Annotated in this window: 71 protein-coding genes and 1 tRNA gene (1 of these 72 cut by a window edge); 27 read left to right on the forward strand and 45 right to left on the reverse strand. The window is 58.7% G+C overall.

All coding sequences use genetic code 11. From position 1 onward, the window contains the following. A partial coding sequence (gene istA, locus ACGYK2_RS04225; protein ID WP_394374277.1) for an IS21 family transposase occupies positions 1-837 on the reverse strand: 837 nt, incomplete at its 3' end. Positions 838-974: 137 nt separating this feature from the next. Here istA and ACGYK2_RS04230 point away from each other — a divergent pair. The 3 genes from ACGYK2_RS04230 to ACGYK2_RS04240 all read left to right on the forward strand — a co-directional run bounded on the left by ACGYK2_RS04230 (position 975) and on the right by ACGYK2_RS04240 (position 3,947). After that, positions 975-1,133: a hypothetical protein gene (locus tag ACGYK2_RS04230; protein WP_394374211.1), complete on the forward strand. Its 159-nt coding sequence runs from the start codon at positions 975-977 to the stop codon at positions 1,131-1,133. A gap of 17 nt (positions 1,134-1,150) precedes the next feature. Continuing rightward, entirely contained in the window at positions 1,151-2,176 is a 1,026-nt protein-coding gene (locus tag ACGYK2_RS04235; RefSeq protein WP_394374212.1) for a tyrosine-type recombinase/integrase, read from the forward strand. Between the two features lie 466 nt (positions 2,177-2,642). Next, positions 2,643-3,947, forward strand: a complete 1,305-nt coding sequence (locus tag ACGYK2_RS04240; RefSeq protein ID WP_280322767.1) for a hypothetical protein — start codon at positions 2,643-2,645, stop codon at positions 3,945-3,947. 552 nt (positions 3,948-4,499) lie between these two features. On the opposite strand, the gene ACGYK2_RS04245 is transcribed toward ACGYK2_RS04240, so the two are convergent. The 10 genes from ACGYK2_RS04245 to ACGYK2_RS04290 all read right to left on the reverse strand — a co-directional run bounded on the left by ACGYK2_RS04245 (position 4,500) and on the right by ACGYK2_RS04290 (position 15,701). After that, a complete protein-coding gene (locus ACGYK2_RS04245; protein ID WP_280322766.1) occupies positions 4,500-4,787 on the reverse strand; it encodes a hypothetical protein in 288 nt (95 codons plus the stop codon). Further along, positions 4,784-5,068, reverse strand: coding sequence for a DUF5658 family protein (locus ACGYK2_RS04250; RefSeq protein WP_280322765.1), 285 nt, complete (start codon positions 5,066-5,068; stop codon positions 4,784-4,786). The genes ACGYK2_RS04245 and ACGYK2_RS04250 overlap by 4 nt, the downstream gene beginning before the upstream one ends. Before the next feature lie 4 nt (positions 5,069-5,072). Continuing rightward, a complete protein-coding gene (locus ACGYK2_RS04255) occupies positions 5,073-5,927 on the reverse strand; it encodes a lysozyme (RefSeq protein WP_394374213.1) in 855 nt (284 codons plus the stop codon). Between the two features lie 65 nt (positions 5,928-5,992). Next, a complete protein-coding gene (locus ACGYK2_RS04260) occupies positions 5,993-6,427 on the reverse strand; it encodes a hypothetical protein (protein ID WP_280322762.1) in 435 nt (144 codons plus the stop codon). After that, positions 6,424-6,693 (reverse strand): hypothetical protein, encoded by a 270-nt coding sequence (locus ACGYK2_RS04265; protein WP_280322761.1) that lies wholly within the window; start codon positions 6,691-6,693, stop codon positions 6,424-6,426. The genes ACGYK2_RS04260 and ACGYK2_RS04265 overlap by 4 nt, the downstream gene beginning before the upstream one ends. Positions 6,694-6,968: 275 nt before the next feature. Beyond that, positions 6,969-7,376 carry a hypothetical protein gene (locus ACGYK2_RS04270; RefSeq protein WP_280322760.1) on the reverse strand — a complete coding sequence of 136 codons (408 nt, stop codon included), beginning with the start codon at positions 7,374-7,376 and terminating at the stop codon, positions 6,969-6,971. Beyond that, positions 7,373-7,726 (reverse strand): hypothetical protein, encoded by a 354-nt coding sequence (locus ACGYK2_RS04275; RefSeq protein ID WP_280322759.1) that lies wholly within the window; start codon positions 7,724-7,726, stop codon positions 7,373-7,375. The genes ACGYK2_RS04270 and ACGYK2_RS04275 overlap by 4 nt, the downstream gene beginning before the upstream one ends. 10 nt (positions 7,727-7,736) lie before the next feature. Beyond that, a complete protein-coding gene (locus ACGYK2_RS04280; RefSeq protein ID WP_394374214.1) occupies positions 7,737-9,062 on the reverse strand; it encodes a pyocin knob domain-containing protein in 1,326 nt (441 codons plus the stop codon). A gap of 1 nt (position 9,063) precedes the next feature. Next, positions 9,064-9,969 (reverse strand): hypothetical protein, encoded by a 906-nt coding sequence (locus ACGYK2_RS04285; RefSeq protein ID WP_394374215.1) that lies wholly within the window; start codon positions 9,967-9,969, stop codon positions 9,064-9,066. Beyond that, positions 9,969-15,701, reverse strand: coding sequence for a hypothetical protein (locus ACGYK2_RS04290; RefSeq protein WP_280322755.1), 5,733 nt, complete (start codon positions 15,699-15,701; stop codon positions 9,969-9,971). The genes ACGYK2_RS04285 and ACGYK2_RS04290 overlap by 1 nt, the downstream gene beginning before the upstream one ends. A 149-nt stretch (positions 15,702-15,850) precedes the next feature. Here ACGYK2_RS04290 and ACGYK2_RS04295 point away from each other — a divergent pair, with 149 nt between their 5' ends. Next, positions 15,851-16,048 carry a hypothetical protein gene (locus ACGYK2_RS04295; RefSeq protein WP_280322754.1) on the forward strand — a complete coding sequence of 66 codons (198 nt, stop codon included), beginning with the start codon at positions 15,851-15,853 and terminating at the stop codon, positions 16,046-16,048. Between the two features lie 45 nt (positions 16,049-16,093). Here the strand turns inward: ACGYK2_RS04295 and ACGYK2_RS04300 are convergent, their stop codons facing one another. The 3 genes from ACGYK2_RS04300 to ACGYK2_RS04310 are packed head-to-tail and all read right to left on the reverse strand — an operon-like array spanning position 16,094 to position 17,615. Then, on the reverse strand, positions 16,094-16,366 hold the full coding sequence (locus ACGYK2_RS04300; protein WP_280322753.1) for a hypothetical protein: 273 nt from the start codon (positions 16,364-16,366) through the stop codon (positions 16,094-16,096). Further along, complete coding sequence (locus ACGYK2_RS04305) at positions 16,363-17,187, reverse strand: Rha family transcriptional regulator (RefSeq protein ID WP_280322752.1); 825 nt, start codon at positions 17,185-17,187, stop codon at positions 16,363-16,365. The genes ACGYK2_RS04300 and ACGYK2_RS04305 overlap by 4 nt, the downstream gene beginning before the upstream one ends. Further along, a complete protein-coding gene (locus tag ACGYK2_RS04310) occupies positions 17,187-17,615 on the reverse strand; it encodes a hypothetical protein (protein WP_394374216.1) in 429 nt (142 codons plus the stop codon). The genes ACGYK2_RS04305 and ACGYK2_RS04310 overlap by 1 nt, the downstream gene beginning before the upstream one ends. Before the next feature lie 620 nt (positions 17,616-18,235). Here ACGYK2_RS04310 and ACGYK2_RS04315 point away from each other — a divergent pair. The 3 genes from ACGYK2_RS04315 (at position 18,236) to ACGYK2_RS04325 (ending at position 19,969) form a co-directional block, all read left to right on the forward strand. After that, positions 18,236-18,769 (forward strand): hypothetical protein, encoded by a 534-nt coding sequence (locus tag ACGYK2_RS04315; RefSeq protein WP_394374217.1) that lies wholly within the window; start codon positions 18,236-18,238, stop codon positions 18,767-18,769. A 197-nt stretch (positions 18,770-18,966) separates the two neighbouring features. Beyond that, complete coding sequence (locus ACGYK2_RS04320) at positions 18,967-19,602, forward strand: DUF4145 domain-containing protein (protein WP_280322748.1); 636 nt, start codon at positions 18,967-18,969, stop codon at positions 19,600-19,602. 76 nt (positions 19,603-19,678) lie between these two features. After that, positions 19,679-19,969 carry a hypothetical protein gene (locus ACGYK2_RS04325; protein WP_280322747.1) on the forward strand — a complete coding sequence of 97 codons (291 nt, stop codon included), beginning with the start codon at positions 19,679-19,681 and terminating at the stop codon, positions 19,967-19,969. Positions 19,970-20,064: 95 nt separating this feature from the next. On the opposite strand, the gene ACGYK2_RS04330 is transcribed toward ACGYK2_RS04325, so the two are convergent. The 28 genes from ACGYK2_RS04330 to ACGYK2_RS04465 all read right to left on the reverse strand — a co-directional run bounded on the left by ACGYK2_RS04330 (position 20,065) and on the right by ACGYK2_RS04465 (position 38,113). Continuing rightward, complete coding sequence (locus tag ACGYK2_RS04330; protein ID WP_280322746.1) at positions 20,065-20,271, reverse strand: hypothetical protein; 207 nt, start codon at positions 20,269-20,271, stop codon at positions 20,065-20,067. Between the two features lie 197 nt (positions 20,272-20,468). After that, positions 20,469-20,915, reverse strand: coding sequence for a hypothetical protein (locus ACGYK2_RS04335; RefSeq protein WP_280322745.1), 447 nt, complete (start codon positions 20,913-20,915; stop codon positions 20,469-20,471). Positions 20,916-20,994: 79 nt separating this feature from the next. Continuing rightward, entirely contained in the window at positions 20,995-21,459 is a 465-nt protein-coding gene (locus ACGYK2_RS04340; RefSeq protein ID WP_280322744.1) for a hypothetical protein, read from the reverse strand. Positions 21,460-21,531: 72 nt separating this feature from the next. Further along, positions 21,532-21,789, reverse strand: a complete 258-nt coding sequence (locus ACGYK2_RS04345; protein ID WP_280322743.1) for a hypothetical protein — start codon at positions 21,787-21,789, stop codon at positions 21,532-21,534. 12 nt (positions 21,790-21,801) lie between these two features. Beyond that, the gene (locus ACGYK2_RS04350; protein ID WP_280322742.1) at positions 21,802-22,194 is read right to left on the reverse strand and encodes a phage tail terminator-like protein; all 393 of its coding nucleotides are present in this window, start codon (positions 22,192-22,194) and stop codon (positions 21,802-21,804) included. Continuing rightward, positions 22,191-22,598, reverse strand: a complete 408-nt coding sequence (locus tag ACGYK2_RS04355) for a hypothetical protein (protein ID WP_280322741.1) — start codon at positions 22,596-22,598, stop codon at positions 22,191-22,193. Before ACGYK2_RS04355 ends, ACGYK2_RS04350 begins: the two co-directional genes overlap by 4 nt. A gap of 2 nt (positions 22,599-22,600) precedes the next feature. After that, complete coding sequence (locus tag ACGYK2_RS04360) at positions 22,601-23,623, reverse strand: phage minor head protein (protein ID WP_280322740.1); 1,023 nt, start codon at positions 23,621-23,623, stop codon at positions 22,601-22,603. A 244-nt stretch (positions 23,624-23,867) separates the two neighbouring features. Continuing rightward, complete coding sequence (locus ACGYK2_RS04365; protein ID WP_280322739.1) at positions 23,868-24,269, reverse strand: hypothetical protein; 402 nt, start codon at positions 24,267-24,269, stop codon at positions 23,868-23,870. Continuing rightward, positions 24,266-24,655 carry a hypothetical protein gene (locus ACGYK2_RS04370; protein ID WP_280322738.1) on the reverse strand — a complete coding sequence of 130 codons (390 nt, stop codon included), beginning with the start codon at positions 24,653-24,655 and terminating at the stop codon, positions 24,266-24,268. The genes ACGYK2_RS04365 and ACGYK2_RS04370 overlap by 4 nt, the downstream gene beginning before the upstream one ends. A gap of 2 nt (positions 24,656-24,657) precedes the next feature. Next, entirely contained in the window at positions 24,658-24,996 is a 339-nt protein-coding gene (locus ACGYK2_RS04375; RefSeq protein WP_280322737.1) for a hypothetical protein, read from the reverse strand. After that, a complete protein-coding gene (locus tag ACGYK2_RS04380; protein ID WP_280322736.1) occupies positions 24,996-26,036 on the reverse strand; it encodes a major capsid protein in 1,041 nt (346 codons plus the stop codon). Before ACGYK2_RS04380 ends, ACGYK2_RS04375 begins: the two co-directional genes overlap by 1 nt. Positions 26,037-26,048: 12 nt before the next feature. Beyond that, positions 26,049-26,504, reverse strand: a complete 456-nt coding sequence (locus ACGYK2_RS04385; protein WP_280322735.1) for a hypothetical protein — start codon at positions 26,502-26,504, stop codon at positions 26,049-26,051. Positions 26,505-26,507: 3 nt separating this feature from the next. After that, positions 26,508-27,662, reverse strand: coding sequence for a hypothetical protein (locus ACGYK2_RS04390; RefSeq protein WP_394374218.1), 1,155 nt, complete (start codon positions 27,660-27,662; stop codon positions 26,508-26,510). Continuing rightward, complete coding sequence (locus tag ACGYK2_RS04395) at positions 27,601-28,890, reverse strand: anti-CBASS protein Acb1 family protein (RefSeq protein WP_394374219.1); 1,290 nt, start codon at positions 28,888-28,890, stop codon at positions 27,601-27,603. Before ACGYK2_RS04395 ends, ACGYK2_RS04390 begins: the two co-directional genes overlap by 62 nt. Next, positions 28,890-30,263, reverse strand: a complete 1,374-nt coding sequence (gene terL, locus ACGYK2_RS04400; protein ID WP_394374220.1) for a phage terminase large subunit — start codon at positions 30,261-30,263, stop codon at positions 28,890-28,892. Before terL ends, ACGYK2_RS04395 begins: the two co-directional genes overlap by 1 nt. Before the next feature lie 40 nt (positions 30,264-30,303). Next, positions 30,304-30,789, reverse strand: coding sequence for a terminase small subunit (locus ACGYK2_RS04405; protein ID WP_394374221.1), 486 nt, complete (start codon positions 30,787-30,789; stop codon positions 30,304-30,306). A gap of 142 nt (positions 30,790-30,931) precedes the next feature. Beyond that, a complete protein-coding gene (locus tag ACGYK2_RS04410; RefSeq protein WP_280322728.1) occupies positions 30,932-31,459 on the reverse strand; it encodes a hypothetical protein in 528 nt (175 codons plus the stop codon). Between the two features lie 343 nt (positions 31,460-31,802). Further along, positions 31,803-32,111 (reverse strand): helix-turn-helix domain-containing protein, encoded by a 309-nt coding sequence (locus tag ACGYK2_RS04415; protein ID WP_280322727.1) that lies wholly within the window; start codon positions 32,109-32,111, stop codon positions 31,803-31,805. Continuing rightward, positions 32,108-32,446 (reverse strand): hypothetical protein, encoded by a 339-nt coding sequence (locus ACGYK2_RS04420; RefSeq protein ID WP_394374222.1) that lies wholly within the window; start codon positions 32,444-32,446, stop codon positions 32,108-32,110. Before ACGYK2_RS04420 ends, ACGYK2_RS04415 begins: the two co-directional genes overlap by 4 nt. A gap of 28 nt (positions 32,447-32,474) precedes the next feature. Beyond that, positions 32,475-33,299, reverse strand: a complete 825-nt coding sequence (locus ACGYK2_RS04425; protein WP_280322725.1) for a DUF1376 domain-containing protein — start codon at positions 33,297-33,299, stop codon at positions 32,475-32,477. Next, a complete protein-coding gene (locus ACGYK2_RS04430) occupies positions 33,299-33,958 on the reverse strand; it encodes a hypothetical protein (protein WP_280322724.1) in 660 nt (219 codons plus the stop codon). The genes ACGYK2_RS04425 and ACGYK2_RS04430 overlap by 1 nt, the downstream gene beginning before the upstream one ends. Continuing rightward, on the reverse strand, positions 33,955-34,350 hold the full coding sequence (locus tag ACGYK2_RS04435; protein ID WP_394374223.1) for a DUF1064 domain-containing protein: 396 nt from the start codon (positions 34,348-34,350) through the stop codon (positions 33,955-33,957). Before ACGYK2_RS04435 ends, ACGYK2_RS04430 begins: the two co-directional genes overlap by 4 nt. Positions 34,351-34,591: 241 nt before the next feature. Next, on the reverse strand, positions 34,592-34,921 hold the full coding sequence (locus ACGYK2_RS04440) for a DUF2312 domain-containing protein (protein ID WP_394374224.1): 330 nt from the start codon (positions 34,919-34,921) through the stop codon (positions 34,592-34,594). Positions 34,922-35,781: 860 nt separating this feature from the next. After that, entirely contained in the window at positions 35,782-36,027 is a 246-nt protein-coding gene (locus ACGYK2_RS04445; protein ID WP_394374225.1) for a hypothetical protein, read from the reverse strand. Next, positions 36,024-36,869, reverse strand: coding sequence for a DUF6551 family protein (locus tag ACGYK2_RS04450; RefSeq protein ID WP_394374226.1), 846 nt, complete (start codon positions 36,867-36,869; stop codon positions 36,024-36,026). Before ACGYK2_RS04450 ends, ACGYK2_RS04445 begins: the two co-directional genes overlap by 4 nt. Next, entirely contained in the window at positions 36,866-37,312 is a 447-nt protein-coding gene (locus ACGYK2_RS04455) for a hypothetical protein (protein ID WP_394374227.1), read from the reverse strand. Before ACGYK2_RS04455 ends, ACGYK2_RS04450 begins: the two co-directional genes overlap by 4 nt. Positions 37,313-37,400: 88 nt before the next feature. Continuing rightward, entirely contained in the window at positions 37,401-37,907 is a 507-nt protein-coding gene (locus tag ACGYK2_RS04460) for a GIY-YIG nuclease family protein (RefSeq protein WP_394374228.1), read from the reverse strand. After that, positions 37,904-38,113 (reverse strand): hypothetical protein, encoded by a 210-nt coding sequence (locus ACGYK2_RS04465; RefSeq protein ID WP_394374229.1) that lies wholly within the window; start codon positions 38,111-38,113, stop codon positions 37,904-37,906. The genes ACGYK2_RS04460 and ACGYK2_RS04465 overlap by 4 nt, the downstream gene beginning before the upstream one ends. Positions 38,114-38,205: 92 nt before the next feature. Here ACGYK2_RS04465 and ACGYK2_RS04470 point away from each other — a divergent pair, with 92 nt between their 5' ends. The 15 genes from ACGYK2_RS04470 (at position 38,206) to ACGYK2_RS04540 (ending at position 46,714) form a co-directional block, all read left to right on the forward strand. Then, complete coding sequence (locus tag ACGYK2_RS04470) at positions 38,206-38,841, forward strand: XRE family transcriptional regulator (protein WP_394374230.1); 636 nt, start codon at positions 38,206-38,208, stop codon at positions 38,839-38,841. After that, on the forward strand, positions 38,838-39,335 hold the full coding sequence (locus ACGYK2_RS04475; protein WP_394374231.1) for a hypothetical protein: 498 nt from the start codon (positions 38,838-38,840) through the stop codon (positions 39,333-39,335). The genes ACGYK2_RS04470 and ACGYK2_RS04475 overlap by 4 nt, the downstream gene beginning before the upstream one ends. Then, positions 39,332-40,066 carry a hypothetical protein gene (locus ACGYK2_RS04480; protein WP_394374232.1) on the forward strand — a complete coding sequence of 245 codons (735 nt, stop codon included), beginning with the start codon at positions 39,332-39,334 and terminating at the stop codon, positions 40,064-40,066. The genes ACGYK2_RS04475 and ACGYK2_RS04480 overlap by 4 nt, the downstream gene beginning before the upstream one ends. Positions 40,067-40,258: 192 nt before the next feature. Continuing rightward, the gene (locus tag ACGYK2_RS04485; protein WP_394374233.1) at positions 40,259-40,567 is read left to right on the forward strand and encodes a hypothetical protein; all 309 of its coding nucleotides are present in this window, start codon (positions 40,259-40,261) and stop codon (positions 40,565-40,567) included. Then, positions 40,564-40,749: a hypothetical protein gene (locus ACGYK2_RS04490; protein WP_394374234.1), complete on the forward strand. Its 186-nt coding sequence runs from the start codon at positions 40,564-40,566 to the stop codon at positions 40,747-40,749. Before ACGYK2_RS04485 ends, ACGYK2_RS04490 begins: the two co-directional genes overlap by 4 nt. After that, positions 40,749-40,955, forward strand: coding sequence for a hypothetical protein (locus ACGYK2_RS04495; RefSeq protein ID WP_394374235.1), 207 nt, complete (start codon positions 40,749-40,751; stop codon positions 40,953-40,955). The genes ACGYK2_RS04490 and ACGYK2_RS04495 overlap by 1 nt, the downstream gene beginning before the upstream one ends. After that, entirely contained in the window at positions 40,952-42,067 is a 1,116-nt protein-coding gene (locus tag ACGYK2_RS04500; protein ID WP_394374236.1) for a hypothetical protein, read from the forward strand. The genes ACGYK2_RS04495 and ACGYK2_RS04500 overlap by 4 nt, the downstream gene beginning before the upstream one ends. Beyond that, positions 42,064-43,020 (forward strand): PD-(D/E)XK nuclease-like domain-containing protein, encoded by a 957-nt coding sequence (locus tag ACGYK2_RS04505; protein ID WP_394374237.1) that lies wholly within the window; start codon positions 42,064-42,066, stop codon positions 43,018-43,020. Before ACGYK2_RS04500 ends, ACGYK2_RS04505 begins: the two co-directional genes overlap by 4 nt. 27 nt (positions 43,021-43,047) lie before the next feature. Beyond that, on the forward strand, positions 43,048-44,136 hold the full coding sequence (locus tag ACGYK2_RS04510) for an AAA family ATPase (RefSeq protein WP_394374238.1): 1,089 nt from the start codon (positions 43,048-43,050) through the stop codon (positions 44,134-44,136). After that, on the forward strand, positions 44,133-44,372 hold the full coding sequence (locus ACGYK2_RS04515; protein ID WP_280322702.1) for a hypothetical protein: 240 nt from the start codon (positions 44,133-44,135) through the stop codon (positions 44,370-44,372). The genes ACGYK2_RS04510 and ACGYK2_RS04515 overlap by 4 nt, the downstream gene beginning before the upstream one ends. After that, on the forward strand, positions 44,372-44,887 hold the full coding sequence (locus ACGYK2_RS04520) for a hypothetical protein (RefSeq protein WP_394374239.1): 516 nt from the start codon (positions 44,372-44,374) through the stop codon (positions 44,885-44,887). The genes ACGYK2_RS04515 and ACGYK2_RS04520 overlap by 1 nt, the downstream gene beginning before the upstream one ends. Continuing rightward, the gene (locus tag ACGYK2_RS04525; protein ID WP_280322698.1) at positions 44,877-45,224 is read left to right on the forward strand and encodes an NUMOD1 domain-containing DNA-binding protein; all 348 of its coding nucleotides are present in this window, start codon (positions 44,877-44,879) and stop codon (positions 45,222-45,224) included. The genes ACGYK2_RS04520 and ACGYK2_RS04525 overlap by 11 nt, the downstream gene beginning before the upstream one ends. Beyond that, the gene (locus ACGYK2_RS04530) at positions 45,221-45,463 is read left to right on the forward strand and encodes a hypothetical protein (protein ID WP_280322697.1); all 243 of its coding nucleotides are present in this window, start codon (positions 45,221-45,223) and stop codon (positions 45,461-45,463) included. Before ACGYK2_RS04525 ends, ACGYK2_RS04530 begins: the two co-directional genes overlap by 4 nt. A gap of 1 nt (position 45,464) precedes the next feature. Continuing rightward, positions 45,465-45,674, forward strand: coding sequence for a helix-turn-helix transcriptional regulator (locus tag ACGYK2_RS04535; RefSeq protein WP_394374240.1), 210 nt, complete (start codon positions 45,465-45,467; stop codon positions 45,672-45,674). Then, the gene (locus ACGYK2_RS04540; RefSeq protein ID WP_280322695.1) at positions 45,671-46,714 is read left to right on the forward strand and encodes a tyrosine-type recombinase/integrase; all 1,044 of its coding nucleotides are present in this window, start codon (positions 45,671-45,673) and stop codon (positions 46,712-46,714) included. Before ACGYK2_RS04535 ends, ACGYK2_RS04540 begins: the two co-directional genes overlap by 4 nt. Before the next feature lie 114 nt (positions 46,715-46,828). On the opposite strand, the gene ACGYK2_RS04545 is transcribed toward ACGYK2_RS04540, so the two are convergent. Then, positions 46,829-46,912: transfer RNA gene (locus ACGYK2_RS04545), tRNA-Leu, on the reverse strand. Positions 46,913-47,038: 126 nt separating this feature from the next. On the opposite strand from ACGYK2_RS04545, the gene ACGYK2_RS04550 reads away from it, so the two are divergent. From ACGYK2_RS04550 to ACGYK2_RS04565, 4 genes are all read left to right on the forward strand, one after another. Continuing rightward, positions 47,039-47,617, forward strand: a complete 579-nt coding sequence (locus ACGYK2_RS04550) for a YqaA family protein (protein ID WP_209218107.1) — start codon at positions 47,039-47,041, stop codon at positions 47,615-47,617. Continuing rightward, complete coding sequence (locus tag ACGYK2_RS04555) at positions 47,614-48,081, forward strand: disulfide bond formation protein B (RefSeq protein ID WP_271687550.1); 468 nt, start codon at positions 47,614-47,616, stop codon at positions 48,079-48,081. The genes ACGYK2_RS04550 and ACGYK2_RS04555 overlap by 4 nt, the downstream gene beginning before the upstream one ends. 132 nt (positions 48,082-48,213) lie before the next feature. Continuing rightward, positions 48,214-49,137 (forward strand): arginase, encoded by a 924-nt coding sequence (rocF, locus tag ACGYK2_RS04560; RefSeq protein WP_271687552.1) that lies wholly within the window; start codon positions 48,214-48,216, stop codon positions 49,135-49,137. Positions 49,138-49,151: 14 nt separating this feature from the next. Continuing rightward, positions 49,152-50,201 carry an ornithine cyclodeaminase gene (locus ACGYK2_RS04565; RefSeq protein WP_276154305.1) on the forward strand — a complete coding sequence of 350 codons (1,050 nt, stop codon included), beginning with the start codon at positions 49,152-49,154 and terminating at the stop codon, positions 50,199-50,201. Between the two features lie 33 nt (positions 50,202-50,234). Here the strand turns inward: ACGYK2_RS04565 and ACGYK2_RS04570 are convergent, their stop codons facing one another. Together ACGYK2_RS04570 and dksA are read right to left on the reverse strand one after the other, a co-directional pair. Next, positions 50,235-51,401: an FAD-dependent monooxygenase gene (locus tag ACGYK2_RS04570; RefSeq protein WP_271687554.1), complete on the reverse strand. Its 1,167-nt coding sequence runs from the start codon at positions 51,399-51,401 to the stop codon at positions 50,235-50,237. 59 nt (positions 51,402-51,460) lie between these two features. Then, entirely contained in the window at positions 51,461-51,883 is a 423-nt protein-coding gene (gene dksA / locus ACGYK2_RS04575) for an RNA polymerase-binding protein DksA (protein WP_067262021.1), read from the reverse strand. A 169-nt stretch (positions 51,884-52,052) separates the two neighbouring features. Here dksA and ACGYK2_RS04580 point away from each other — a divergent pair, with 169 nt between their 5' ends. Then, a protein-coding gene (locus tag ACGYK2_RS04580; RefSeq protein WP_271687557.1) for a MoxR family ATPase crosses the window boundary here: on the forward strand, positions 52,053-52,198 show its start. 694 nt of this gene lie beyond the right edge of the window; the window shows 146 of its 840 coding nt (coding positions 1-146); it begins with the start codon at positions 52,053-52,055; the stop codon falls past the right edge of the window.

Genomic DNA, 52,198 nt, shown 5'->3' on the forward strand with positions numbered 1-52,198 from the left:
CCAAAGGGCGATACAGCGGTCTTCAAGCCATTGGTTCAGCTCTGCCAGATCGGCAAAGACCGGCATGACCTGCCACATGCGGTTACGGGCATCCTGCACATTCTTCTCAACCTGGCCTTTCTCCCAACCGGCTGCCGGATTGCAGAACTCGGGCTCAAACACGTAGTGGCTGGCCATCGCTTTGAAGCGTGCATTGACATCCCGCTGCTTGCCTCTGCCCACACGATCAACGGCGGTCTTCATATTGTCATAGATCCCGCGGCCAGGCACACCGCCGAACACGCGGAATGCATGCCAGTGGGCGTCAAACAGCATCTCGTGCGTTTGCAGCGGGTAGGCCCGAACCAAGAAAGCGCGGCTGTGTGACAGTTTGATATGAGCGACCTGAAGTTTGACGCGCTCACCGCCGATGTTGGCCCAGTCCTCGCTCCAGTCGAATTGGAAGGCTTCGCCGGGCGCGAACACCAAAGGCACGTAGGTGCCGCGCCCCGTCGTCTGTTCCGCTCGATGCCGATCTTCACGCCATGCCCGGGCGAAAGCTGCTACGCGTTCATAGGAGCCATCATATCCCAGCTTCACCAGATCAGCATGCATGTGCTTCACTGTCCGCCGCTCTTTGCGTGACTTCCGCGTCTGAATTAAAAGCCAGGCTGACAGCCGATCCGCATAGGGATCCAGCTTGCTTGGACGCTTAGGCGTCTTGAACTGCGGTTCCACCGCACCTTCACGCAGATACTTCTTTACCGTGTTCCGAGACAAACCCGTCCGCCGGGCAATCTCCCTGATTGGCATTTTGTCACGCAATGCCCAGCGTCGAATGACACTCAAAAATCCCATGTCGATCACTCCAAATCCCCCCAACCAAAACCGTCGGGGAAGTGTGTTCACATGGGTCAATTCTCAGTGACAATTTATGGGGCTACCGGGTCAGTTCTCAGTGACAATCAACAGTGAAGGAAAATACGGCGGCGGCTATGTTCGACATGACCACAACCGAATTTCGCGAGCTTGTCGCGCAAGGCGCGCTCCCCGGCCCGGTGAAGATTGGGAACTTAAAACGCTGGCGTGTCGACCTTCTGCACACCGTATTTGACGCAGAGGCCGCGCGTCCAGAAGAAGAGTTTACCCTTTGAAACCTGCAAAACCCCGCGTGACCAAACCACGCTTGAACTGGAAGTGGAACGCGCGACGCGAGACGTGGGATCCGTATCATCGCGTGGTCTGGCGCGATGGCGAAAAACAGAAATCTCGAGAAATTAAGCTCGACTGGGGCGGCGACTTCAAAAAGCTGGATGAGCTGTACTGGAAAGCTCAAGGCGGAAAATTGGATCAGCAGGCCAGGCCGCAGAATTACACTTGGCGTGAATGCATCGAGGCATGGCGCAGTGACCTAACACACGGAGCTGGAAAGGTTGCAGCAAGCACGGCTAAAAGCTACCGCGCGCCGATGGACCGGATCATGGAAAAGAACGGCAGCATGGACATGCGTAAGACCGAGCGCAAAATGGTGAAGGCGGCGCTCACTCAGATGCAGGACACTCCACGCAAAGCCTCTCGGTTCGGTCAGACCATCAGCTTGCTCTGGAACTACGCTCTCCGGGAACTTGATTGGCCGCTTGGCCGGAACCCGGCCGCAGGCTTTGGCAAACATAAACCTAGCAAACAATACAAGCCTTGGCCAAAGTGGATGGTTGCAGCTCTTTCCGATGCACCAGAGCGCGTCCGGGTTGCAGCCTCTCTGATCATCGGGACCGGCCAACGACCAGGTGCCGCGATCGCAATGCGTTGGGACCAGTTTCAAGGGGAATGGATGACGGTAGTCGACGACAAGGCAGATGAGGAACTAGAAGTCTATTGCCCGCAATCACTACAAGCTGCGCTGGAGGCCTTTGAAAGAAATGGTGAGCACGTCCTTTCTAAAAACCTACGCGAACCCTTAGGATATAACTCGGTCGAGAAAACTTTACGCGCGTGGCGGGGGTCACTCGGTAGACGGGCCTCACCTTACGTGCTCCATGGTCTACGCAAACTCGCCATTGTCGAGCTTGCCGAAGCCGGAACGAGCGATGCTGAGATCCAAGCGGTCACAGGTCAAAGTGCTGAGATGGTCGCATACTATCGGAAGGATGCCAGCAGAAAGAAGCTCAGCCGCACTCCCCAAGAAAGGCGTGGATGAACGGCTCTGGAACAACCGAGTGTGAGTCATTTGTGTGAGTCATTTGTGTGCGTCATTTGTGTGAGTCACGTCGTCAGAACCTAAAAACACAAGTCATCATAAAACAAAATACCTGATTTTCCGTAAGAAAATCAGGTATTTGCATATTGGTACCCAAGGCCGGACTCGAACCGGCACGCCTCGCGGCGGGGGATTTTGAATTACATCAAATCATTTTTATTTCAGCCACATAACCCCACTATGGTCACACGGACACAGCAAGAACAAGAGGTGAAAGTGTGACCAGCTATTACAACGACGATGCGGCACCTTACTATTGAACGCGCCGCTTATCTCCCCAATCTAGTTCAGTCTGCCTGACGCGGAACCGTAGATAGAAGTAGTTCTTGTTCAGAGTGCCCTTGATGTTTTCCATTGCGACTGGTTGTTTGTAGAAAGATTTTTCAACCTCAATGCGAAAGAAACTATGTCTGATTTTGCTTCAGAAGATGAAATTCGAGAGATTTTTGGCTCCGCTTTGGATGGGGATGCTGGGTTCGAATTGCAGGTTCTAGAACTTGATAGCGAAGGTGATGGTCCCCTTCCCCTGTACGTTCTGAAACACCCTTGGAACGACCCTACGCTTGTTCTTGCCGTTCCTTCAAAGGTCGATGACGCCCAAGCATTTTCAGAGGTTCTAGAACGCATTGAACTCCCAGAAAAATATTCAGGTATCTACCATAAGAAAACGAGCGCCTTGGAAATCTTTTGGACTGCTTACAAAGTGCGTAAAAAGCATGAAGAGGTGGCGGTGAGGAGCTTCGACATTTGGTGGAAAGGCGCTAAGAGAAAGTGCCGCTTTGGCCCCGCGAGTGATGAAGCGAAAACTCTCGCCAAGTATACCCTTCCCCAAGCAGCTGCGAGCCATACCGAGCACAGGAACATAATGTCGTTTCACTATTTTGTTCATGATGCAGATCATAGCAACATGGGAGAACCAATATGCTTTTGGGTAGACTGTGAGGGGATCGAGCCATGTGACTTTGATGAATATTTACGGACAATCAATTTCTACATGACATATTATGATCGCGAAACGCCTCGGGTTCTGATCCACGAGGCCGGACCAAAAGATACTGGCAACTTCCGACCGCGTTACGTCGACGAAAATTTTCCTAGAGAGCTTGTTGCCGGTGACATTGATCCATCCGTCTCTTCATTCTGGCTCGGAGCTTTCGAGACCCGCGACCCTGCTATGAAATTTCTTCTACACTACAGGTTGCTTGAATTTTTGTCTCTCGCTCACATGAAAAGTGAGCAGCGTAGAGAATTGATTAATGTTCTCAGGAGACCTCACCTCATATCGTCGACAGAGACGGCGGCTGCCGAAATTGCGGGTCTTTTTTCAGGTCAAGCGAGAGAAACTGACAGGATTAAAAACTTCATTGACGAAACGGTGCGGACAGAAAAGGTCTGGTCTGTCTTAGAAATGAATAAGGCAGTGTTCTGCAAGGAAACGGTGTTTGACGGTGGTTTTAGGGTCAAAGCAGTTTTAAACGACAGCACCAATCTTGAAGGCTGGACAAGAAGTGGACCTATCTCTCTAGTCGACCGGCTTAGGGCCATCAGAAACTGCTTAGCGCACGGTCAAGATGAAGGCACCCGCGGAGTTATCCACACAACCCAAAAAAACAAGGTTGTGCTCATGCCCTGGGTTAATCTTATTGAAACTTTTGCAGCTGAAGCTATGTTATATGCAAGAAGAACGTATGTTCCGGGAGAAACAAAATGAGCACAACTGAGTAAAACCTGCAACTAGATGTTGTTATCAATCCAGAACCCTGCCGAATCGATTTCGGTGGGGTTTTTGCTGGTTGGTGCACATACTGATCGCTGATCGACTGTAGCCGGGTACTCGATTGCGCTGCCAGCAGGCATCTTTGGAGTGCAGTTACATCATCATCGGCTTCTTCCTCGGAAACTTGACGACATAAGGCCAGCCCGTCCCGCAGCGGCAGGTGGCCCGCTTCTCAAAATCGTAGTCGGTGATACCCTCGGGCACGTCCCCCGGCTTGAGGGTGACGCTGTGGCCGCAGGACCAGCACGTCACCTCGATATGAGTGGTGCCTGTTTTGAATAGCCGATCATCCACCGCGTAGGATTAGCACCTACTCGATGCGCAAGGACACCCTTTCGCAGCAGCTACTCAGCCGCCTCACACTCACGCTCGAAGGTCAGGTTGGTCTTGTAATCCCGCCTCAGATTCCAAGGCGCATTCTTCGCGCGCCAATCGATCTCCTCGCGCGTAAATCGGCGCTTCTCCTCGACATCGCAGAATGCCGCCTCAGTAGACGGTGGAGGAGCCGGGGGTGTCTGGAACCACGAACAGCCACTCATCAGGAACGGCGCGAAGATCAGGCATGTTATCGACTTTGGCATCGCTTTCATTGTCCTCTATGAGGTTGCTTGCGCGGGCCGTGCATCCGGCCAGCACCCTTGTGAGTCGGTCAACATCGGACCGCAGGGCTGCGTTCTCCTCTCTGAGCGCCATCACCCACCAAACGCCGCCACCAGCCAGAGCGGCGGCGACTAGGTAGGGCGCGAGGCGAAAAATCAGGGCCGCCCCGATCATCTCATGCCTCGCAACACTCGATAGTTATTCAGGGCAACGAGCCCCGTGATCGCGGTGATGATCCAGACGGCCGAGATATCTCCATTAGCCCAGAGGAATGCGGCTACGATCAGCGCGGCCGCGACCTTCACCACTGACCACTGATCACCGGTCTTATCCATGATCCATTTCATGATCGGGTTCAGCTCACGGCCGCCGCGGGCGAGAATCTGATTGGTTGTCCAAACGTCTGCAATTTGAACCACGAACAAGGCGAGAATGGTTATGAGCTCGTACATCATGCGATCACCCGGCCATGCAGAATACTTTCTCAGCAGACCGCCGCCGAACAAGACCACGCCACACGCGCCCCCCCGCTTTTTTGTACCAGGTCAGCGCTTCACATCCGCCGGGCACATCCCCTGCATTCAGTCGTTTGGTCGCTGTTGCAGTTCCGGCTCGCGACACGCCGACATTGTAAGCAAGGCTGACGTAAGCCACATCGCGCTTGACGGGCAGCCGATCGGACAGAGTCGAGGGGGTAAAGTAGCGGTGCAAACCTTGCCGATAGCTGAGTATTTCGCGGGCGAGCATGGCTTCGCATTCCGCCACGGTATAGCGGTCGCCAGGCCGGACGCCCTTCGTCTCTCCAAAGCAGACGGTCCAGACACCGACAACATCCTTGTAGGCCACCAGCCGCAAGCCCTCCCACTCGCCGATGAACGGCACGGCGATCGCCAAGAACTCGCCTTCGGGCGCGACACCCCCGGCCTTGACCAGATCCACGGGCACCTCCGCCATCGCCGGGATGATTAAGGCGCGCTGTTCAATGCGGACTTCATGGCGATACTCCGGCGCCTGTCGGTCCTCGATGACCGCACCGCCCAGCGATTGAAACAGCATCACCAAGCCGTAGGCGAAAGCCGTGAGGAACAGGCCTCGGCGGAAAACAACGCTCCCTGCGTCCTGCCGGATCAAACGCCCGAAGATGCCGATAATGAAGAACGCGAGAGCCGCCCTACCGAGTGGGTAGGGGTCCGCCTCAATGCCGAAAAACCCGTAGAGGATTTCACTACCCAAGAGGGCGAGGAGGCCTAGGTACAGGCTCCACATCGAATAGCTTCGAAAGGCGATCCGTCGCCAATTATCTATGAGATTCATATTTCATCCATCCATGCTTAGAAGCCCCGCAGACGGGGCATGAGATTGGTAATGTGAAGAGGTGGTTAGCCCGCGATCCTGAAGAACGCTGGCGGTTGCGTGTATTTGAACAGCAGTCCGCCCGGGCAGGTGTACGTCAGATCAACGCGCAGCTGGTACTCGCCCGCGGGCATGAAAGGCAGCGTGGGGTAGCGATAATCGAGATATGGATCATCAGCAGAGCCACCCGCCCATTCAGCGTCTGGCAAATCGTAGACCACGCCGTCTTGACTGATGGCGGTACGCTCAGACACTACCGGGCAATCGTCACGCGCCTTCTCCCGCCAGATACGCACCGGCAGCGCATCACCGGCAACAATCGGGCTGGCCAACGTCTCTACCTTTCCAAAGCCGATGATCGGCTGCGTTCGGTCTGTGCGCTCATACCGGAAAGCCGTGAACGCTAAGACGATAGAAAGCGTCACGCAAACTACCGCAAGGAAGCCAAAAAGCCGCATCATTTGAAGATCACCGATCGATAGGTCCAGAGCACGCCGAAGAGTGTCACGACGATGCCGCCCAGTGTTGTGATGCCCACCATGAGAAGTTGTCTTTCCTTAGCGGCCTCAGCCTCTTTCATCTGTGCAATTTCTTCATGCAAAGCGCGGTTATCCGACCGCCATTCAGCCGCCATAATTGCGTTCGCCTCCCGAAGCTCAGCAACCGATTTTTCCAGCTGCTCGATTTTGTAGCCGGAAAGGACCGACTGTTGCGGTTCACCTGCCATTCATCACCTATCTTTCTGAAGGCGCCGCTCATCACGGCGAAACATGCGGTCACAGCCCCCATTCTACTAGGAAGAGAATTAACCGTCCGGTACATTGCTTTAGGGGAAGTGATATGCCTAAGACAGAATCACACATATTCAGTAACTTACGACGCAATAAAGCGCAGCGACCGTGGTTTTTCATCGTTGCGGTTGCGCTTTTGTGGCTGCTCGCCTTTGCGACTATCTTCAAGCTGGTTGGGTATGATTGCCTGTACTACTGCGACTGAGGCTAGTTAGCTTGGCCAGTGGGCATCGTCGGCAAAATCAGCCGGAATATCGCCGCTATCCTTTAGCGCCCAACTTGTTGCATAGACCGCGGATGCCGCCTCTTTACCCTTACGGGACATTTCCACAAATTGCGCGGGCGTCAGCTTGTGGTGGACGTTCTCGCCATCACGGAAGTCCAGGATTGGCCCCGTAATGCCCGCTGCAATGAGGTCTTTGGCCGTTGCCTCAAGCGCCATGAGGTTGATCTGGTCTTTCTGCCGCCCCTGCACCGGAATGTCGCCGTATCCTGTCACTGTTACCACTGTGCCAGCGGCGAGACGGCGGTCGCATTCCGCAGTTACCTGTGCGGCCAGAAGCGCTTGCGCCTCTGCTGCAAGGTCTTCGGCTGTCTTGATATTCAGCGAGAACGTCATTCTGGCTCTCCTTCTTCAGCTTGGGGGTCTTCCGGCTCTGGCTCTGGTAAGCGTGCGATTGGGTCAGGCACATCGCCGCTGGTGATCTGCACAACGGGTAATTCCGTCCCTTGATCCGGTTCGGCGGTAGTCGTGTCAAAACGCCAAAGGATGTTGGCGTGGATTACACCATCCTTACGGGTGATTTTGCCTCTGAACGGACTTTCGCCATCTGGCTTGGCCTCCCCTCCCTCTGGCACGGGTGAAAGGTCATATTCCACCCCGTCAACCGTTATAACATCTCCCGAAACGCTGGCAGTTGTTTCCTCTTGGTCGATTGCGCAACCTTGCGTCAATAATGTGAGTTTCATTTCATTCTCCTTAGTACCAGCGACCGTGAGCCACTAGGGATACGCCAAGGTTATCCAGCCTAGCCCCCGCATGGCTCCAGTGGTTATATTCGACGGATGCCGTAGACGCTGCGTTTCTGAAAGACACGAAACTTGCGTCTGTACCCGTGCGCCCTGCCCCGGTGAAGCATAGATGGCTTGTCGTACTGAAAGCTGCCGGGAATACCCAAACGGCATCCGCCCCAGACGGGGCCGCTGTTGCCCAGCAAATTTGCGTCCCATCAGCGAAGCGCATAAATTCACCATTTCCGTTGCTGCCGCGCTGGATCACAGCGCCCGTGGGAACGCCGCCGGATTGCGATACCGTGCCAACCAGAGTGGCGGTTTGCACATCCCATGCGCCCCAATTCGCACCGTGGTCTGTTGACCTCCTGCTCCATTTTCGGGGTGAGCCCCCAACGTTCACAACCTCCTGCACAATTACGTTGTAACTCCGCTCCACTCTCAGAACCGAGGTGTTGCCTGCCGGGTTGTTGGCGCTTGTATTCGTCAGGCAGTAGAAACCCGGTCGAACAGCGTTGTTCGCATTGTTACCGTCTGGAGGGAGACCAGTAGTTCCGCCAAGGCCAAAAGCTCCTACCATCAACAGCCTGTCCGCAGTGGTGTCTCCGTAGTCGGTCTGCAACTCGTTGGAAGTCAAAAACCGTTCCCAAGAAGTCCAGCCAACATTCCCTCGGGCTCGATATTTAGTCCCGTTGCCACCTGAAACATCAATGGCAATCTGCCAAACGTAATCATCGGCCTCAGAAACCGTAGAGTTCCCCACCAAAAGACCGAAAGCGCCGTTCATCGTAGGGAATGGGTTATCACCGGATGCTGGCGTACTATGCGCGCCGCCATAGCCGGAATAGAAACCGGCGGTGTAATGATTATCAACATTTGGCACAACTGGGCCAGCATCGCCCCCCAAACCGAAAGCGCCCACCTTCATCAGCCTGTTGGTTGTTGTGTCGGTCGGGCTGGATTGCACCGCAGTACCCGTGATCGGTACATTGACCTCAAGCGCCGTGGCCGAAAGGTAGGCCCGCGCCACCCCCTCGACCGAAAAGCCCAGCTTGTTTACACCCGCACGATAAATGCCGGTATCGGGGTCTGAGGCAAATGCCATCGCCGGTGCAGCGGCGGTGCCGTCAATCAACTCTTTAGCAAAGCCTGTCTCGTACCAATCCGCCATATTCTCGACATATGTACCGAACGTGGGAAACCAGCCGAGATACCCGCTTGCATTGGCGGAAAAATCCGGGTCGCCAAGCGAAGGCGCGGGGTTTGGGGGCGGGGTGTATGTTGGGCGGGGCATTTTATGAAACTCCTGTCAGGGATAGAACGTCGATGGTGTTGCCGCCTGCGTCCAGTGAGGGGAAAAACTCGTTAGCGACACCAAACACCGAAAGGTAAAAATCCGTCATGTCGTCGCCGGGATGGAAGAAGCACTTTGTCCCTCGCGCCTTTTCCAACTCGCGCTGAATGCGACGGTTAGAACGGGTATCAAAGACAAAGCGCCATTCGGCCTTTCGGGCTGTTGGACGGGTGATAAGTTCGATGTTTCCGAAGTCGTCAACATTACGGGAGGTGTAGTCTGTAAAACCGCTGCGCGATCCGCCGATCACTTTCCCGAGCATGACCTGACGGCCTAAGACGATCTCACCGATGGAGGCTGTGCCACCGCCACCATCTAACGTGATTTCCACCGTATCTGTCGGGAACACAGGCAGACCGGTAAATACTAGTTCCGGCTCGTAAACCGTTTCGTATGTGAAAAAATCCAACCACGAACTGATACTGCTGCCATCCACAAGATCATGTGTCTCATCAATGTGGACAGCCCCGCCGGAAGTAACGACCCGAACCCGCAGAGACACCGCCTTGAGACCGATAAACGCCAGCCCATCGCAGACCGTTGAAGCCACCAGATCATAGGTGATTGTCCCTGACCTGCTCGCATCCTGCCCGATTGAACCATCAAACGGTCGCCAGCGGTTCGTCGCGCCGATCCGAACCCACATCACCGGGTCTTGATTGGGCGGGACTGTCGATGCCCCCGCAGTCACCGCCTCATAGACGTTGTGCAAGTAGACTACCTGATCGCCTGTATTGTAAGAACCACTCGCCCATGTGGGCGCGTCATTCTCAGGTATGTTTGACGCGACCAAAACGGCATCAGTCATGTTGATAGGTACGAACATGCTCGCCACATCATCGGGCATCATACGTCCTCCGCTCTAAGTTCTTGACGCTCTTGCAACTCGTAGGTTTTGCGGGCGTAGCGTGTTTTTTCCGCGTCAAACGCTCCAGACTGCCGCTTAAGATCAGCCAGTTCGGCCCGTAGCTGCTGCAACTCGCGCACGACCTCCGAATTGTCGTTGCCCAGAATCTTGCGCGTGTCGTTAGCGTTATGGATGCGGCTTGGCCCGGTCATTTCCAGTTCGGGGCCGCGCTCACCTACAACGCGAAGCCCGCCGCTGTGGAACCCGCCGTTAGCAAAGGCCGGAATTCCGCCCAGTTCCACAACCTGCCGACGCAAACCCGTAAGCCAAGCCTGATTGTTGCTAAGGTTTTGGTTCGCAGCAAAGATCTGATCTTCCAAGCCTCCGTCTGCCCAGAATGCGGCCCGGAATGCGTCAATGTCGTCACCGCGTCCATAAACGACATGCGAGGCGTTATATCTAATTCGCCCGTCTTCCCCGATGCTTAGGATAGCGTCACCGTCACCTTGCCGCAGGGATACCCCTGTATCTCGCTCAAGCTGCTCGATCCGGCTAACGACACTGGCCGAACGCGAGGCCGCGTCAGAAGACCATGTGCTGTTGACAGCCCGCGCCGTGAGTGCGGCAATACGGGTTTCCCGCTCCCTTTCGGCCTCACGCTCCCTAATCTCCTCACGAATGGTTTCAGCAAGTTCGCCCAAGCTGCCGCGCAGAGAGGCCATGCCAGTTCGCAGCGCGTCCATGGGTGATGTGATGTTTGAGCGCGTCGTGGTGGAGAACCACGTTGAAAATCCGGTAGTCGGGTCGAAAGAGAACGTCCCGCCCAAGGTGATGCGTCCTGTGGTCGCCCCGGTAATGGCTGTCAGGAATGTGCTTTGTGTCTCATTGAGGCGCGAAAGGTCGATTGCTCCGCGCACGGTCTTGTTCACAACTTCTGTGGATTGCTCTAGAAGCCGCTCTTTATTGATGCCGAAACCAACAAGATTTATCGCGCCGCGAACCGTCTTAGAAACCGCAGAATCCTGAAGGTTGAACAAGGTCCAATCGCGGCCTTGGAACTGGCTGAAATTGGTAGCCGCGTCGATGGTCCGCGTGATCCGGTCGCTTTCCCTAATCAGCAACGCGCGTTCACTGTGGGTTAGGTGCTGCGCATACCCCATGAGGATCGTGACCGCCCGCGTTGCCGCTGTGTTGGCGTTGAGCAAAAGCAGGCGGTGCGAGGTTGGCATATCTGTAGCAAGCACCGCGCCGATACGGGCGATATAGTCACCTTGGCGCGTAAGCAGGATGCGGCGGGCTGCTTCGGTCATATCCGCAGACATTGCAGCACCGATGATTGCCGCATAATCGCCCTGCTGGGCAATGACGAGGCGTTGCACTTCGTCCGACAGGTTGGATTCCAACGCCGCGCCCACGATCACCTGATAGCGATTGACGTTGCCAAGCGCCAAGCGAATCGCCTCTTGAGATGCACCAGAGTTGAGCGTTACGTTTACCACCCGCGACATTTCCGACGACCCCGCAAGCGCCACCCGCATCTGATCGCTGGTTAGCTTTTCCCCGATGGTCAGGTTAAGCGTCTTGGTTAGCGATGATACGGCTGTCGTCGCAATCCAACGATTGCTTGGTGAAATGTCGTCTCCGACCACATAATCAATCGTTTTGATATGCTCAGATGCCGCAGTAAGAGCCAGCCAGCGCAAGTCAGGCGTCAACGCATCAGCCCGCACGATATAGTCAATGTTGGCGGTGATGCCGTCCGATGCGTTGTTCAGCATGGTGCGCAGGCTGTCGGGGATATCCGCATCGGCAATTAGATCAACCGACACCTCAAGACGCTCTTTGAGGAACTGGAAGTTAATCATTTCAGCCGCAGCGATTGCGCTTTGGAGTGAGCCGAGCTGCGCGTTCAGCCCGTCAATGTCCTCGGGTTCAAGCGTATTGCCGCTGTTGATCGCGTCTCGGACGGAGTTGAGCAACTCAACCTGCTGGCCCAGCAAGCCCGAAACCACATCATGCCGTGCGCCTTCAACGTCAGACACGCCCGCCACCAGTTGCAGGTCCGCAAGAACCCGCGCCTCTGCCCGCGCTTGCTCTGCCGCTGTCCGCGCCGTGGCCTTCGTATTGGTTAGCAGGGTTCGCGCCGCCGCTGTCAGGTCGGTCGCGGCCTCATTGTCACCCGCCACCGCAGAAGCAAGCAGCGTCTGGAACCGCGCCTCAGAAAACGCCAGCGCATCCCGGCTTGACACCAGCGCCCCCGCCGTGCCGCGCATATCCGCAATGAACTCACGCAAGGTTGTCGCTGTGCGATACCACATAGATGCAGCCTGCTCGTTGGCTTGCATAGCCTCGGACGCAGTGCCAATCAGGCCGTCAATCTCGGTTGTGATGCTGCCCACCATCGCGCCGACAGCGATTGAGAAATTCTCAATGGCAGGCAAAACCGCGCTAAGCGCACCAGACATAGACATGAGGGAGGCGTACATTTGCCGCCCGTATTCTGTGGTCAGGTCCAAGCCTTCAATCATCTCGCGGAACTGCGCCCGCGTTTGTGGCATGGAGACGTTGAGTTCGCTGAACCGCTCCTCAATCTGGCGTACCGCCGTGTTAAACCGCTCTTGCTCAGTGTAGAAGCCTTGGAAATAGGCTGTAGTCGCTGAGTTGAACGCATCCAAGCCGCCAAAGTATTCGATAAGCCCCGAAGCCATGTCGGCACCAGCAAGAGACGCCTCGAACATGGTTTGCGACAGCGTATCCATGACCATGTTTACGGCGCTAAGGTGAGCGGAGAGGCGCGTTAGGGCATCGGACGCCCCTTCGCCTTCGCGCTGCAACTCCTCAAGACCGGGGACCATGCCCGCAAACTCGTCCGACAAGTCCTGTAGGGCATCAGCTACGGCCTGCTGAACTTCCTCGTCGGAAAGCCCTTTCGTGCTGATCTTGATTTGATGCGAGAAGTCGTCAAAGATCCCTGCCCCGATGTTGAGGGAGTCCGCCGCATCCAACACGCCCTGCTGAATGTTGCCAACAAGCCGCTCAAAAGGCGCAGCCGTTTCAGCGTCAAGCGCCTCAAAGGTGGTGCGGACTTTCTTGCTCAGCCCCCAGAAACGCGAAGTCTCCGTTTTCTTGAAGGATTCAATCAGCGCGTCCATGCCGTCAACGGTGATCCGCATACCGCTATCCAGCACTTTCACCTTCTTCTTGAAGAATGAGAACACCGCAGCGACAGCCAAGACAGGCACCGCGATTGCGCCGATGGCCGCGCCAAGCCCCGCAAGGCCGGAAGTCGCGCCTGCAAGCGAATGCCCGATGCTTGCGAATGCGCTGCCAAACCCGCCCATGCCGAAGCTAGAAATGACGTTCGCCGCGCCGCCGATAAGGCCCGTACCGCCCCCGGCAAGCCCGCCGATAAACGTGCCAGCCATGCCGCCTAAGCCACCGCCGCCGCCCAAGCCGCCAAGGATGCCGCCCCCGCCCGGAGCTGCGCCTGCTGCTTGTGCTGCGGTGCCTGCCATGCCGCCGCCCGATACGCCGCCGATAAGAGCCAACCGGATTGGGTTAGAAATCGCGGTGCTGATCATTTCGGCCAGCATCGACTTGAAGCTGTCCAACAGGTCGCCGAAGTCTTTCATCCCTGAGGCTACGAAGTCCCCGATCGCATCGCCGATCTTGGTGATGTTCGGGTAGCTATCCATGAACTCTTCGTTGAGTTCGGAGACCGCGTGTTGAAACGCGCCATCGGAGAGGCCGTTAGCCGCAAGTTCGTTGAGGTTGGCCAGTTCGTGGTTGAATTTCGCTACCGGATCAGCGCCAAATTCTAGGCGCTCGATTTCGTTGGCTAGTTTCTCGGCCTCTTTCGCTGCGGCCTTCATGGCCTTGCCCGCGCCACCCGTTGATTTGCCCAGCTTTGTAGAGCCTGCCGACGCCGCCGCAGCCGCCGCTGCCTGATCCGATAGCGTCTTGGTCATTGTCTTGTTTGCGGTCGCCAGCTTTTCGGCCTTAGCTGCCTGCTCATCGAACGACTGTCCCATAGCGGCAAGCTGGTCGATGGTCGCGCCGTTCTCGGCTGCCAGCTTCAACGCCTCGTCCCGCTGCGCCTTGATAGCCGCCGCCGATGCCGTGATGCCCTGCTCTAGCTGATAGGTCAGGCTTCTGTTCTGTGTTTGCAGGCTGTTGATTGCGCTATCCACCTGCCCAGCAATTGCCGCGACAGCACCCGGCACTTGGCCGAGATTAGCAACAAGCTGCGCCGCGAAAGCGGATGCCTGGGACAGCTTGCCGGAGAGATCGGAGGATGCCCCTGCCGCACCATTTGCCGCATCCCATGCCGCGATAAGTTCGCGCTTGAGGCTTTCGGAAATATCCCGCGACTGCACCTGAGCAACGAACGAACGGCGCTCTGCGTCCAGACGCGCCTCAGCAACCTGCACACTGTCAGCGCCATAGCGCAGCGTGAGGGATCGAACCTTTGCCTCTTGCTGCAACTGGCTAAGCAGTTCACTCGCCGCAGATGCGGACCTCTCAGCCTCAAGTCGTGACTTGGCGTATTGCTGCGCCGCTTTCGCTGCCGCCTGCTCAACCTCAGACATGCCGGACGCCTGCGCCTTAATCGCCGCGCCCATGATTTCCATTTTCTGGATAGACTGGGAAAGCGTTTTCCAGAAGGCCAGTTGCTCTTCGGTCAGTTCGCCGTTTACATCGACGGTCTGCTTGAAGGCGTCCCGCAATTGCAGCGCCGCCGCGTATTGCTCTTCAAGTGAGGAGGCGTCTCTAAGTGCTTCAAGTTCGGAGATAAATGCCCGTACTTGCTCGCGGTTTTCCTTCCAAACTGTGATATTCGAAGCATTCGTGGTGTTGATTTCGAGCAAGCGCCCAACGTCAGACATTTCTGTCTTGAGCCACCTTGCGTTCAGGGTAGATTCCACAAGGGAGACGTTGAGGTCTTCAATGCTGTTGAACGCCTCAATTTTGGCAATGGCGATAAGGTCGGCATAAGCCTGCGAGGTCAGTTCGATCTGCCCGCGCGTCCGCTCAAACCGCTCAGCCCCAAGCGCGTCTGACTGCGACATGAGGTCGATGTATTCGGCAAGTTCGCTGCTGGCGTTGTCGAGCGCGTCGCTCAACTCCATGGCACCCTCGCCACCTGTGACAAAGTTCGCGGCAAGAGGGAGCAAAGCCCCGGCAACAACACCGATACCGATGCCCAAAGCCCCAAAACCCAAAGCCAAATCAGGTAGTTGGATACTAAGAGCCTGAATGAAGCTGCCTGTTGCGGCAGTCTGTTGCGCGACTTGGCTAAGCTGCATCGCGGCCATACGGCTTTGATAGGCCAGCCCGCCAGCGCCGCCGCCCATACGGGTTGCCGCAACCTCAGCCGCCCCTCCCATGCCAAGGTAGCGGTCCTCTGCCAGCGCCATGATACGGTTGGCTTCGGCCTGAGTGGTAGCGCCCTTCTTAACCGCCGCCGCAACCTGCTTTTGAACCGCTTCAAACTTCTTGCTCGACGCATAGAGCGGGTCCAGCGACATGCGCAGGTCTTTCATACCCGCTGCCGCGTCACGCGCCGCCTGCGGTACAGGCTTCACCGCGTTCTCAACGCCTTTCATGGATTTCTTGATCCCGGCCTCAGTCTTCGCGCCCGCAGTCGTGACAGCGGCAAGGTCGGTCTTGGCCTTGAGGAGACCAGACGTATCGGAACCAAGGACTAGACTGGCATAGTTGACTCTGCTCATACGGACCTCATTGAATGCCAAAACCCGCCAGCCTAACGTGGCTGCGGTTCATTGGGAGAATTACGATGTTGAGAATTGTTTCTGCGTTGGCAGTGGTTTGCGCTTACTCACCTGCAAGCGCGTCGGATTGGGGGGACTGCAATCAGCGTATGGCAGAGTACCAAAACGCCGAAGTGGCCGGGCCTAGCCCGCTAATGATGATGTTGGACTTTGCCGCAATTATAGACGGGCCAAACGCCGAAACACCGGAAGGCCAGCGCGTCGAGAGGGCGTATCTCGCCACCATGGATCAGATTGTCGAACTGTCCGACAGTATCGAAGCCTTCTGTGCGTCTTTGAAGGAATAGACACCCCCGAAGGGATGCCCAAGGCGGCTAGGCCGCGAAAGCGTGTCACTCAACTTGACGCGTTGGCCAAAAACTCTTTTCCAGCAGCACGGCATCCCGCTTTTCGGCCTCCAATGACGCGGCCAGCTTTGCGTCGGCCAACGTGTAGAAGTGCGATGCGATCTCCCATGTGCCGTCTGGGAATAAGACCTCAACCGGGTAGAGAGCCCTCTCTCCCGGGTCAACGCCGCCATTTTTCTCACTATACATCGAGACTTGGACAGAAACCTGACTAACACGGCCTGATGCGGTGCCGGGAAAACGAACCACGTTAGTCATGCCGCACCCCCGATCAGGCTCTTGGCGCGTTCAAACGCCACCGGGTTGCGAAACGCGGTCATTCCGTAAGCATCCACGATCATCTTGAGCAGAGCCACCTCACGCTGCCGTACTACCATACCTAGCTGCGCCTCGACCGATTGACCCTTGCTGTCGATGTATTCGAAGCCGTTCCTTTCCAGTACGTTCTTCAGGATTCCGGATTTCAATCCAACCTGTGTCGCCAGCACTTTCTTCTGGTGCATCAATCCCCGGTCCCGCAGGACGTAACCGGGGTGGTTCTTCTTCACCCCATGCTTGTTGCAGAAATCCATGATGCGGCAGACGCCTTCTTCGGAGAGGTACGCGTCGTAGGCGTCCACCGCTGGCTTCATGGCGTTGATCGTCGCGTCTTTCTGCTGGTTCTCGATCTGCAAGGCTTGATTGCGTTCCTCTTGCGCGATCGCGATCCGTGCCCAGTCCGCGATTGTCTGCGGGCCGCGCCTCTTCTCCTCTTCCAGTTGCTGCCAGCGATCCACCAGTCGCGCCGTGAACTCTGGTGAAAGCTGCGCGACCACTACGAAGCTGTCGCGCTTTTCCAGGTGGTAGACTGAAACCCGATATTTGCGACGTCCCCCAGTGGGGGTTGTCGCAAAATCTTGTTCATCCTCAATTTGAGGACGGACAATTACGCCACGCTCGACCAGCCGTTCAATTGACTGCTTCACCTTATCGTGGCGCTTCTCCACCAGATCCGCAATCTCACGGCTGCTCATGGTGAGCGCCTCGCCAAACATGGCAGGAACTACGGCGGCGTTTCCGAACTCTACTTGCTGTCCCATCACGCCAGCCCTCCCTGCAACGCCGCAACAGCATTCCGCAGCGCGAAAATGTTCAGATCACCAATGCCGCCCAGCCCGAAGGAGTCGATATCCAGCCATTCCAGTTGAGCCGCCACGCCCGCCGCGGTGGTCGGCTTGGCGTGAGCGATCTGCTCAGAAAGAGCTTCGCAGCGATCGGATGCCGCGATCTGTTCCGGCATGTCGAAGTCTCCGCCTTCCGGCAGAGCGGACAGTTCGACCTCGACCTGGCGCCATTTCTTCCATTCGGCAAGCCAGCCGGGGATCGGGTCGTGGGTTGCGGCCTTCACCGGCACCGCGCCGGCCATGAAGGCTGCCAGCCCGCCACCGGCAACGCCAAGCATTGAGCGGCGGGAAACTGAGTTTCCCTGTGGGGGATTGATTTGTGGTGGGTTTACGTACATATTCACGGGTGAACTCCAATTTTCGTAGGTTGGGTTTGAAGGCCGCTCACATGGGATTGCCGTCCCGAGCGGTCTTTTTCGTTTCGGCGTCTCAAGCCGCCTCCGCTAGAGGCTTTTGTTCGCGATCGACCAAGCCAGCAACTATCAGGAGTTCAACAACTGCTTTCCCAGCGGTGCTGAGCTCCCAATTTGCAAACCCAGTCCAGTCCTCTCTGTTGGGTACGATTAGGCCTCGGCGATACAGGGCGTTTACTGTGTGTCCGCCGTTACCGCGTGGCCCTTGGCTTCCTATTAACCCCAATTCTGAGACCATCCCTTTTGTAAGGGAAAGGCTAAACGCTGTTTCCGTAACATAGTTTTGGAACCGCCGATCTTCCGCCTTGCTCTGATTAGGCCCCATTCTTCAATTCCTCCGCTTTCTCACATGCCCAACCTGAACCTACCTTCAAGCAATGAAGCACCTGCTTGCTGAGGGGGCGGTCGTTCTCGGCTGCCAGCACCTTTAGGTGGCGTTTTAGGCCCGCAGGAAGTTGCACCGTCATTCTCGAATTATTGGCCGTATTATCCATATTTTTCTCCGTGTCGCTGTTTTCGTGACAAAATGTTCTTAACTTGTCACCACTTTCGTGACAACCCTTTATCTTGACTTTTTTCACGATTACCGCGACACGGCGTTTATGGCCGGACATGATGGATACACTCGATACACTACACGCATCCCGAATGCGCTCTATGAGCGCATAAAGGCGGCGGCTGGCGAGAAATCGGTGAATGCCGAAATCATCGCAACGCTGGAGAAGGCTTATCCGGCACCACCCCCTCGGGAGTATGACCCGGAGTTGGTTCAGGCGCTGTTAGATGAAATGGGAGCTCTCTTAAGGCAGCATGATAGCGGAGCGACCTCTGAAGATCGTGAAGCGATCGATCATCGGTTCGAAGTTTTGAGAGCACAGGTCCGTGAACACTTAGACGCCCCCTCTCCTGACTTCATCATCCTTAACCGCAATACCGGCGAAGAAATCCCTGTCGAATTGAAGCAAACTGTTGGCCGAGGCCTCCGCCTTCAAAAGCCCAACAAAGGCCATACCACCGCCGTTGAGCCGCGCACCGAGAAGCCATCCCCCACTCCCCGCCAGCTGAAGCGCCCTCCCAAAAAGTAAGTCACGCCTGCCTTACTGCATTCACCTTCTCCAAAGCCTCACGAGCGCTGATCTCCATTATCAACGCCACTGCAAACTGGTCCCTCTCCGCAGCGCTCAGGCGGTTATAGTGAGCAGTCAGCAATCGTGTTAGGTTTACGGAATCGTCGCAGGTCCTGATGGTAGCGTTCAGGGCCTCCATTTGAGGATTGCGAAACATGGGAACCGTTCCTTTTGATTGCCCTCATGTGGGCTGTTTGACAAAAAATGTGGGTGTCGTGTTGACTGCCGCATACTCTCAAGATGGCACCTACGGCAGCACATTTGGCTATTGCCCAGTATGCTCAAAGGGCATCGTACTTTATTTCCGACGAGACGGTGGCCAGGGTGCGAATGTAGCACACCAACAATCGACTAAGGACTTCTTTGACTGCTACACGATTATTGATTCCGCGCCAAAACCACCCAACAGAGATGTCGTCGGCAACCTTCCGGGCAAGATTGCTGGCGTCTTTGACGAAGCCGAGGCAAATTTCGCAGATGGTCGCCATATGAGCGCTGCGACCATGTACCGGAAGTCGATCGAGCTTACGCTGAAGGACCTGAACCCCGAGGGCAAAGGGATGCTGAACGCCCGGATACGCGCCTTGCAGAAAGAAGAAGCGGTTCCCGACACCCTGATCAAGCTCCTTGATACCGTGAAGTTCCTCGGAAACGAAGGCGCCCACGACGACGAACCACCATCGCCCGAAGATGTCGAACGCGGCCGGGATTTTACACGGCTGTTTTTGGTCTACTCGTATGAGCTTCCGGCTCGGGTTAAGGCTGCGTTGGCCAAGGACGGTCCGGAATAGAACCAAACGCACCCCCTCTTCCAACCTTGACGCGCTCCCCGATTCCCGCTGAGGGTGAGGCTTTTGGGAGATATCCATGGATCGTGAGTATTACCTCGGACTAGAGGCCCGATTAGCCGTTCTTGATTTCTATGTCGAAGTGACCCTCGCGCAAGTACACGGATACGGTCCGCAAGACGCACAGGACGAAGCATTGAGTTCTATTCTTCGGTTGATCCGGACAAAGGCAACGGTATCGCCGGATGCGAGTAAGGATCAGATTGATTTCCTCTCCGAAATGCACCCGATGATGGTAGCAGCCGCTGAACGACTTTCCGCCAGAGTGGCTCGACGCGCTGATGATATAAGGCGGGCGCTTGAAGAATAGGCCCATCCTGTCCGACTAGCGAATAATAATTCACCCCAATAAACCCAGAAGCAGTCTCTGCAAATGCCTCAGCCGGGCTTGTTTTTCCTGACATCTCATTCTCCCATCATCGACTTCATCGCCCGCTCTTGCTGCTTGTCAAAGATAGCAAGGTCGCGCTCTGTCTTCGGCCAATCCCACGGCGCGTCTGTGCTTTTGCCGTTGGAACGCCTGTATTCTCCCACGTAGGCGGCTGAGGCCATCAGCGCTACGTCCAGTTCGTAAGGCGATGATATGCCGCCTGTGCCTGTGAGGTAGTCCATGATCGGCCCTGCCTGTATCGGGCCAATGTCCATACCCTGCGGTGCATACAGCCCCACGCGGGATAGGATGTGTTGCGCGTCTATCAAGTCGCCCCAATCGGGCAGGATATGCGGCCCGCGCTCTAGCTGGTCCCAACGATCCGGCCCCTTTTCAGTGTCGGAGCATTGGAGCCATGCCAGTTGACGCGCCCAAAGGATCAGGCGGTCTTTTTCGCCTTCGTTGACTTTCCCCGCGCAGTCATTGCCCCGTCCACTTCGGAGCGCAGCGGTTCAACCTGCTTGAACATCTCGGAAGCGTTCTCGATGGTGAAGGGAATAGCCGCCTTACCGTCCGTCATGTTCCAGCCATCGCAGCACCGGGCCAGCAACTCGCTTGTGCGGCTGTCTTGGGTGCGGATCTCGGCTTCCAGTTCGTCTTCTGTCAGGTCCGCCTCGTTGGCCTCTGCTTCCTCCTTCTGGGAGCGCGTCACCTTAATGTGCATCTTGCGCACGGCCTTCTTGAAGCGGGTGCCGCCTGCCGGGTGCAGTGTCAGCACCAGCGGCTCGCCCGCGCCGTTCTCATAGCCTTCGGGTTTGAACTCAAACGCCTCAAGGCTTTCATCAATAACGGCCGGTTGGCCTGTCAGTTTTGCGAAATCCATCATTCATATCCTTGTGGTTCGGTCCATTGGTGGGGCGGCAAGCTGAACCAAACTCACCGCCCCGGTTCTGCGCAGAATTCAGTTAGGCCGCAGCGACCTTGACGTGCTTGCGGTAGAACTCGGTGCCGACAGTCGCCATCAGCACGTTCCCGACAGAGCCTTCCGGCGTGTAGGACGTGATGATTGCGAGGCGGTAGTATTTGTCGCCGTTGTTCAGCGTGAACTCCAAGGCCACTTTCGACCCGGCGTCTGTGGTCGCCTCTGCGGCTGTTTCCAGCAGCGCTTGGCCCGCGTCGTCGGCGTCATAGCCAAACGACATGTCGCCGTTGCCAGCCCGCAGGATATCGACCAGCTTCTCCTCCTCGCCCGTGGTGAGGTTGTCGAAGGTGGCAACGTCCTTTGTCCCGGTCATTGGCGCGGCTGCGTTCAGCTTGCCCGCTGCGGTGAACGTGAGCGACGGAAAGCCGGTTGCGACCTCGGCGTCGTGAGTTGTGGGCAGGGTCGCGGAAATACCAACCGCGATGCCAACAGAAGATTGCAAACCCATGATAGGCTCCTTTGATGTTTGGGATTAACCCCGGCAAAACCCCAATCAGGGAGCGGCCCGCCGGGAAGGCCGCTATTTCTGAGCGGTAATGCCGCCCTTGAAGCTGATTGCGGTTTCGCCATCGGCCTCGAATGTCTCTGCAACGATTGCGCTGTAGGTTTTGCCGCGAACCTTGAACTTGATGCGACTGCCTTTCTTGGGCGCGTTGTCTTTGGTGAACAGGTTTGGCGAGGTAATGTCGCCGCGTTTGACGGGCCGCAGGGTGCCGCTCAGCGTGTTGTCTTTTGGCATGGGGGATTGTTCCGCCTTGGCGGTTTTACGCTTTGTCATGTCGGGTATCCTTTAGGTGGCGAAATAATCAGCCTGGACGATCTTGCGCCAATCGCTGCCGTCTCTGAAACCGGGGCCAGGTTGCGTGTCGTTGGTGATTGTCAGCTTGCCAGCGCCGCAGGGTAGCGTCAGCTCATATGGAAATAGCGCCGCGATGTTGGCCGCTGTCTCATTGGCGTAGGTGGCGAATTGCCCCACGTCCGAAACCACCGTTACCTGCATGAATCCGGTGTGAACCCGCCCGCCTGAGATACGCGCCGGGGATTGGCCGGGAACCATCTGCACCACCAAATAGGGCCGCGCCTGCGTCTCTGGCACGTCTTGGTTATCCCAGTAGATCGCCGGGGCGTTTGTCAGGGTTTGCAGCCGCTGGCCCAAGGTGCGGGCGATGTCGTTTTCGTTCATCGGCGCACCTCTTTAGCGCGGGCTTCGACAAAGGCGGGGAAGCGCCGTGCGTTGACCCCAACGAAGTGGCGCCCGGGCATTTTGCTTGTACCTGCTTCGACAGCATGAGCATGAGGCGCAGTCCATGCGAATGACATAACGTCGCCCACCTCATAGCCTGCAATCGCTACCGTGTAGCTATCCGCGCCCTTCACGCCCTCGCTCGTGAGGCTGTTAATCAGTTCCGCGGTATCAACGGGTATTTTGCCCTCAACAAAGCCTGTAGCGCCCTGCCCAATGCCTTTCTGTGGCGTCTGAGCGGCTTCCATAACGTCTTGAATGGATTCCGCCGCGACATAGCGCATATTCTTGACCGTCATTTGCTCGAAGTCGGCCAATTGAGTAGTGAAAGATTCGCCAGCCATGCTCAGTCCCTCGGTAGCTTAACGCGGTAAACACAAGTGCAGCGGCATCCAATAGAATGCTCCGCCCCGCCCGCTGGATCGTGGGGGAAGCGCATACTGGTGCCATCGTCCATGACAAACACCTCGTCAAAGGCGATTGTCTCCCCATCCATACGCAGATGATCTTGGCGCGGCTCTTTGCTGAACCCGTGCTGCCATTTCTTCGTTACGGCCTCGACCTTGCCGCTTTCCAGCAATTGGGCGTAACTCTCGGCCCGCCCTGCGGCTTGCGCAGTGAAAGCCTCATTCCGCGCCACGATCTTCGCCCGGTTGCCGCTGGCCTTGGCCTTGTATGCGTCCCCGATGCGGTCGACGTCAGCAGCGGGCAGCGCTTTGCCGCTCTTGATCGCCCGCCGAACCATTACATCAAAGCGGCGGTCGCTTTCCTTGTAGCGCGGTATCCTCATAACCGCGTCTTTGAAGTATTCCCCGATACGATCGGGATCGCTCAGCAAAAAGCGAAGGTTAATCATGCGATCGGTCTGCGGCTCTGTCAGGCCGAATATGCCCCCTACCCGCTGCCGTCCTACCTTGCGCCCCACTAGATCGCGGGCAACGCTGTTCAGGCTGCGGTTCGTATTCAGCCCATCAACGATGATCTTGCGCGCGCCCAGCACAGCATCGTCGCTAATATAGGTCACGAGAGCTGCAGCTTGCCGTTCGGCCAGTGCGATCGCGCGGGGATGGCGCCCGTCAAAGCCGAAGACTCCAGAAATCCCTTTTGGCAGATCATCCGCCACAGCCATCCCGCCGCCTATGAAAGCGTTGCGGATCGCTTCCTCAAGCGGGAACACTACACCGCGCTCCATGCGGAACAATGCTGCTGCACGCTCAACATCGTTGGCCTCCAGTAGACGGATAAGGGCATCACGGTCGACTGCGTTTGTGGCCTTCTGCAACGCCTCTAGAAAGGCTTTCCGAACAGCCACAGATTGTCGCTGGAGCAATGCCTCAATGCGCTTCTGTTGTGCAGTCTTGCGAGCCATGGAGCACCCCATGCAAAAAACCGCTCGAAAGCGGGAAAAGATCGAACTGTGAGAAAATACGGGTTAGCCCTGAGCGGATACGGAACCGAGGTAGAATGCCCACAGGATTGCGCCCGCAAACTGGTCATACTCTTGCCGAGTGTATGTATAGGCCAGCATCGCGTCAGTAGCGTTGCTCTGGCAGTCAGCCCACCAACGGGGCAGGATTGCGCTTAGCGCTGCTATTTCGAGCGCTGTGGGCGGGTTAATCGGCAAGCGTGACCTTGTGCATAAGCGCAACGCCCGCAGGCGCAACGGTTTCGACGTCCGCAATCTCGTGAAAGCGCGTGTCGCTCATCACGTCTGCTATCCGCAGGTTAACCGCGACGTAATCGCTTTTCAACGGCGAGACGCCCGTAGCATCCACAAGCAGCACCGTCTTCGTCTGACCGACCAGCGTGCCACTTGCATCGCGGATGTGCTTTTGTGTCTGAACCGCTGTCACCTCGTGATAGGTCGGCCCGCTTCCGCCACCGCCCCAAGGATCGGTCGGCCCGTCTGCCGCCGGTCGCCGCAGGGTGCAGATCATCGGCCCGTTGCCGGTCGCCTCGCCCGCCTCTGCCAGCCCCGCCAGCACTTCGGCGGCAATGTCGGTTCCAGCGCTCATATCACAAACATCCCGGTCATCTTGGTCATATAGGGCCGCAGCATGCTGTCGATCTTCGTGCTGACCGGCGTTGCGGCGTCCGGCCCGCTGGCGTCACCGCGCACGGTCCACTTGATTTCGCCAACGGCGGTCAGAACCTTCTGCTGATCGGGGGTGTAGGTCTTCGACCAGAAGCCCGGTGTTGCGAGTTCCAGCTTGGCTGCTTCGTAGACCGCCTTATCGACGGTTTCTTCATCAACCCTCACTGCGGACCCGAACCGGTTGCCATAGTGGAAGTCAATATAGTCTTGGCCGCGAACCAGCGCCGCAGCGCTGGCCTCATTGTCCGCCACGGTATCACCGCGCAGTGCCGCATATGCGATCCATCCCTCGACCGTGGCAGCCATGGTCAGTCGTCCTTGACCACTTCATCACGCTCAGCAGCGGTGACGGTTTCGGAACCCTCGGGCATCAGAGCGTTGATCGCGTCAACGTCCGGCTTGCCGCCCTTGGTGTAGTCCTTTTCCCGGTCAAGTCCGCCGATAGCCTCAAGGATAGCCGTCTTGCGATCTTCACTCATGCCGGCATCGGCTGTGACCGGCTCTTTGTCGTCGGTTTGCGAGACCATTTCATAGCGGCCAGCCCAGCCCGCAGGTGGCTTGCCCTTGAGCGTGAATTCTTGGCCGATGGGAAGCTCCCCGGTGTTACCGAAGAGCCCCCCTTTCGTGATGCGAATGCGATAAGCCATCAGTTCACGACCTCGCTGTAGAACACACCGCTGCGACCATTGCCGTCGCCGCGCACCTGGATACCCATCGCGCCCATGCAGAGGAACTGATGGTCATCGGTAGGATTCAGACGGACACGCGGCGTGGTGTTGACCGCCATGCCGATCAGCGGGCGGATGAAGCGCGAGCTCGGCACAAAGCCGAAGAACTCGTTGCCCGAGAGCTTGTGCGTCACGACGATCTTGTTGATCCGGCGGTTCTTGGCGACGTGATCCATGATGGACCCTGGCTTGAGACCGGCGGCACCGGAATAGGCGCGGTCCCAGTTGCGGGCGATCTCGGGCGAGATGTAGAGGTTCACCGGCGCAGAGATGAAGTTGGCATCAAGCATCGCGCCGAATGGGCCGATGAAGAAGGCGTCGATCTCATCCGGTGTCGTGGTTGGCGCGGTCAGATCGATGTTTGCACCACCAGCACCGGAGCCGAGATTGATCGCCTTGGAGTTGGGCGCGGTACGGATGCCGTAAGCGCCGAAGCCCTCAATGTTGATCGTCGCGTCACCGTCAAGCGCGTAATCGACCATATCGCGGTCGATCTTGTCCAGCGCGGCCTCATTGTCGTCGGCCAGAACATCATAGCCCTCGCTTTGGAACTTCATCACCTCGCGCCACGAACGACCATAGCCTTTCGCAAAGATGGTGATTGGCGCGCCGTCGAAGCCGTACTCGACCTTATCGACCGGTACCGGCACCTGACCGGAGACCGAACGCACCACCTTGTCGCTCATGTCGCTGGACGTGCGAGCAATAGAGACCATCTTGCCAATGTTGACCGGCCGAGCCAGCCCCATCAGGTCGGACATGAATTCCTCGCCGCCGTCGTCACGCATGATGCGGACGGTTTGTTCGTCCAAGTCGAACCAGAAGTCAGGCGGCAGGACCGTCTGTGCATTGGCAACGGGGTCAGCCTCGTACCAGTGGTTGCGGATGCCGGACACCTCACCCCACCACGCTTGGTGCGGGCGGGAGTTGGTGATCAGCTCGTGATCGAAATAGCGCATCTGGTGATCCCCTTATGCCGCTGCGGTCAGGTAGCCGGTTGCAGCGCGAACGCAGACCAACTGGGCCGAACCAGTGTTGTTGTTGAATGTCTCGTTGGCGACCGCGACCACCTTGTCGGACAGCGCGGCCTTGACCAGAACGCCGCCGGCGCCCGGTGTGAGCGCGTCGCCTTCGGTCAGATCGTTGCCCGTCGCGACCAGCGCGTTGAACAATTGGCCGTCGACCATATCGAGCGCAACGGCCCGGCTGTCAGCCGCCCACTGCGTTTCGATGCCGCGACCGGTCAGGTAGTTGTCCTGCACCAGCCAGACCTTGGCCGTGGTGGCAGCAGTGGCCAGCGCGAAGCCGTTGGTCGCATCGAAGGTCACCAGCGAGCCGGGCGTGAGCGCCACGCTTGCAATCGCCTCCATAGCGTGAGGGGTCGGGTTGCTCACCGGACCCGCATAGATCGTGTTGTAGCGTGCCATTGATCAGGCCTCCTTTGCTGCGCCGGGGACGCGGAACTTGACGGCGTTGCCAGGATCGGGATCAGCCGCCCCATTGCCCACCGGTGCTGCTTTGCCGGGCTTGGCATTTGCAGCGAGCTTGCGCAGGTTGGCGACCGGCAGCGCCCTGCAGTCCTCCTCATCGAGGATCGCTGCTTTGACGATGGTGTTCGTCAGGCTTTCGCGCTCAGCCTCTTCGGCTTCCTTTGCGGCGTTGGCCTGCGCCTCCTGGGCGTCGGTGAGGGTTTTCAGACCGTTGGTGACAGCGTCAGCCAGCGTGTCAATCTTGGTGTTCACCGCGTCCAGCGCGGCCTTGGTTTCTTTGTCCATGGGATCCTCCTTTTGGACATCTTCGTTCGCCTCGGCGGAGCCGCCGGACATGATGCCCCGAAGGGCTTCGACCAGACGCGGGAGTAGCGCTTCCCGCGCCTTCGCCTTGTCCAGTCGCTCGGCGCTGTCGAGCAGATGCTCAGCAGCCCATGCAAGGTCATCCTCGGCCCAATCGACGCGCGAGTTGATGACGGTAAGACCTGATTTGTTGACCATCAGGCCAACGCCTTCGTCTGGCGTGATCGCGCCCGGCTCATCCAGCAGCAGGGCATTATGGTCCCACACGAAGTTGCGACCGATCTTCTCAGCAGCATGCCCTTCCGGGGCGTCTTCGATGTTCATGTAGAGGCCGGTTGATGTGTGGATCGGCTCGCCTTTGTTGATCGCTTCGAGCAGGCGCTGGCCATTTGCGTTCTCGGCGGCGCGATCCTTGTAGATCACTACGTCAATCGCGATCCGGTCATCTACCCGGCGGGCATTCTCGTTGAACGCAAAGACGCCGTTTTCGGCTACGGCCACCGGGTCGGCAGCATTGAGGAACATGCCGTCTTTTTGAGGATGCCCCAGCGGCGCGTGGGTGCCGTTCAGCCCTTCAAACGACTTGTCGATCTCGTCCTTGCCGTAAAAAATGCCGTTTAGAATGGTATCGTCTTTGATCACGTAGGATGGGACGATCATCACGTTATGGCCGTTGCGAACCTCATGCCGGATTGGCCCGACAGCATTGCTACGGGCATGAACCAGTGCCTTATTCATCGTCATCATCCTCTTCATCATTAAGCGGCAGCCCGGCTGGGTGTCCCGCAGCACGTCTGATCTCGGTCACGTCGAAGACCTCCCCGGCCTCGGACGTGTTGATCTCGGACATGGTCTTCGCCCGCGCCATCATGGCGTCAGGGCCGTCATCCAGTAGCGATGTCCACTCGACCCGCCATGCGCCCTCAGGCAGCGTGCCGGCCTTCTGAAACCGCTCGATCAGCGTCATGATTGCTGGGACAATCTCGCCAGACCTGCGGGCCTCATTCGTCCGCGCCCAATCCTTGGCGTCCTCAGTGCTTGCCCGCTCGCCGGTGATCATGCCGATCAGCACCTTGAACGGGATGCGCATCGACGCGGCGAATGTCATCACGCAGATGTTCCAGAACTCCTCCGGCTGCGGCAGCGTGATGTTCGGAAATTCGGTTTTCATCTTCGACAACAACAGGGAGGCGTCAAAGCCGGATGCCCAGGCCTTCACGACCTCGTTGAGCTTGTCCGTAAGCTCGGAAGGGTCGATTCCCATTCCACGCGCCATTTCCTCGAACCCGTTGCCATCCTCCATCGAGATAACCGGCGCGTTCTTGGCCGTCTTAAAAAACCCCTCCGCCCCGGCACCGCTGATCTTCTCGGCGTCCAGCATGGCGTTATAGCCGGCCTCAAGTTGCGAGCGGTCGTTGATCGTGCCATCCCGCGACAGGATCAGCACGCGGTCAGGGTGAACCTTGAACCGGCGGCGCGGGCCTGCCGATGTCGTATCGCTACCCACAGCGTTCTCAGCATACTCCCACATTGTGGGCTCGCCGTAGGTCTCGGACTCGGTATTGGTATCGAACTCGCTCGGACGCAGCTGATGCTGCCAGCATGGGATGGCCGCGAACAGCTTATTGATCCCCAGCGCCTTATCGAGCGGCTCGTTCATTTTCTTGTCGTCAGCAAATCTGAGCACCAGACCGCCGTAGTCACCCACAATAGACCGCGCGTCAGCCTCAGCGAATTGCTGCCAAAACCGAATGCGGGCCAGATGGTCTGCGACCGCCTCCTCGGTACTGCTTAGGTCGTCGTCTTTGTCAGTGACCCGCAGCACCGGAACGTCCTGCCATGTCTTCGACTTGAACGCGTTGACCGCCGCAGCCGCCAGCCCGTTCCGGCGATACATACGCAGAAGGTCCGGGAATGTCAGCCGATCGGGCCAGCCGTACTCGTCAGCATGCACCCGCTTGACGTTTGACCGTGCTCCGAAATGCTCGGGGAACACCCCGGCCAGTGTTCGTTGTGCCATCAACGGCGCCCTTTCGGGATGCCGAAGCCGACGAAGGAGCCATAACCGCCCAGCATGTCCGCGATAGCGTCCATCATGGGGTCAATCTGATCGTCAAAGCCGGTGCCGAGGCCGTCAAATGTCTGCATTTCATACCTCAGGCTTTCGGTGAACGGCGCATCTTTAGGCAGCCACACTTGACCGGTTGCGACCCATGGGGCTGCATCGAGCCCGCGCGTGTACTTGTCCCGGTCGCGCTGGATCCCATCAACGGGGATCCCCTTGCGCTTGAGCGATTGGATCAGGCCGGTCCCTGACACCTTGTCCTCAACCCGAAGGCCGCGAACGATCTTGCCTTTGTGCTTTGCCCAGAATGCCAGAGCGTTCTTTTCAAGGTCCGGCGCTTCCCATTTGCCGCGCGCCAGATCAACCAGCACCGCGGGCCCGTTCTTGGCTTTGCCCCATAGCTCGAAAACCGAATAGTCGTTCCGCTCGCCCGTCTTCTGAGCCGTGTCCGCGTACATCCGGTAATATTCAATCTCCGGCTCTTCGCCGGGTTTGTACCAATGGACCCCGCTCATATCGAAGAGCGCGCCCTCCGCCGAAACTGGGCGCTGCATGTATTGGCTGGCGAAGGTGTATGCGTCGGCCTTGATGACCTCGATCTCTTCGGCGCTGTGCTTTTCCGTCCATAGGGGCCCGTCTGGCAGGTTGTGTGGCACCGGGCGCCCGTGCGTCCATTCCTTCGGATATTCCGCCGCCTGGTCGATGATCACCGGTAGGTCGAGGTGATCCCAGATTTCGCCGGTCCCACCGGTCAGCAGGTGACCCACGAAGTCATTGCTATGAAGCCGCTGCATGATGACCACGATAGGCACGCGATCATGCGCCAGACGGCTGCGAAAGGTGTTGGTTGCCCGCTTGTTGACGGAGGCCCGCTTGGTCGGGCTGAACGCATCGTCCGGCTTCAGCGGATCATCGACCACCAGAGCGCCGGTGAACTTATCTTTGTCCATGTAGCCGGCGCGGAAACCCGTGATCGGACCGCCTGCGGCCTTGGCCAGCATTCCGCCGCCCTGGACTGTTTTCCAGCGGTCTTTCGCGCTGGTGTCTGATTTGATCCCCACGGCAGCAAGCTCGCCGAACTCCGGAAGCTCGATCAGGCTCTTGATCTTGTCGCTATTCTCGCGCGCCAGATCATCAGAGAACGTGGCATGGATGAACCGCGCCGCTGGGTTGATCATGAACCCACGAGCAATGAAGTTAACCACCGCCATCTCGGTCTTGGTGTAGCCCGGCGGCAGCGTGATGATCAGCCGGCTGATCTCGCCAGAGTGGACCCGGTCGAGCGTTTGTCCGATGACGCGGTGGTGCGGCCCCTCAATGAGCGGCATCCCCTCACGCGCCGGGAAGTGGTGTCGCGCAAAGCCGAGGTTACTCCGCCTCGCCCACTCCCTCTGAATCTCGTGCTTTGTCGGTAAGGCGTTCAAGCTGGGCAAGCTCCTCATCCGACAGGTTGGAGAGAACCACGGCGGGCGCAGGTGTCATGCTGCCGTCCGGGCTGGTGACCTCCAAGCGGCTCGGCTTATCCAGTCCCAGCAGCTTAATCTTCGCCGATGTGGCGCCAACCATGGCCGCTGCCTGCCCTTGCGTTCTTGCCACGCCCCTAGCCTCTTCAAGCTCCTCCATCGCCTTGTGGCGGGTGTAGATCGAAAGCTGCGACGCCTGCTCAGAAAGTGCTTCAAGCCTTTGGGCTATCTTAGGGTGATCAAGAAGCTGGCTGGCTTCGACATAGATCCATTCATCACGGGCGTTTTCTTCGACGTCATACGCTCGCCGGTAAGCCTCAGCCGCGTTGCCAGTCTCGAAATAAACCAGCGCAAACGCCTCTTGCTTTCGCGTCAGTTCGCGCTCGGCCATATCCGCCTCGTAAGAATGTCATTTGAATTGCAGTAGCACGGAGCCTGCCTGACGTTTCCGCCGACCCCGTGACCAGTGCGCCTGGGTAATCCCTGTACGCGAATGCCTCACCCATACCAAATGTTGTACCGCCTAGCAACACCTATGCGCTCCGCACATCCAGCGGATCAAACTGCGCCTTGATCCCGCTCGGCAGCTCCACCGCGAGCGACTGCCACCGATCATGCGGCGCCTTCACCAGTCGATCGAACTTCACCAGCATGTCGGCGAAAGGCCCGGAGATGATGCGAAGCTCCTGCCCGCGCTTGTATTCAGTCACCTCGGCCCGAGAGTTGGCGTCGACACGCTCTGCCTTCTCAAACGCGGCATCCACGCCGCCCATGAAGCCCAGCAACCCAACATGCCCGGGCTTTCCCTTCTCCGACGACTTGCCGTGCAGGTCTGACTTCGCGACCGCCATGAACGTTGGCATCAGATGATCGACCTGAGCAGCGAGGTGCATCTGATCCGGTTCCATATCCAAAACGATGTAGTTCGGCAGTGCCGGCACATCGAAGCGGGTCCAGCTGCGATCCTTGCCAAGCCGCTTGAACTCCACCCGCTTGCCGCACCATGCGTCGATGCCGAGACGGCGTAGCTCTTCCTGCACCCAGAACTGCTTGCGGATCATTGGCGGCCGAACCGCCCTACCCTCGCTGTCCTTCGTTGGTGCGTGCGTGTCGCGGCAAACTCCGCCCGCAACGTAGCCTAGGTATTTCATGCTCTGCCCTTTGTGCCCGTGGTAGTGTTCTTTGGCTCCGCCTGCTCTTGCTCATCCAGCCAGCTCGTGACCTCGGCGCCATCGAAGCAAGCGACAACCTGGTATCCGCACTCGCCCTGTTTGACGGTGCATATTCTGCCGAATGGCCCACTGCGACCGGCCAGTCGGACACGCGTTCCTTTCGGCAGTGTCTTGCGTGGCATGGTCAGGTAGCAGCCCTTGTTCTGCGCGATCGTCCGAAGTTCATCCAGCGTCACCCCAACGCCCTCCGCTTCACCGCTTCGATGCCGTGGTGCACCGTGGTGTGGTCGCGGTTGAACACGCGTCCGATGCGCGGCAGGCTGAACCCGCGCTCGGCCAACATCGCCATGCATTCCTGCCGGGGATGCGAGACGCTATGCGCTCTAGTTGGCCCGAAGAAATCGCGCAGATCGATGTGGCGGCTGTGGGCAAATTCCGCTGCTAGCGCTTCCGGACTACGACGAATGAAAGCCCGGGCAAAGGCCGGTGCCGCTGCGAGGTATGCCGCCTGCATTGCTCCACCTGTGATGGGTTCGATCATGCGATGTCTCCCTCGGGGTTGGCGCGCCGTGTCGCGTAGCCTGCCCGCTTGACGTATTCGGCAACCCGAGCCCGCTCTTCGGCGGTAGGCGCCCGGCGCTCTGGCTCCGGCTGCGGCTCCCGCACCAATGCTGGCCGCGGCATTGCCTCTCGCGCCAGCGCGTAGATTGCCCCCGGCGTCGGTTTCCGGCGCGGCTCTTCACGCTGGTACTGGATGCATGCCTTGCGGATCGCCTCCTGCGGCAAGCCTTCGAGGACATCGGCCCAGTCAGCCGCGATCGCGGCCGTCAGGGCATCGTCGTCATCGTCCCGCCAGTAGTGGCTCAGAAGCGTCACGACCCGGCCCCCGATCCACTCGCGGTGGTCAGCCCGTGCCGCGAGCTCCGGCGATGAAGGCATCCATACGGCGCTTGGATTTGCTGGTAGATCGTTCATGCTGGGTTCCTCTCGGTCTGGCTGGGTCTGGGCTAATTGCGGATACTGGCGGCGCATCTCGCGCCCCGGCAAACTTCCGCATCGATGGGATGAAGTATTTCAGGCTGCCGGGCGGTCCGTCGCGCTTCTGGTTGGCCGTCTCCCTGACGACTGCGATCGTGTCTTCCTCGCTGAGATGGAGATCGGACCGAGCGTTCTCGAACTCGACCCACTCGGCCCGGCTGCCGATCACCTTGCCCCCTGCGGTCAGCCCGGATGCATCGTGACCGGCTGCGACCAGCACCCTCTCTCGAAAGCTCAGACTCGCGCCCGCGCTATCATCATCAATCTTATATGGTTCTGGTTTTGGTTCTGGTTGGCATTCCGGCGGCAATGCGGCGGCATCATACCCCCCATTGTTTTCATTGGATTTTCCCTCAGATTTTGACCATCGGGCGTGAGCGTTTTCCGATTGTTTTTTGGAATTTTTTTGCGAAATTTCGGTTTCTTTTTGTGCACGGCGGTTAATCAGAGCATCTCCATCGAGCCAAATCTTCCCCATCTCGATCAAGGACTGGACCACCTTCTTCGCCTTTGCCGGGGTGCAGCCGAAGCGACGTGATAGGCGCTTGTAGTCGGCAACTGGTGCCGCGCCCGTTGCGGATGTCAGCGCAACGATGGTCACCAGAGCGCCGCGCTCCTCCAGTGAGAGCTCCTGCGTTCCCGAGAGCCAATCGTCGCCGTAGAAGCGGATATATGGGACGCCTTCACTCATCAGAAGAACTCCCCCTGCCGCCCGTCCGTGCGATCAAGAAAGCGGAGCGCCGTCTCGCCCTCCCATTCGGCATCCCAGATAAACCAACCGTTGCGCTGTGGCGGTGATCCTTTGCCGGTGAAGTCCACCTTCCAGCGGCAGACGTAGGCGCGGCTGATGGGGTGCTTTGCCAAGATCGAGGCGAGCCCCGCCGCGGCCGGCCAGTCCCAATTGAGGAACAGCGCGACATAGGTGCACCTGAGATCAAGCGCGTGGGTAAGCCAGCGGCCTTTTCCGTCTCGGGCGTTAATCTCGCAGTATGGTGGGTTGGTGATCATGGCATCCGCCCGTCGCTCAGTCAGGGCGAAATAGTCACCGAGGTCGGCGCCGCACCCCCGATCGATCAGATCAGTCTTGATCACCGGCAGCCCGAAAGCCTCTATTTCACGCGCCATGGCACCGTCTCCAGCGGCACTCTCCCAGATCGCCGGGAAATGACGCAGGCGGTCGCCCTCGGCCTTGAGTAAGGCTCTCGTAGGTTCAGGTGGCGTCGGGTAGAAGTCCGCAGCCTCACGGGGCGCCTCTGCGATGCGCTCGAAGCCTTCCAACGTCCTGACGATGTGGGTGGACGTGTTTCCGGTTGCGCGAAACAGGCCGCGCGCTGATGGGGCTGCACTCATGTCTCGACCACCTCCACACCCTGCGCGGCCAAGATCGCCTTCTTGATCTTGAATACGTCTGTCGCCCAGCCCTTGCTGTCCTCGACCACTTCCGCGTTGATGCGCTTGTCGAAATAGACGAAATCGGCCTTGTAGATCATCTTGCGTCCGGTCGGCGTCAGGATCGGCCCGTTCTGGCCCTGCAACTCATACGGCACTTGCAGGCGCAGATTCTTGATGATGCCCGCACGCTCAAGCTGGCGGAGAACGCCGTAGCGCCGCGCCTCTTTCCGGCTGTGGAACTTAATCCCATCCACCACCATCGCCTTTGTTCCGCGCACACGTCCTTTGCGCGCTTCACCATTGGCGGAACGCTTCTTTCGGAACTCGGATGCGGTGAGGCGGTCGGTCATAGATCTACGACAACCCCGCCAGCCGATAGGTCTGCGACGGCGCTTCGTCCGGGAACAGCCCATCTCGAACCGGCTCGATGTGATCGCTCAACTGCGCGAACGTGGTCGCAGTCAAGGCACCCCCCTCTTAAAAGGGTGTAGCGAGTTCGATCCGATATATTGGTGGGGTCAGCGAGGGTGACCATGATCCGGTCACCGCGTTTCAGTGCGGTTAGCGCCGCTTCAAATCCTACGCGCGCCATCACATGCCCAACGCTTCTTTGTACATGTCGATCACCGCCTCTTCTTCGGCAATGTCGTCTTTGTCGCGCTTCCGAAGAGCCACGATCTTGCGGATAGCCATAACCATGTAGCCGCGGCTTTTGGCTTCAGCCATAACCTCTTTCTGCTGGTCAGAGAGGTCCTTTTTCTCCGCATCCAGCCGTTCGATACGTTCGACAAACTGGCGAAGTTCATTCGCGGTGACACGATACGTTGCATCCCCCGTACTCTCATTTTCTTTCGCAACAATGCCTTCTGGTTGTGTGGTTTGATCAAGCACTATCAATCCTTTCTGGGCGTTCAGCCGCATTGGCTTTATGGTCTTCGTCCGGCCCTACTGACGGGGTCGCTGCTTTTCTTTGCTTTCAACGGCCATCCCTAACCCGCGCACAAACCGCTCCCGGATGCGGGTCGTGGCGTGAGATTTCGTCGATTTGCACGGACACGGCTGAAGCGCGACGCGCAGCTCGTGCACTTCTTCGATCGGGATGGTGACTATTACGTGGCCACCCTCTCTTCGCGCCGTGGAGGTCACAGCTCACCTCCGATCTTTTTGAGAGCATCACTAACTGCTGGCCGTGAGCATCCAATCCTTCGAGCGACCTCGCTGCGGCTCAGTCCTGAACCAAGATATGGGAGCACCTTTTCTGCCACGTTCTTTTGGGAGAACCGCCGCGGCTCAGGTCTTTCGCCCCATGCAATCCGCGTGGCCCGGTTCTCTGCTGCTGCCAATTCAAACGGGGTCAATCCCAATTTGGCTTGCCTTGAAGCTTCGTGCGGGTAGGCTGCCTGAATGCGCAACGTGACGCTGGTTGCCTGCCGCGCACGTCCATCAGCACCATGGAGGTTAATGGTGACAGAACTTTCAAGCACCGGTTCGACCTCCGGTTATAGTATACTTTGTGGCATCTGCTTTGCGCCGATAAGCGGCGAAGACAATGGAGAGCACCCTCCGGAAGTAGTTGGGTGCATAACCTGCGAGAATTTCGCCAGCCCGTATGTGGCCGCTCAAATTGCAGCGCAATCCGTTACGGAACTTGGTGTCACTACGGAAGTTTCGAAGCTTGGCACGAGCCTCTCGCAGGATGCTAGTGGTGGCTTGAATAGGCAGACTTATCGCTTCATCGTTGGCCGGTAAGTGGCGGTCTGGCTTGCAGCGAAATCCAGTTTTCATGTTTCGACCCTCAGCTCGTGCAGCGAATACTGATGATGCTCATTTGTCGCCCGCAGATTGGCGTAGGCATACTGATCATACCCGCGGCCGTTCTGATGCACCTGCCAGCCGCGGCGCTTCATGATTGCTGATACAGCTTGGTGAGTGAGCCCAACCTCGGAGGCGATTTCGGTGACTGTGCAGTCCCAACCAACTGACATGCCCGCTCGCCACACCAGGAACTCGTTCGCCCGGGCGCTCATTGAGCCACCTCTATAGCGCCGGTGTGTTGCTTCAAGAGGACCAAGACACTTTGGTTGAAAAGCGACGAAAATGACTTCCCGCGATGTTCAGGCAGATCCATCAATCGGCGGACTTGCATCGCCGTTTTGTCGAGATCGTTCCTGTCAAGAAAATCCGAAATAACGTCCGGTTGAGTTACCCCCGCTTTGGCCGCAGCGGGAACCAAAGAGCCCAATCCGAACTGGTTATAATACTGGATATTATCGCGGCGCTTGCTTTGCGAAATACCCCGCAGAACCGTCCAAAGGCTATTTGCGACCCCTGCCTCTACAAACTTCCGTACAAGCCCAACGCAAAATATCTCACCCGGCTTTTTGCTCGCGGCATTCTTATTGAATTGCATGAGCTTGCACCCAGCCCGAGAGACAACTGCATCACATTGAACCGCCCACGGTTCAAACGCGGCCAAAGCAGCCCTGAACAACTGGTTGGGAGTCATCGCGGTCACGCTTCCGTTAATCCAAGAAAACGCTGCTGCCTGTTGCTGGGTGTCCAGATCAGAGACAAGGGCGGGAACCTCAGCTATTCCGCGAAGGGCAGCCGCGTGGACGCGGTGCTGTCCGTCGATAACGGCAAATCGTCCGTCAGGCCGCGTAGATGCAACGATAGGTGAGAATTTGGCCCAATCGAAACTCTTGGCGATCCGATTGATATTCGACCACCCGCGCCCCTCAATCTCTCGCTGGTAGCTCGTATCGATCACCAAGCTTGAAATTGGCAAGAATTCCAAACGAGGGGTCTCGCCTAAGGGGCCACCTTCAACAGCTTCCCGTCCGGTTATGTCTATGGCGCGTATGGTCATGCTGCACCCCCAGTCCGCACAACAGACGGCTTTCCGTTGGCGATCGGCGCCAGCAACTCCATCAATTCCACGGCAATCGGGCGCAGCACTGCGGCTTCGCGATGATCGACATGACCATCGGTAAGCGCGTCCGCCAGCAGAGAGGAAAATGCGGTGGCGGCGCAGAGCGTCGGCATGTGCTCAGGCTCGCTGCCCTCTCCCCTGCGCGCCGACTGGCCGATCATGCCCAGAATGTCAGAGGTGAAACCCGGTCCTAGCGCGGCGCAGAGAGACAGCAGGCCGGCAGCGGTCGGCGTCACCCCCTCTTCATAGCTGCGAAGGGTGCGGGCCTTGATGCCAGTCACTTCCTCCAAGGCATCAAACGAATACGTCTTGCCATGGCCTACGCGCAGGCGGAGCGCGGCGTCGATCTTGTCAGAGAGGGCTTCGCTGGAAATTTTCATGATCGTTTCCATGGTTTTGGCGCAGTGTCCATCGCAGGATCAGCGCATGACAGGGTGTTTTGAGAGAGAGGCAGGGAGGGACGCGGCATTAGGCGGCGTCCGTGGTATGCTCAGAAAGCCGGACCACTTCACCGGAGACAGACCCGCCGAGTTCAGCGGTCGCGCCAAACAGCCAGTACCGCATTGGCACCAAGCCATCGGACTTGTCCTCAATGAATGCAGCGAGCCTGAGCGGGGCGCGGCGCTTTCCACTGATCATCTGAGACATGCTGGCGGTAGCGATCCCGTATTCGTTCGCCAATTCCGTTTGCGTGATACCTTCGGACCCCATCCAGTCCCGCAGGGCGTCTCCGGTAGACACAAACGACTTAGCCTCGACGCCATTGAATACAGGACGTTCTTCGCAGATCGCTTTGGCCTCAGCAGCGAGAGCATCCTCGCGACTTCCGACCCACTTCACATCAACCCGGTCGATCTCATCACGCCAAATGGCGCGACACCTATGCTCAGCCAACCGGCGCTTGGGGTTGTTTGTGATGCCCACGTAAAGAAGCTGACCGTCGGCGTCGAAATGACGATAAATGGCGACAGTCATGCTGCATCCTCAGATTTAGCGCCGTGATTGCGCAGTTTCGCCCGCATCTCCTTACGGATTTTCTCGATAGTGCTTGGGCGGCACTCTCCGCCCTTGCGAAGCCGGTAGACAAACCCCGGGTCCTTGAGGAAATCCCGACCAAACCTAGAAGGGGTGATCCCTGTCTGGTCGAGGTAGTCCTCAATCTCTGTCTTGAAGCTGCTCATCATCATGGGCCTCAATATGTAGGTTTTATCCCACACTGTAAAGAGGATTTATCCCATTTGCGCCGATTGCCCGCATGTAGGAAAAGAACTACATGGATTTTGGGCAAGTGGTAGCGGATCGCATCAGCGCATTAATCGAAGAACGCGGCACGAATAATCGTGCGGTGGCCTTGGCTGCTGGAATGAGCGCAACCGGGGTTCGAGACATCGTCACGCGGAAGACCAAGAACCCGACGCTAGCAAACTTAGTGAAGATCGCCGAGGTTCTTGATGTATCGATTCAAGAGATCGTCGGGGATAGCCCTCAAGAACGCCCCACCGTCGCCATAGCTGGCGCTGTCGGCGCTGGCGCAATGGTTCCGGTGTTCGATGCCTACGAGAAGGGTGGCGGCCCACAGGTCGAATGCCCACCGCAGCTATCGCCGCATGGCATCGTCGCAGTCGAGATCGTGGGTGACAGTATGGAACCCGTCTACTCCGCTGGCGACCTTCTGTTCTACACGCGTGAGGCCGCTGACGGAGTTCCTTCAGATGCAATAGGCCACCGCTGCGTTTGCGAAGACATGAACGGCATGGGATGGGTCAAGCAGGTCCGCGCAGGATCAGAGCCGGGACTGTTCAATCTGATCTCGCTGAACCCCGGCGCCGATAACCAGCATGACGTCAAATTGAAATGGGCCGCGCGGGTGCGGATGCATTTGCCGGCGGATATGGCGCGGCGGGCGTGAGCTTCGACGAAAAACTGGCCAAAGAGCTTTTTGCTGTCCGCAAAACAGTAGCTGTTGGTGCATGGGGCGAGGACCATGGCGCCCGCTCCATAATCTGTAGCTTTGATGCTCTGCACGCAAAGATCAATCTACTATCTATGTGTGTCCGCGTGTCTTCAGGATCGGAGAATAAAGTTTCATACCTGCTTCTCCTCGGTCGTCCAGGGCTCAGGCAAAGAGATCGAATATACGCTCTCGACTTGAACCCAACCGGGCCGCATAGCAACCCGTTAAAACCCGGCGACCCAGACAGCGGCCGACTTTTTCGACCTGGGGAAAGTCATGAACATGGCTTTTGGGATAGGATTGAAGATAGAGACCCCTCAAGGTTCGCGAGGTCGTTACCTCACGAGCTGTCAGGATTTCAGGACGCTCTTGATTATTTCTGTGATAAGATCAACATCGAACGACCGCCGGACTTACCGCCGCTGCCGGAACAAGGAATGCTTCTGTGACCCGCAGAATAGAGCAAATAGCGAATGAAGCACTGCAAGGCCTCACTTTCACGTGGGCTGATGGCGAACGACAGCTTGTGTCTTTGCCAGTTCAGTATCCAAGCGGAGCGCTGACAACCATGGAGATTTCGATCGGTCAACGTGAGGCCGTAATTTCTGATTTGGGAATGGGTCTTTGGGAAGCTGAACAACTATGCCCCGACACGGGGTATCGGAAGATTGCTGAAGCTGAAGCGAAAAGGCATGGCCTGAAGTTTGACGGCCATGCTGTGCTTGCGTTGGAGCTACCAATCGGTTCCCTAGCTGCGGGGCTGATTGCCGTTGCAAACGCCTCGGCCAAATCCGCCGCCACCGCAATACTGAATGATGCGGCACGCCGTGAGAGTAGGCGAAAAGAGATCGTTTACAATCGCGTCCGGATGGCGTTCCCGGATTCCAATGTTCATCGCGAAATCTCAATTCATGGTGAGCGTGCTGATTGGGAGGTTCATAACGTCGTGGATCTTCGAAACAATCGGAAGCTGATATTTGAACCTGTCGCAAATCACTCAGGCTCTGTATCTGCCAAGTTTTTGATGTTCTCCGACTTGGGGCGGCGATCTGACGTTACGCTTCATGCGGTCTTCCCAAATACGAAGCACCTCGACCCAAAGGCGCAGATGATACGAGAGGTGGCTAAAGTTATCGGCGAAGAGGATGACGTCGAGGTGTACAGACTGGCCGCCGCATAATTCGATCCGCTTCGCGCCAGGAGAGTTAGACCCGCCCCAGTGGCGGGTTTTTCTTTGCCCGCTGCCGGGCTAGTAGGGGTGTTGTAGCATGGTGTGAATTGTCAGTATAGGTTTTTTCCTACATTTCATGTTGACGTAGGTTAAATCCTACATTACACCTTTCTCCATACCAACCCGGTAATGGAGATGACAATGCAGACCCGCAGCACCTTCGAGACCCTCGCCCGCAACGCCGCGTATGTCGGCACCGTGGCGGCCGTCAGCTACCGCACCGATGTGTGCGCCGCCAATGGCACCTGCACCCCAGCCAGCGACACGCAGCACGACTTCGACGCTGGCTATGACGATTTCGTTGAGAGCCACAAATGGTGGCCGCACGAAGACCTGATCTGCTGGGAGATTGCCTCGGATGGGTCTGCAACGGACGTGACCGATCGCATGATCTACGAGCACGAGATGATCTGCGAGCAGCGCGGCATCGACCCGGAGTGGGGCGCATGAAGGTCACCTCCCTCCTCGGCGCGGAGTGGTTCGACCACGTCCTCGCCCGCCGCAAGCCTGATCCTGAGCTGGAACCTGTGGACGACCTCCGCGATGTGCTGGGCGACATGTGGGCTGACCGCGAAGCCCGGAAGGATGCTGAAACGCGTCGCCGCATTCAGTTCGATGCGGAGTGCGGCTGATGATCACCCAATCCCACCCATCCGCTGAGGTCCAGCGCCAAGAGCGCCAGCAATCCCCTGAGCCACGCGCCCTGCCCGTCCACATGTTCATCGCAGGACTCGCCCTGTCGCTGGCCGGGCTGCTGGGCGGTCACTTCGTCGCCAAGGGGGTCGCCAACTCCGCCCATTTCAACGCGAACCATTTCATCGAAGGAGCTTTCGAATGAACGACCAGACCCAAATTGAAACCGGCACCGCGCTTGCGCTCCCAGTCGGTACCGACCTCACAGCGATTTTCGCCAAGCCCGAGCAAGTTGATGACATGATCAGCCGCATTGAAGCTGAGGCTCGCAGCCACGCGCCTGATCTGTCGACCGCCAAAGGGCGCAAGGCTATCGCCTCACTGGCCCATACAGTCGCTCGCAGCAAAACTACGCTCGACGCCGCGGGTAAAAGCCTGACCGACGATGCGCGGAAGCAGATTGCTTTGGTCGATGCAGAGCGGCGGAAGATCCGTGAGCGGCTGAATGCCCTGAAGGCGGAGGTTCGCAAGCCCCTTGACGATTGGGAGGCCGCTGAAGAGGCACGGATCAAGCGCCTCACGGATGCCCTGCAATCACTCACACCCGCGCCGGTCCAAATGCGTGACACGGAAACCATCACTGCCGAGATCGATCGCATCAAGGCAATTGCCATCGATGACAGCTGGGCCGAATACCAAGAGATCGCCGATGCCAAGAAAGAGCATGCGCTGAAAGACCTGGCGCAATGGTATGATGCCGCGAAGGTTCGTGAGGATCAGGCTGCCGAGTTGGCCCGCTTGCGCGTCGAAGCCGAAGAGCGCGCTCGGAAGGATGCCGAAGAAGCCGCGGCGAAAGAAGAGGCGGAGCGTCAGGCTCAGGCCAAGGCCGAAGAGGAACGCCTGGCTGCTGAGAAAGCTGAAGCCGACCGCCTCGCGGCAGAAGAAGCCGAGAAGGTTGAAGCGGCGCGCCGCGAGCAAGCCGAACGCGACAAGGCCGAAGCCGCCGAACGCGCCCGCAAGCAAGCGGAAGAGGATGCCGCGCGCCGTGAGAAGGAAGCCGCAGAGCGCCACGCCCGTGAAATGGCCGAAGCAAAGCAGCGGGAAGAAGCAGCCGCCCAGCGTGAGCGCGACCGTATCGCCGAAGAGCAACGCCAAGCCGATGTAGCCCGCGCCAAACGGGAAGCGGATCAGGCGCACCGGGTCCGCATCCGTAACGAAATCGCCGAGGGGCTCAAAACGCTCGACGCTGGTAACTGGTTTGCCATGGCTGACGCCCTGATCGATGGTAAGGTACCTCACACGAGGGTGACGCTATGACCCAACGCCCCCTCACTCCCGGCGTCTACCGCGACCTGTCTGACGACCAGTACCACGCTGACCCGTTCGATCGCCCTAGTCTGTCGAGCACCCTCGCCCGCGTCCTGCTGAACCAGTCGCCACTTCACGCATGGGTGCAGCACCCTAAGCTGAACCCGAACTGGGAGCCGACCGACAAGAAGACCTTCGACGTTGGCCGCGCGGCCCACCGGGCAGTGCTGGGCCGGGGTGGTCAATACCAGGCGATCCCGTCTGATCTGCTCGCCTCGAACGGTGCAGCCAGCACGAAGGCCGCGAAGGAATGGATCGCGGAGGCTCGCGCCGCCGGCATCACGCCGCTGAAAGCCGAAGAGGTCGACCAGATTGGCGAGATGGCTGCGATTGCGTCTCAGCGCATGGCCGACAACGGCATCACGCTGGACCCGGCGAACTCCGAGGCTGTCGTGCTGGCTGAGATCGGCGGCGTCCCTTGCCGCGCCATGGTGGACAACGCGCCGATTGACCCATCGCAGCCCCTCTATGACTTCAAGACCTGCGTCGATGCCTCCCCAGATGCCTGCGTCCGGGCGGTCATGAACTACGGCTACGATGTGCAGGCCCGGCATTACCTCGACTGCTGGAAGGCTGCGACGGGCGAGGATCGGCTGTTCAGGTTCATCTTCCAAGAGAAGACCGCGCCCTACGAGGTCTGTGTCGTTCAGGTGGGAAATGAAAGCCTGATGATGGCGTCGAAGAAGACCGCCCGGGCTCGCGAGATTTGGGGTCATTGCACCCGCACCGACCACTGGCCCGGATACCCTGATGGCGTGGTCAGTATTGAGCTGCCTGAGTTTTACCACGCGAAGTGGCTGGAGCGCGAAAGTGCCGAGGCCGACCACAAGCGCCACTATGGGCGCGATGTGTTGGACGCTGCGGGCCGCTGGCAGGCGCCGGAAGGCTACGCGGCTGAGTAACCCCGAATTTCCCTGAAAGGACGTATAATGAGCGTTATCCGTTTTACCCCCGTTTCCGAGATTAACGATCCACTAACGCTGGCAATCGGCCTATCTGGCGGCTCCGGCACTGGCAAAACCTACACCGCCCTCTCAATGGCGCGCGGCATCTCTGAGATCGTGACCGGTAAGAACGGCGGACCTATCGGCTATGTCGACACCGAGAACCGCCGGGCTCTGCACTACAAGTCGGCCTTCCCTGAGATGATGCACTACGACATGAAAGCCGTGGATGATGACGGCAATATGATTGGCTTCGGCCCCGAGCGCTGGATTGCAGTCATCGATAGCGCAGAAGCGGCTGGACTGCCGGTCGTTATTCTGGACTCCTTCAGCCATGCTTGGGAAGGCGTTGGTGGTGTCCTCGATTTACAAGCGCAAGTTCTCGACCGGCTGACCGGCGGTGACGATAGCAAGAAGAACCAGCGGTCGCAGCTGGCATGGGCCGAGGTTAAGCCGCGGTATCGCCGTCTGATCGACCGCATTGTGCGCGCAAAGACCAACATCATCATCTGCACCCGCGCAAAGCCTGTGATGCAGACGGGCTTCGGCTCCAACGCAAAGAACGCCCGCTCAACGAAAACCCGGCGGGAGGATGTGCCATGGGATCCAGCGAGCGACGGTGACCTGATGTTTGAGATGACCACGATGGTGATCCTAGACCCGTCCGCACCGGGCCACCCGGTCCACCAGATCAAAGTCGCGGACCAATTCAAAGCCCTGCTCGACCCGCGTCGCCCGATGGGTGTCGAGACAGGCCGCGCAATGGCAACTTGGGCGAAAGGCCAAGGTGACGCGCAGGCGCAGAAGGAACTGCTCGACCAGGCGCGCACTGTTGCGAGGACCGGGAAAGAGAAGTTCACCGCGCACTGGCAGAGCCTCGACAAACCGCAGCGGGCAATTGTTGCCACCATCATGGACGAACTGCAGCAGTTGGCTATTGATGCTGACGCCGTGCAGGACGTTGACGACGAAGACCCGTTCGCCAGTGCCAAGCCTACCCCCGAAGAGATGGCGGCGGCTGAAGCCGAGGCCCGCGCGGCTGCTGATGCGCAAGCTCAGGAGGATGCGGCGTGACCAAGAACAAACTCACCGACCTCAACGACCACCTGTTCGCGCAGCTTGAACGTCTGTCGGATGAAGGCATGGATGAAAAAGATATCGCGAAGGAGGTCCAGCGGGCCAGCGCGATGGTCTCCGTCGCTGACAAGATCACCAGCAACGCCGACTTGCAGCTGAAGGCCGCAAAGCTCTTCGCCGAGCACGGCGAGAAGGTCTTGAACCACTTGCCGCAAATTGGAGGGCCGAGATAATGAAGGGACACATCATCCCATACAGCCCAGCCGAACTGGCGTGGATAAAAGCGAACAGCAAGAGACCGCGCCCCGAGGCTCACGCCGAGTTCTGTGCCTGTTTCGCCCGTAAGGACGTGTCGCTGTCCAACTTTAATTCGCTCTGCAAGCGCAAGGGCTGGATGACAGGTCGAACCGGGAATTTCGTGAAGGGTGAGGCGCCATACAACAAGGGTGAGAAGATGCCCTTCAATGCGAACAGCGCAAAGCATCAGTTCAAGAAGGGAAACCTGCCGCACAACACGAAGCACCTCGGACATGAGCGTTTAAGCAAGGAAGGCTACGTTGAGATTAGTGTGGACGAGCCCAACCCGCATACGGGCTTTGAGCGGCGCTATGTCCTGAAACATCGCCACCTTTGGGAAAAGAAGCATGGGCCGGTGATCCGCGCCCTTCGCGCCGTAAAGCCGGAGGTCCGCACCGCCGTTGCGAACCTCTGCGAAGCAGCCATGGAAGGGGAGCGCTATGCGAGTTGAAATCAGAGGCAAGATTTATGAAAGCGTGCCGGAGGCCGCCAAGAAAATCGGCGTAGCTAAGCAGACGATCTATGCCGCCCTGCGGCGCAATCGTATGGACACGGTCGGCCTGCGCCAGCACGGGCCGATCTGCCCCAAGGGAGGCCGCCCAAAGGTGCGGATCACCATTAGCGGATGCTCATGGCCAAGCATGGCAGACTGCGCCCGCGATCTGGGCGTCGATCCGCGCTATGTGCGGACGGTGATGCACCGCGGTAAAGCCGTCGCGAGGGAACGCTTGAAACAGCGTGTCTATCGCTGGGCGATGGAGCAGAAAGGGAAGGGAAGAAAAGTATGATGGTTGAAGTGACCACCGTGCGCGCGCTTGAGGTGATCCTGTCGCGCCTCAAGATGGACGGGGAGACTGCGCGCATCATGCGGGAGCATCTTGTCAGCGAGCGGCTGGCGCAGCGCGAAAAAAAGCCGACCGTGGAGAAAAGCGGCGTCTGTGTATGCTGCGGCGAGCGCCCCATCGCCTCCCCCCAATGGGAAGAGTGCATCGAGTACTATACGGCGAACACCAGCGAGGGGTCTTGACATGAACTCACCAGTCCTACCCCTAGCTGTGCGCGAAGCGACTGCGGCAAAGATGCTGGATATGCCCTTGGCAGAGTTTCGGCGGCTGGTGGCAGCTGATGCCTTGCCCCCGCCATGCCAGTTGGGCGGGCGCGAACGCTGGCGCGTGAAGGACATCGAGGCCATACTGAACAACAGCGCCGCCCTTCCCGACGAGGATTTTGAGCTATGAAAGCCCCGAAGCCCCGCATCACCAAGCCGCGACTTGTGTGGCGTTGGCGTGCGTACAAGAAAGCTTGGGAGCCCTACTACCGAATCACGAAGACCGAGTGCGGGAAGCGGCGCGAAAAGCTCTACCTCATTGATTGGAAGGGCGACGCCAAGCGCCTCGATGCTCTCTATTGGGAGTTACGGTCAGGCCGCAGCGAAGCACAGAAACAGCCCGCCAAACAGACTTGGCGCGAGTGCATCGAGGCATGGCGTTCGGATCATACCGTTCAGCAGAACCTCGCAGCATCCACCAAAGCCAGCTACCGCCGCGACATGGATCGGATCGCTGAGAAGAACGGCGACAAGCCCATGGCGCGGATCACGCGCCCGGTGCTTAAGGCCGCTTTAGCAAAAATGTCCGATACGCCCCGCAAGGCCAGCAAGTATGCCCAGACCATCTCTATCCTGTGGAACTATGCTTCCACCGAACTTGATTGGCCGCTTGGCCCGAATCCAGCAAAAAACCTCGGATCATACAAACCTGCTCGCGAATATGAGCCGTGGCCTACATGGATGATTGGCAAGCTCGATACCGCACCGGAGAACGTGCAGATTGCCGCCCAACTCATTCTCGGAACTGGCCAACGTCCGAACGCCGCCATCGGCATGAAGCGCGACCAATTCACTGGCAGAACCATGTTCGTCCTCGATGAAAAGAGCCGCGAGCTCTTTGAAACAGGATGCCCTATACGGTTGCGCGACTTCATCGCCAATCTAGCACCCCGTGGGGATCATGTGATTGCCAAGAACCTGCGCCAACCAGTCGGCTACAACGCCGTCGAAAAGGCGTTCCGTGCATGGCGTGATACATTGGGACCGAAGGCCAAGCCCTTTACGCTGCATGGCCTACGAAAGCTCGCGATCATCGAACTCGCAGAGGCGGGTGCCAGCGATGCGCAGATACAGGCTGTTACAAACCAGAGCGCCGAGATGGTAGCCTACTACCGCAAGCGGGCGAACCGATTGAAGCTCTCGATTGACGCCCAAGACCTTCGAAAGTGACCGAAGAACGGAACGTGACCGGAACAAGAAAGTGTGACCAAGGTGTGTGACCAGCGCGAAAATCGGTTTTCTAATGGGGATTCGATTTTCGCGGAAAACCTTGCGAAAACAAGGTGGTACCCAAGGCCGGACTCGAACCGGCACGCCTTGCGGCGGGGGATTTTGAATCCCCTGCGTCTACCATTCCGCCACTTGGGCACGTAGGGCGATGTAGCCTGCAAAAGCGGCAGGAGCAAGTGGATTTTCACCCGTGCTGCGCGCCCAGTTGCTTGACCTTGGACGCGCGACATGGTGAGGCATTCAAAACAGCCGGAGCCCCCGATAATGATCCGCCGCCTTTATGACTGGACCCTGGGCCTGGCCCAACACCGCCATGCCCTTTGGGCGCTTGCCGTTGTCGCTTTTGTCGAAAGCTCCTTCTTTCCGATCCCCCCTGACATCCTGATGATCCCGATGATCATCGCGCGGCCAAATCGCGCTTGGCTGATCGCCGGGGTGGCGCTGCTCGCGTCGGTCTTGGGCGGACTTTTGGGCTATGCCATCGGCGCGCTGGCCTTTGAGAACCTCGGCCAGCCGATCCTTGCAAGTCTGGGCAAGACCGATGCGATGGCGGAATTCTCGACCCGGTTCAATGACATGGGCTTTTGGGCGGTGCTGGTCGCCGGGGTCACCCCCTTCCCTTACAAGGTCATCACCATCATGTCGGGCTGGACGGGTATGCCGCTTGGCACCTTTATCATGACCTCAATCCTCGCCCGCGGGCTGCGGTTCTTTGTCGTGGCGGGGCTGCTGTGGCGCTTTGGCGCACCGATCCGAGACTTCATTGAACGACGCTTGGGTTTGATGTTCACATTGGCAGTCGCCCTGCTGATCGGCGGCTTCATGGTGGTGAAGGTACTATGACGGGTAAGACATTGACTTTGCTCGCGACGCTCGGTTCGGCCGCGCTGTTGCTGGGGGCTTTCGGGTTTCAACATCTGGGCGGCTACGCGCCCTGTCAGATGTGCCTTTGGCAGCGCTGGCCCCATGCAGCGGCGGTGCTGATCGGGGCAATCGTGCTGCTCGGCGGGCCGCGCGTGCTGGCCTGGCTCGGCGCCATGGCGGCGGCGGTGACCGCACTGATCGGCATCTTTCATGCCGGTGTGGAATGGGGCTGGTGGCCCGGGCCAAGTTCCTGCACCGGCGGCGGCATGGATTTGGGCAGCCTCGATGGCGGGTCGCTCCTGTCGACCGAAGGCCCGAGCGGCTTGGTCATGTGCGATGAGATCGTCTGGCAGTTTCTGGGCCTGTCGATGGCCGGGTGGAACGCGATTTTCTCTTTCATCTTGATCGGCCTTTGGGTCGCCGCCGCGCGGAAGGCGGCCTGAAGAACGAGAACCGGACAAACTGGACAGATGACCTTCCAGTTTGTCAAAAACACCCCCGAAACGGACAGTTTGACGGCTTGTCGTTCGACAGATGCGCGGATTATCTGAGATCAAACATCTCAGGAGTCCCCCATGTCGAACCAACAGAACTGTATTTTGCTGGGCGTTCCGCTGGACAGCGGCAAACGCCGTCGCGGCTGCCTGATGGGGCCGGACGCTTACCGCACCGCCGGGCTGGAGCGCGCGCTGCGCGACCTCGGCCATAGCGTGACCGACCGCGGCAACGTGGCCCCCGCCCCTTTCCACCCCAAAGAGCATGAGAAGCTGCACGCGCTGGAAGAGACCATCGCCTGGACCGAGAGCCTCGCCGCCGCCGCCGATGCGGCGATGGACGACGGGCTGCCGATCTTCATGGGCGGCGACCACGCGCTGGCGCTTGGCACAGTACTGGGCGCGATGCGCCATGCCGAGAAGGCAGGCCGCCCGCTTTTCGTGCTTTGGCTCGATGCGCATACGGATTTCCACACGCCGCAGACCAGCGACAGCGGCAACCTGCATGGCACCCCTCTGGGCTATGTCACCGGGCGCGAAGGCTTCGATGGCTTTCCGAAGATCGACACCCCCCTGCCCCATGATAATATCGCCATGATCGGGTTGCGCTCGGTCGATGCCGCCGAACGCGCGGCGCTGCAGGAGACCACGGTCACCTACGTCGACATGCGCGAGATTGACGAAAGTGGCATCGCCAAGCCCTTGCAACGCTTCCTCGACAAGGTCGCGGCGGCGGGCGGCATGCTGCACGTCTCATTGGATGTCGACTTCCTCGACCCTTCCGTCGCGCCCGCCGTGGGCACCACCGTGCCGGGCGGCGCCACCGTGCGCGAGGGCCATCTGGTGATGGAGATGCTCTCGGACAGCGGGCTGATGACCTCGCTCGATCTGGTGGAGCTGAACCCCTTCCTCGATGAACGCGGGCGCACCGCACAGCTGATGGTCGACCTCACCGCCTCGGCCTTTGGCCGCCGCGTCTTTGACCGCCCCACACGCGCATATTGATTGGAGACCCCAAGATGACCAACCTCAAACCCTCCGACAAGGCGCTGGTGCCTTTCGTTTCCGTCGACCAGATGATGAAGCTGATCCACCATGTCGGCGTCGAAGAGATGCTGCGCGGGCTGGCGGACTATATCGAAGCCGATTTCAAACGTTGGGAGCTTTTCGACAAGACACCCCGCGTGGCGAGCCATTCCGAGAAGGGCGTGATCGAGTTGATGCCGACCTCTGACGGCGATGTTTACGGTTTCAAATACGTCAACGGCCACCCCGACAACACCAAGACCGGCTTCCAGACCGTCACCGCATTTGGCCTTCTGGCCAATGTGGCCAACGGCTACCCGGTGCTGCTGACCGAGATGACGATCCTCACCGCCCTGCGCACGGCGGCGACCTCGGCGGTGGTGGCGCGGCTGCTGGCACCCAAGGGCAGCCGGGTCATGGCGATGATCGGCAACGGCGCGCAGTCCGAGTTCCAGAGCCTCGCCATGAAGGCGATCTGCGGCGTGGATGAGGTGCGGCTTTACGACATCGACCGCGCGGCGACCGCCAAATGCGCGCGCAATCTGGCGGGCTCGGGGCTGAAGGTCGTGGAATGCGACAGTGCCGAGGAGGCGATCATGGGCGCGCAGATCATCACGACCTGCACCGCGGACAAGCAATATGCCACGATCCTGACCGACAATATGGTCGGCTCCGGCGTGCATATCAACGCGATCGGCGGCGACTGTCCGGGCAAGACGGAACTGGCGCCCGCGATCCTTCACCGCTCGGGCATCTTCGTGGAATACCCCGAGCAGACCCGCATCGAGGGCGAGATCCAGCAGCTTGAGCCTGACCACCCGGTGACCGAAATCTGGCAGGTACTGACCGGTCAGGCCGAGGGGCGCCGCGACCAGCAGCAGATCACGCTGTTTGATTCCGTGGGCTTCGCGATCGAGGATTTCTCGGCCCTGCGCTATGTGCGCGACCAGATCGCCGAGACGGGCCTCTTCCAGCCGCTCGACCTGCTGGCCGACCCGGATGATCCGCGCGACCTGTTTGGCATGCTGCAACGCGCGGGTTGAGTGTTTGGGGCCGCCGTTCCTCCGCGGCGGCCTCTACCCTTTCGTCACGTCATGGGCATAGAGCCAATCGAAGGCCCGCAGCATCGTGCCGGGGGCCAGCGTTGAGGCGATGCGCAGCCCGGTATGGGCCGCAAAGCGGATCGGACCAGAGCGCAGGTGATAGCGGGTGGCGTTGCCTTCGGAGGTTTTCACGATGCGCCGCGCCCGGTCGATACGCGCGGACTGATAGGCGGTGAGCGCCGCGTCGCGCGGATAGCGGGTCAGGCAATCGGCCAAAACCCATGCATCCTCCAACGCCATATTGGCGCCCTGCGCCAGAAAGGGCAGTGTCGGATGGGCCGCGTCGCCCAAAAGCGCGACACCCTCTGCCTGCCAATTGGCGGCAACGGGGTGGTGGTGCAGCCCCCAGAGGGTCACGTCCTGCACCATCTCCAGCATCTGCGCGGCCTCACCGCCGAAGCCGGCAAAGGCGCGGCGCGGGTTGGCGGGGTCATCGCTGTGGTGCCAGCCTTCGGCGGCCCAATCGTCACGCTCTTCCACGGCCACGAGGTTGACCATGTGACCGTCGCGCAGCGGATAGCTGACCAGATGCTTCCCCGGCCCCATGGTGACCCGCGCCTCGGGGGGATGATTAACCACGTTGGGAATAAGCGCGCGCCATGCCACCTGCCCCGAGAACCGCGCCTGATCCGCCCCATTCAACTGTATCCGCCCGACCGAGTGGATGCCATCGGCGGCCACCACCAGTTCCGCCCGCCGTCGCCCGCCGCGTGCCATCTGCACCTGCGGCAGCGCACCGGGATGGATGGAGGCGACCTGCGCATCGGTCTCGAAACTAACATTGGCCCGTTGTGCGGCCTCGCGCAGAAGGTCGATCAGATCGGCACGGTGGAGGAAATAATAACGCTGGTCCTCCGGGAGGCGGGTCAGATCCAGCCGCGCCACTTGGCCGCCCTTGGCATAGTCGCAAAGCCGTACCGCCTGCCCGCGCACCGCACCGCGTGCCGCCAACCCACGCTCAAGCCCCAACCCGCGCAGCACGGCGAGGCCATTGGGGCTGATCTGAAGCCCGGCACCGATCTCGGAAAAGCGGGCGGCCTGTTCCAGCAGGGTCACGGCGACACCACGCCGCGCCAGCGCTGTGGCCAGCGCCAGCCCGCCGATCCCGCCGCCCACGACAATCGCATTGGAAGGTTTCATTCGCGCCCCAACCACAAACGCCGAAGCATTTGCCCCGGCGTGTGGTGTTTCAGGTGATGTCAGTCGTCGCGGTGGACTTTCTCGCGCCGCTCGTGACGCTCTTGCGCCTCAAGGGTCATGGTGGCGATGGGCCGCGCGTCCAGCCGTTTGAGCGAGATCGGATCGCCGGTGACCATGCAGTAACCGAACTCTCCCTCGTCGATCCGCCGCAGCGCCGCGTCGATCTTGCCGACCAGTTTACGCGCCCGATCCCGGGTGCGCAGCTCCAAGGCGCGGTCGGTCTCTTCCGAAGCGCGGTCGGTCACGTCCGGGATGTTCCGGGTGCCGTCTTGTAGTGTCTCGATCGTGTCGCGGCTGCCTGCCAACAGTTCCGCTTTCCAGTTGATCAGCTTGCGACGAAAGTACTCAAGCTGACGGTCATTCATGAATGGCTCGTCCTCGGCCGGACGATAGTCGTCCGGCAGGAAGATTTCCTGCTTCATTTGTTTTTCCCCGGCGTTTTTCAATTCAGACATTAAAAAGGCCTGTCTCCCGACATCGTCCCCTGCCGCAGCGTCTATCTGAGCGGGTAACAATTGTCACTACACAATCCCTTTGATTTTTGGTTAAAGGCCAAGGATCAAGCGCCCGTCACACGAGGTTGAAAACAAGATGAAATTCCAAGGCACCAAAGACTACGTCGCCACCGAGGACCTGAAAATTGCCGTCAATGCGGCGGTGACGCTGGAGCGGCCATTGCTGGTGAAGGGCGAGCCGGGCACCGGCAAGACCGAGTTGGCGCGGCAGGTCAGCGACGC

Source organism: Sulfitobacter sp. 1A10359 (assembly GCF_043558145.1).
GTDB classification, from domain to species: Bacteria; Pseudomonadota; Alphaproteobacteria; order Rhodobacterales; family Rhodobacteraceae; genus Sulfitobacter; species Sulfitobacter faviae.

Bases quoted from the DNA above. Each gene is read 5' to 3' on its own strand.
- ACGYK2_RS04230 (WP_394374211.1), top strand. From the start codon at position 975: ATGTTCGACATGACCACAACCGAATTTCGCGAGCTTGTCGCGCAAGGC.
- ACGYK2_RS04240 (WP_280322767.1), top strand. From the start codon at position 2,643: ATGTCTGATTTTGCTTCAGAAGATGAAATTCGAGAGATTTTTGGCTCC.
- ACGYK2_RS04245 (WP_280322766.1), bottom strand. From the start codon at position 4,787: ATGATCGGGGCGGCCCTGATTTTTCGCCTCGCGCCCTACCTAGTCGCC.
- ACGYK2_RS04250 (WP_280322765.1), bottom strand. From the start codon at position 5,068: ATGATGTACGAGCTCATAACCATTCTCGCCTTGTTCGTGGTTCAAATT.
- ACGYK2_RS04255 (WP_394374213.1), bottom strand. From the start codon at position 5,927: ATGAATCTCATAGATAATTGGCGACGGATCGCCTTTCGAAGCTATTCG.
- ACGYK2_RS04260 (WP_280322762.1), bottom strand. From the start codon at position 6,427: ATGATGCGGCTTTTTGGCTTCCTTGCGGTAGTTTGCGTGACGCTTTCT.
- ACGYK2_RS04265 (WP_280322761.1), bottom strand. From the start codon at position 6,693: ATGGCAGGTGAACCGCAACAGTCGGTCCTTTCCGGCTACAAAATCGAG.
- ACGYK2_RS04270 (WP_280322760.1), bottom strand. From the start codon at position 7,376: ATGACGTTCTCGCTGAATATCAAGACAGCCGAAGACCTTGCAGCAGAG.
- ACGYK2_RS04275 (WP_280322759.1), bottom strand. From the start codon at position 7,726: ATGAAACTCACATTATTGACGCAAGGTTGCGCAATCGACCAAGAGGAA.
- ACGYK2_RS04280 (WP_394374214.1), bottom strand. From the start codon at position 9,062: ATGCCCCGCCCAACATACACCCCGCCCCCAAACCCCGCGCCTTCGCTT.
- ACGYK2_RS04285 (WP_394374215.1), bottom strand. From the start codon at position 9,969: ATGCCCGATGATGTGGCGAGCATGTTCGTACCTATCAACATGACTGAT.
- ACGYK2_RS04290 (WP_280322755.1), bottom strand. From the start codon at position 15,701: ATGAGCAGAGTCAACTATGCCAGTCTAGTCCTTGGTTCCGATACGTCT.
- ACGYK2_RS04295 (WP_280322754.1), top strand. From the start codon at position 15,851: ATGGCAGAGTACCAAAACGCCGAAGTGGCCGGGCCTAGCCCGCTAATG.
- ACGYK2_RS04300 (WP_280322753.1), bottom strand. From the start codon at position 16,366: ATGACTAACGTGGTTCGTTTTCCCGGCACCGCATCAGGCCGTGTTAGT.
- ACGYK2_RS04305 (WP_280322752.1), bottom strand. From the start codon at position 17,187: ATGGGACAGCAAGTAGAGTTCGGAAACGCCGCCGTAGTTCCTGCCATG.
- ACGYK2_RS04320 (WP_280322748.1), top strand. From the start codon at position 18,967: ATGGGAACCGTTCCTTTTGATTGCCCTCATGTGGGCTGTTTGACAAAA.
- ACGYK2_RS04325 (WP_280322747.1), top strand. From the start codon at position 19,679: ATGGATCGTGAGTATTACCTCGGACTAGAGGCCCGATTAGCCGTTCTT.
- ACGYK2_RS04330 (WP_280322746.1), bottom strand. From the start codon at position 20,271: ATGGACTACCTCACAGGCACAGGCGGCATATCATCGCCTTACGAACTG.
- ACGYK2_RS04335 (WP_280322745.1), bottom strand. From the start codon at position 20,915: ATGATGGATTTCGCAAAACTGACAGGCCAACCGGCCGTTATTGATGAA.
- ACGYK2_RS04340 (WP_280322744.1), bottom strand. From the start codon at position 21,459: ATGGGTTTGCAATCTTCTGTTGGCATCGCGGTTGGTATTTCCGCGACC.
- ACGYK2_RS04345 (WP_280322743.1), bottom strand. From the start codon at position 21,789: ATGACAAAGCGTAAAACCGCCAAGGCGGAACAATCCCCCATGCCAAAA.
- ACGYK2_RS04350 (WP_280322742.1), bottom strand. From the start codon at position 22,194: ATGAACGAAAACGACATCGCCCGCACCTTGGGCCAGCGGCTGCAAACC.
- ACGYK2_RS04355 (WP_280322741.1), bottom strand. From the start codon at position 22,598: ATGGCTGGCGAATCTTTCACTACTCAATTGGCCGACTTCGAGCAAATG.
- ACGYK2_RS04360 (WP_280322740.1), bottom strand. From the start codon at position 23,623: ATGGCTCGCAAGACTGCACAACAGAAGCGCATTGAGGCATTGCTCCAG.
- ACGYK2_RS04365 (WP_280322739.1), bottom strand. From the start codon at position 24,269: ATGAGCGCTGGAACCGACATTGCCGCCGAAGTGCTGGCGGGGCTGGCA.
- ACGYK2_RS04370 (WP_280322738.1), bottom strand. From the start codon at position 24,655: ATGGCTGCCACGGTCGAGGGATGGATCGCATATGCGGCACTGCGCGGT.
- ACGYK2_RS04375 (WP_280322737.1), bottom strand. From the start codon at position 24,996: ATGGCTTATCGCATTCGCATCACGAAAGGGGGGCTCTTCGGTAACACC.
- ACGYK2_RS04380 (WP_280322736.1), bottom strand. From the start codon at position 26,036: ATGCGCTATTTCGATCACGAGCTGATCACCAACTCCCGCCCGCACCAA.
- ACGYK2_RS04385 (WP_280322735.1), bottom strand. From the start codon at position 26,504: ATGGCACGCTACAACACGATCTATGCGGGTCCGGTGAGCAACCCGACC.
- ACGYK2_RS04395 (WP_394374219.1), bottom strand. From the start codon at position 28,890: ATGGCACAACGAACACTGGCCGGGGTGTTCCCCGAGCATTTCGGAGCA.
- terL (WP_394374220.1), bottom strand. From the start codon at position 30,263: ATGCCGCTCATTGAGGGGCCGCACCACCGCGTCATCGGACAAACGCTC.
- ACGYK2_RS04405 (WP_394374221.1), bottom strand. From the start codon at position 30,789: ATGGCCGAGCGCGAACTGACGCGAAAGCAAGAGGCGTTTGCGCTGGTT.
- ACGYK2_RS04410 (WP_280322728.1), bottom strand. From the start codon at position 31,459: ATGATCCGCAAGCAGTTCTGGGTGCAGGAAGAGCTACGCCGTCTCGGC.
- ACGYK2_RS04415 (WP_280322727.1), bottom strand. From the start codon at position 32,111: ATGATCGAACCCATCACAGGTGGAGCAATGCAGGCGGCATACCTCGCA.
- ACGYK2_RS04425 (WP_280322725.1), bottom strand. From the start codon at position 33,299: ATGAGTGAAGGCGTCCCATATATCCGCTTCTACGGCGACGATTGGCTC.
- ACGYK2_RS04430 (WP_280322724.1), bottom strand. From the start codon at position 33,958: ATGAGTGCAGCCCCATCAGCGCGCGGCCTGTTTCGCGCAACCGGAAAC.
- ACGYK2_RS04435 (WP_394374223.1), bottom strand. From the start codon at position 34,350: ATGACCGACCGCCTCACCGCATCCGAGTTCCGAAAGAAGCGTTCCGCC.
- ACGYK2_RS04440 (WP_394374224.1), bottom strand. From the start codon at position 34,921: ATGCGGCTGAACGCCCAGAAAGGATTGATAGTGCTTGATCAAACCACA.
- ACGYK2_RS04445 (WP_394374225.1), bottom strand. From the start codon at position 36,027: ATGAGCGCCCGGGCGAACGAGTTCCTGGTGTGGCGAGCGGGCATGTCA.
- ACGYK2_RS04450 (WP_394374226.1), bottom strand. From the start codon at position 36,869: ATGACCATACGCGCCATAGACATAACCGGACGGGAAGCTGTTGAAGGT.
- ACGYK2_RS04455 (WP_394374227.1), bottom strand. From the start codon at position 37,312: ATGAAAATTTCCAGCGAAGCCCTCTCTGACAAGATCGACGCCGCGCTC.
- ACGYK2_RS04460 (WP_394374228.1), bottom strand. From the start codon at position 37,907: ATGACTGTCGCCATTTATCGTCATTTCGACGCCGACGGTCAGCTTCTT.
- ACGYK2_RS04465 (WP_394374229.1), bottom strand. From the start codon at position 38,113: ATGAGCAGCTTCAAGACAGAGATTGAGGACTACCTCGACCAGACAGGG.
- ACGYK2_RS04470 (WP_394374230.1), top strand. From the start codon at position 38,206: ATGGATTTTGGGCAAGTGGTAGCGGATCGCATCAGCGCATTAATCGAA.
- ACGYK2_RS04485 (WP_394374233.1), top strand. From the start codon at position 40,259: ATGCAGACCCGCAGCACCTTCGAGACCCTCGCCCGCAACGCCGCGTAT.
- ACGYK2_RS04490 (WP_394374234.1), top strand. From the start codon at position 40,564: ATGAAGGTCACCTCCCTCCTCGGCGCGGAGTGGTTCGACCACGTCCTC.
- ACGYK2_RS04495 (WP_394374235.1), top strand. From the start codon at position 40,749: ATGATCACCCAATCCCACCCATCCGCTGAGGTCCAGCGCCAAGAGCGC.
- ACGYK2_RS04500 (WP_394374236.1), top strand. From the start codon at position 40,952: ATGAACGACCAGACCCAAATTGAAACCGGCACCGCGCTTGCGCTCCCA.
- ACGYK2_RS04505 (WP_394374237.1), top strand. From the start codon at position 42,064: ATGACCCAACGCCCCCTCACTCCCGGCGTCTACCGCGACCTGTCTGAC.
- ACGYK2_RS04510 (WP_394374238.1), top strand. From the start codon at position 43,048: ATGAGCGTTATCCGTTTTACCCCCGTTTCCGAGATTAACGATCCACTA.
- ACGYK2_RS04520 (WP_394374239.1), top strand. From the start codon at position 44,372: ATGAAGGGACACATCATCCCATACAGCCCAGCCGAACTGGCGTGGATA.
- ACGYK2_RS04525 (WP_280322698.1), top strand. From the start codon at position 44,877: ATGCGAGTTGAAATCAGAGGCAAGATTTATGAAAGCGTGCCGGAGGCC.
- ACGYK2_RS04530 (WP_280322697.1), top strand. From the start codon at position 45,221: ATGATGGTTGAAGTGACCACCGTGCGCGCGCTTGAGGTGATCCTGTCG.
- ACGYK2_RS04535 (WP_394374240.1), top strand. From the start codon at position 45,465: ATGAACTCACCAGTCCTACCCCTAGCTGTGCGCGAAGCGACTGCGGCA.
- ACGYK2_RS04540 (WP_280322695.1), top strand. From the start codon at position 45,671: ATGAAAGCCCCGAAGCCCCGCATCACCAAGCCGCGACTTGTGTGGCGT.
- ACGYK2_RS04550 (WP_209218107.1), top strand. From the start codon at position 47,039: ATGATCCGCCGCCTTTATGACTGGACCCTGGGCCTGGCCCAACACCGC.
- ACGYK2_RS04555 (WP_271687550.1), top strand. From the start codon at position 47,614: ATGACGGGTAAGACATTGACTTTGCTCGCGACGCTCGGTTCGGCCGCG.
- rocF (WP_271687552.1), top strand. From the start codon at position 48,214: ATGTCGAACCAACAGAACTGTATTTTGCTGGGCGTTCCGCTGGACAGC.
- ACGYK2_RS04565 (WP_276154305.1), top strand. From the start codon at position 49,152: ATGACCAACCTCAAACCCTCCGACAAGGCGCTGGTGCCTTTCGTTTCC.
- ACGYK2_RS04570 (WP_271687554.1), bottom strand. From the start codon at position 51,401: ATGAAACCTTCCAATGCGATTGTCGTGGGCGGCGGGATCGGCGGGCTG.
- dksA (WP_067262021.1), bottom strand. From the start codon at position 51,883: ATGAAGCAGGAAATCTTCCTGCCGGACGACTATCGTCCGGCCGAGGAC.